This window comes from Stieleria sedimenti (genome assembly GCF_025060895.1).
Lineage (GTDB): Bacteria > Planctomycetota > Planctomycetia > Pirellulales > Pirellulaceae > Stieleria > Stieleria sedimenti.
Genome location: NZ_JANZKV010000107.1, coordinates 1 through 40,945, shown reverse-complemented (window position 1 = coordinate 40,945; position 40,945 = coordinate 1). Strand labels below are relative to the sequence as shown.

Genomic DNA, 40,945 nt, shown 5'->3' with positions numbered 1-40,945 from the left:
ACTTAGCGGTATTGGGCTTCAGCCGCCCACTGTCGCTGCTTCGCAGCGACCGGGAATCGGCTAACGGCGAAACACCAACGGATCGGCATGCACAGCATGCCCTACTTGACGGGAAACACGAACTCGCTGACGGCTTCTCCGTCGACCTTGTGATGGCGGAACGTCAATCGCGGCTCTTTTTCTTGGCCGGTGTATTGCAATTCACCGGACAGAAATCCGCCGGCGACGCGTAGGAACCGGTGTTGCGGCCGTTCGTCGCCCGGTTTCCAACCCAATTCATGTTCCTCGCTCCCCGGTCCACAGCCGAACTCCCAGAGGTCGGCTTCGGAATCGAACGAAGCGTATTGCCAATGTCGATCGCCGCACAACACGATCACATTGTCGATCGTCGCCAGTTTGGCCCGAATCTCGTCGCCTTCATGGGCAAAGATCTCGTTGGCGTGATTGTCTTTCTTGTTCGCCCGATCAGGTCCGACGACCGGCGTCGGGCTGCAAATCACTTTGAATTTCGCCGTCGATTCATCCAGCGTCTTGAACAACCAGGCCTTCTGTTCGTTGCCCAAGATCGTCTTCTCCGGTCCATCCGGCATCGAGTTGGGGCTGCGGTAGTCGCGTCCCTCCAAGAACCAGACTTCCAGATCACGCCCCCAGCGAACGCTGGTGTAGCGTGGATTCAACGTAGGGAATTGTTCTTCGTTGAACAGCTGGACGCCTTGCTCAAAACTGACCGAACCATAGGTTTGCCCGGCCCAACAATCATTCTTCAACGTGTCGTGGTCGTCCTTCAAAAAGTAGCTGGTGGTGTGGCTGTAAAAGTCACGGTTGCTGGGCAAAGCAAAGATCCGCCCCCACTTGAAACGCATCAATTCGATCGTCATCGCCCAGGGATCGGGTTTGTCGTAGTATTCGATGTCACCGGCGTGGACGACGAAATCCGGCTGCATCTTGGTCATCGTCGGATAGATCTTGTGCCCCTTCATCCCGTCGTCGCGGCGGATGAAGTCGTGACAGGTCGTGATGCAAAACTTCACGTCCCTTCGCGCGTTTACTTTCGGTGCGGTTCGGAAGGCGCCCCGGACGACCGCCGCTGGTTCGTCGCGATCGAGTGACTGTGCTTCGATGATTGCGGCGTATTGCGTGTCAGGCTTGAGCCCTTCGAGTTTCCATTGGGCGGTGAAGTCGCTTTCCGGCTTCGTTGTGATCCACTCGGTGGTTTTCAGCGCATCGCGTTGCTTGCCCGGAAAGTAGATCAGCCGGACGCGACCGGACGCCCCGGGACATGCTCCCAGCATTTCGGACAATTCGGCGCCCTCGGGCAGTTGGACGCGGAGTAACTTGTCGGCATCGTTTTCGTCGGCAAGTTTCCTGGCGTTGTTCCTGGAGACCGAAACGAACGCTTTGCCGTCGGCGACGAACTCCGGCCGCGCGGTGGTGCGAGTCCAAATCACGATCGAATCTTGATCCGCCCAACTGTTGCGCATCGCATTGCCGAGAAACGGTCCCGTTGAGATCGGCGTTTCCAGATCCGCAGGAGTGGCGTCGATGGCGGTGAACTGAAACTTTCGATAGACCGCTTTTCCGCCGTGGTCGGTCAGCATGATTCGATCGCCGGGCTTGGGGCTGCCGAAATCCTGCGAACCATAAAACTTGCTCAGCGCGATCGTCTTGTCCCAACTCGGGCCGGTCGTCCTCGCAGCCGCAACGAGTTGGCCATTCAAATAATGTTCCAATCGATGGCCGCTGGCGACGACACGTGATTGGTTCCACTGGCCGGCCGGGTGGAGCACCTTCTCGTTCTCGGGCGCAACCAGATCATAAATCGAAGCCGTGCTGCCCTTGGCAAGACTGGTCGGTTTGTCGTCAATGATCTGATACTCAATTCCCAAATAATTGTTGCTGAACAGCTTCTTGCCGAATCGACGAACCCGGTACTTCAATCCCGTGTTCGTCTTTTCATCGATCTTCCATTCCCACGACAATTCAAAATTCGGCGGCAGCGGTCCGCTGACGAGACTGCCGTTGCCGCCACGTGGTTGGACCAGACGAACCTCCCCTTCGGCGAATTCCCAGCTGTCGGTCACCGGCTTTCCGTCAAGCGTTTCCCAAAACTCCGCGGTGGCAAAATCGCGCGTGTCGCCGGATGTCTGATCGCCAAGTCGCGCATCTTCGGCGAGGGTCGCATGGAGACCAACCGACGACGCCAAAAGGAGGACCAAAAACGGAAAACGCGTGAATCGGATCATGAGTGGATGCGTTCGTTGGGCAGGGGAATGGAAACGCGACTTGTCAGGAGGGCTGGTGTGCTGAGCAGGACGCTCGAACACGCGACCGCGCTCGAAGACACGAAGCTGCGGGTGGGGCTATACTCTAATCCATTCCTGCCTCCGGCGTGTCCCACGCCCCTTCCGATTTCTCTCCCGTTTTGGTGACCCACATGTCCCACAGATTTCCCGTTCTCCTGACACTGATCGCACTGATGGCGATCCCCAACGTCGGCCTGCGTGCCCAGGATGAAGAAACCGAAGCGAAGATGATAAGCGTCGGAGCGGCGGTCAGGGTTTACAAGACGACCGAGGACGCCGAGGGAGCCCCGGTGTCGTTGAACGTGTACGTGTTTTACCCCGCCGATCACAAACCGACCGACCGGCGTTCGGCCATCGTCTTCTTCTTCGGCGGCGGATGGAAAAACGGCACACCCAAACAGTTCCTCGAGCACTGCAAATACCTCGCCTCACGCGGCATGGTCGCGATGACCGCCGACTATCGCGTGCTGAATCGGCAAGGAACCAAGGCGTTGCAATGCGTCGCAGACGGCAAGTCGGCGGTCCGTTGGATCCGCCAGCAGGCCGATCGTTTGGGCGTCGACCCCGATCGTATCGTCGCCGGCGGAGGCTCAGCGGGTGGCCACGTCGCCGCATGCACCGGCGTGATCAAGGGGTTTGACGAATCGGGTGAAAACACATCGGTCAGCAGTCGCCCCAATGCGATGGCCCTGTTCAATCCGGCGGTCGTGTTGGCGAAAGTCGATGATCGGCCGCCGCTGGATCCGGAAAAACTGACAGGACTCGCCGCACGAATGGGAACCGATCCCCGAGACCTCTCGCCGGTTCACCACGTCGATTCGAACGCCCCGCCGACCATTTTGTTTCATGGGAAAGCGGACGAGACGGTGCCCTACTGGACGGCCGAATCCTTTTGTCAGGCGATGAAGAAATCCGGCAATGCATGTGAACTGATCGGATTTGAAGGCCAGGGGCACGGCTTTTTCAACCACGGACGAGGCGACAATTCGAGCTACCGGTCGACGATTCGCGCGCTGGATCGATTCCTGGTGTCACACGGTTTCTTGGAACCACAACGTTCTTCCGAATCATCACAGTTGACCACGATCGATTTGAAGGATGACACCGACCGTCAGGTGATTGTCGATCGAGAGCCCGGCCAATACCTCGGACACCCGACCACGTGTTTGCTGGAAGACGGCAAGACGATGCTGTGCGTTTACCCCAAAGGTCACGGTCGCGGGGGAATCGTTTACAAACGCAGCAACGACGGCGGACGGACCTGGAGCGACCGCCTGCCGACGCCAGAGAACTGGTCGACGTCCAAGGAAGTCCCCACGCTGCACCGTGTGATCGGCCCCGACGGCACCAAACGCATCATCATGTGGTCCGGGCTGTACCCCGCACGATTGGCGGTCTCGGAGAATGACGGGCTGGATTGGAGTCCGCTGAAACCCGTCGGTGATTGGGGCGGGATCGTCGTGATGGGATTTGTCGAGTCGCTCAAGACCGGTCCAGGCCATTATCTGGCGATGTTCCATGACGACGGACGGTTCTTTACCGCAGATGGAAAACGCTCCCAAACTTTCACGCTCTACAAAACGCTCTCAACCGATGGCGGCCTGACTTGGTCAGCCCCCGAAACCGTTTACCGATCCTCCGACGTTCATCTTTGCGAACCCGGTTGCATCCGGTCTCCCGATGGCACGCGGCTGGCGGTGTTGCTGCGAGAAAATGCCCGCCGAAAGAACTCGCACATCATCTTCTCCGATGACGAAGGCAAAACATGGTCGTCGCCTCAGGAATTGCCGCTCGCCCTGACCGGGGATCGCCACACCGGAAAGTACACCGCCGACGGCAGACTGTTCATCAGTTATCGTTGCCAATCGCCGGTTCAATCCCGCAAAGAACGTCCCTTCGAAGGCGATTGGGTGGGCTGGGTCGGAACCTGGGACGATCTCGCGGGCGGCCGTGACGGCCAATACTTCGTGCGACTGGGCGACAACACCAAAGGCGCCGACACCGCCTATCCCGGAGTCGAGGTGTTGCCCGATGACACCATCGTCACGACCACCTACGGACACTGGATCAAGGGCGAACAGCCCTACATCATGAGCGTCCGGCTGAAGCTGAGCGAATTGGACGGAAGGTAGGGCATGCTGTGCATGCCAGGCATCACGCACAGCGTGACCAACTGGTCCGTCGAGACGATCGGCATGCACAGCATGCCCTACGTCTTCGCACCATCATTCTGCCCCGGATCATTCTGCCATTCTCCTCGTAACGTCAATCAACGACGTTGTCGGTTCCGTTGAGTTCATTCAGTGCTCGATTCGTGACGCGAACGCGATGTCGGCGAGTTGCGCGTTGTACTGTTTCGCGTCGGCCTGGCGGAGGATTGCGTATTCACTTCCCAGCTGGTTTGCCCGCTCGGCGATGATCGCTTCGGGGATCAACCCCGAGTCACCCGTTTCGCCGTGATCAGTTCGTAGTTGCGTTTCCAATCTTCGCGCGTGACCGGTGTATCGCAGTAGTAAGGCGGCAACTGCAACGCCGCTGGATCTTGACGCTGGTCGTCGGTCAAGACCTCGGTCACCGCCTGATACTTGCTTTCATTCGCGATGCCGGACTCGTGGCAACCGGTGAAATTAAAAACGGCGAAGAACGGCGTTTCGTCATCGTCCCGGTCACGCCAATCTGCCTTGCCCGAAGAGACGTCCCAGGTGTCGCGGGGCGTCTTGAATTGGTAGTCCTGTTTGGAATTGTTGATACAGAAGTAGCCGGCGTCGCGAAGGGATGTTGGGAACGGACGGATCGAATCCGGCAGTGTCGCCGTGCACCGCATGTGGTGTGTCCCGAGCGTTGTTTGATACATGCCCGTGATGATCCCACTGCGGCACGGCGCGCACACACCGGCGGTCGTGAACGCGTGCGTGTATCGAACGCCCTCGCTGGCTAGTTGATCGATGTTCGGCGTGATCGCATGCGGGTCGCCGTAGCACCCCAGGTGTGGACTGATGTCTTCGCAGGAAAGCCACAAGAGATTCGGACGCGAATCGGAGGCGAGTGAGACGGAAACACAACAAGCGACGAAGCAGGCTTGGAAAAATAATCTGGACATGTCGGGGCGAGGCGGGAAACCGGGAGGGAAAACGCCGCGCCTACGTTTGTGCGCGAAGCGCCCATGATAGCCCCCGCAGCGAACGCCATCGCGGGAACGCGCGACAACACGCTAAAACTCGATCGGTTCGGCTCCGTCTCGCGTCAGCAGTTTCTTGAACGTTTCGGGGTCGATCGAATCGGCGATGAACCTGACTGCGCCGTCGCCCATCAGCACGTGAAAACCTCCCGGACGGTTGCCACCCGTTTTGGCCAGCGGGTCGGCAAGGTCAAATTCCATGTCGACCGGTTTGGTCCACGGCACCGCCGCCTCCGGACTGCTTTCGATCGCCATGATCGTATTGGAGAGGCCATCGCGCACGTCACGGAACGCGGTGGGACCGGCATCATGGAACAACAACCCATCACCGTGGGGCACCTGAAACACCGTATGTCCCGGCGGCACAAACGCACTGGGATCGGCGTAGACGCTCGGCATCTGATCGATCAGGGGCCGGTTGTGGGGACTATCCCAGGGCTCATCGAGATGGAATTGCTCGTAGAGTTGCTGCTGGTCAATGAAAGGCAAAATGGCGACGCGCCAACTGAGCAGGGGCTTGCCGTTTTCGTCTCGGATCGCTCGATCGGGAAGCTTTCGGAACGCGGAGTGATAGTTGTGCATCGCCAAACCGATCTGCTTCAACTCGTTGCTCGCTTGCATCCGACGCGCTGCTTCGCGAGAGGCTTGGACGGCGGGCAACAGCAACCCGACCAGCACGCCGGTGGTGCCCACGTTGCCGGAAAGTCTCACGGTGACGATCTTTCCCTTGCGTTCGGGGCGAAGCATCGCGGAGATTTCGGTGCCCAGACGTTCGATGTACTTTGCCATCGCCTGGTTGACCGCATCTTCGCCTTGGACGTTGTTCATCATTTCGGAAGTCGCCATCATGCGTCCGAAATCGATCGCTTGATTCAGCGTTTCCTCCATTTTGGACGCGGAATCATCATCGCGCCCGATCGCCGAGATCATCAACGATCCCGACATCGGTGCGTAGTCCAAGTTGACGTACAACGCATCGGTCAGCTCTCCGACCTCCGTCAGGCCCCGGAGAGGCGGTGGCAATTGCCCGGCGTTTTGTCGCAGCATGCCGGTCACCAGGGGGCGGATCTGCTGCATGCCGGCGACCAGCGTCACGCCATCTCGACGCGAGATTCGTGAAACGAGGCTTGGCACTTGGCCGGTTCCACCTTCACCGGCAGCCAGCATTTTCGTCAGGTAGCCGCCGCTGCCGACCAGGATCGTGCGTGGTCCGGCTTGATGAAGCCGAACGATCGGTGGACGGCGACTTTCGTAAACCTCGATTCCGTCGACTTCTTTCGCTTCAAATTCGTTCAGAATCATTGGGTTCAGCTGGCCGATGCCCGTGTCCACGTCGAACTCAAACACCGCACCGGCCTGCGGGCCCATCGGGCCGGGCATGCCGACGACGACTTTGACGACGTTGAGATTCAGCGGATCGACGCCGACATATTGCATGCCCGCGGCTTGTGCGACTTCGATCGGGGCCAATTTCCACTCCGGCGAGGTCAGCATTTGACGAGGAGAGAGAAATCCGGCGGCGACCGCGTCATCCGGGATGTACTGATTGGAAAGCTTTTCGGCGGATTGCGCCGGTAAAGCTGACGGCATCAACGAAACCGTCCAACACAGCCAACAGGCTGTGATCGAGCACAAAGTCTTGCGGGATCTCATGGTTGTCTCCGGACCGGGGGAATTGAGCGAACGCAATTCTAACGAATTTCGTGCAAGCCATTCGGCGGAGGAACGATTAATCCGCACGCGTGCTGCTTCCATTCTTAAACTTAGGGTGCCGCGGAAAAGGGGTCAGGTACCCAAAATGCGCAGCACCCTGCGGGCCATTTGGTTTTTGGTACCTGACCCCTTTTCCACTCGTTCAATCACTTCGACGGCGGTTGGCTGGTCAGAGCGACGAGCGCTTCGGTCGCCCTGGCTTTTTGCTCCTCACGCAGAATCAAATAACGGTCCCGTCCGTCTTCGGCCGGCTCAAACGTCGTCAGGCCGTCTTTGTCGACCGTCACCTGGCCGGGCGGCGAAAGGTCAAAGTAGCCTCGATCCGGTCGCACCGCATGAAGCACCGACGTCAGGTCCCAAGTCGGACGATCGTGCGGCGGGGGATTGTAGAGCACATAGGCTTCGGCGACCGGATGATGGTCGACGTAGGCAAAGTCCTTTTCAATGCTCTCGTGCGGGTAGCGAAGATTCAAACCGATCTCAAATCCACTCCAGACGATCGGGACGGGCCAATGTTCGGCCAAGTACTTGGCACTTTCCAAGTCCTTGACGACGTTGTATTCAAGGTGATCGTACAGTTCGCCCTTGTTGTTCGGGATCTTGGTGAACGCACCTGCCATCGCCGACAACAGACGCACCTTCTGCTTGACCAAGTCCACGCCGGACAGCCTGCTGTGCTGGTCCGGTCCGCTGCGCAGCAGGTTCGCCAGATTGGTGGAGAAACCGACTTGGGCGATCACGATACTGTGATCCTCGGCCGCCGCCAGCGTTCGCCGCAGCAGGTCGACCGCGTCGGGGGCGTCTTCGCCCGAGCGGAGGTCGTGCTCGTAGCGCAATCGACCGTCATCGTTCTGTTCGGCCAAAACGTTGAATTTGCCCTTTTCAGGCGTCACCCCACTGTCGCAGACTCCGATGGGAATCTCGCCGCGCCCGTAGAACGTGTTGAGCGCGTCGGTGAAGGCGGCCGCCAGCGGGTTGTCTTTGGTGATCGTGACGGCCAGCAATTCGCACTCGCCACGCGACTGCAACGAGTGGATCACCCCCACGGCCATCACGTCGTCACAATCATTCCCAATGTCGGTGTCAAAGATCAATTGGACGGGTCGCTCGACCTGTTGGGCTGAGACGCTCGACACGGCGACGCTAGACACGGCAAACAGCGAAAGTGAACCGAGTAGGAAGGGAGCCAGGCACGACAAAAGCGGTGGAGTCAATCTCATGGGTGTCATCGTATGGTGGGGAAAAACACAGCAGCACAAACGTTTGTGCCAGATTGTATCCTCGGGCGACTCCGTTTTGCCAGTACGCCTTGGCGGAAGTCGACGACCACTAACGTAGGGCAAGCTGAGCGGCCCCGACGCTGGCGCGAACCGGCNNGGCGCGAGCCTACGGGCCCAGCACGAGAAAGCGAAGCTTGACCCAGTGGTCTTGGGCTCAAATCGACAAACCGCCCCTAGTTTCGTAAGTTGAGCCCACCGCGTCATTCGCGATCCCACTACCAAATCAATCACGATGATCAAACAAAGCTATGCGATTCTCGGGTCGGGCGCCGTCGGAGGACTGTACGGGGCGATGCTCGCCCGGGCCGGGCACGACGTTCATTTTCTGTTGCACTCCGATTACGAACACGTCCGCGAGCACGGATGGAAGATCGAAAGCCACTGGGGCGATTTCGACCTGCCCCAGGTCAACGCGCACGCGTCGATCGAGACCATCCCGGCCTGCGACGTCACGTTGATCGGTTTAAAAACGGTCAACAATCATCTGCTGCCATCGCTGCTGGCCCAGCCGACTTCGCAAGGCGGCGTGGCGCTGGTGTTGCAGAACGGACTCGGCGTCGAACAATCCGTCGCGGAACGACTCGGCGCCCCACGCGTTTTCGGCGGTTGCTGTTTTCTATGCAGCAACAAAGTCGGGCCGGGTCACATCCGCCACATCGACTACGGACGCATCGTCTTCGGCCCCTATCAAAACTCCCCGGAGACGTTGTCCAAGGCCGAACAGATTTGTGCCGAGATGAGCGCGGCGGGAATCGAAGTCCAAACGTCGGATGACTTGAACATGGTGCGTTGGCGAAAGTTGATGTGGAACATCCCGTTCAACGGGCTTTCAGTTGCGCTGGATGCATCGACGGACAAATTGATCGGCAACGAATCATCGGTCGACCTGATTCGGGACATCATCACCGAGGTCCATCGCGCGGCCGGCGCCTGCGGTGCGTCGATCGATTCGACGTGGGTCGAAAAGACGATCGACCACACGCGAACGATGAAGCCCTATGATAGCAGCATGCGGCTGGACTACTTGGCCGGGCGGCCGATGGAATTGCAGCAGATTCTCAAGACGCCGATCGACACTGCAAAGGCCGCCGGGGTCCCGATGCCCAAAGTGGAGATGCTGTACCAGATGCTGTGCTTCATGGCGACATCTCGCCAGCCCCAGGTCGAATCTTGAGCAACCAGAACAACGCGGGATGCCCCACGGCGATTGGAACGATACGTTAGAATCGCAGACTCAGTCATGCACCAACGCAGAGGGAGCAGCGTGTGCCGTCGGTCGCCTTGCTGGACATCAAACGGAGTCAACCCGAATGCAGTTCCGCCTTTCGAGCATTTTGTTGATGGCCCTCTGCATTGCGGCGATGTGCGGTTGGCGGGTGGACCGACGACGCTTGCAGTCCGAGGTCATCGGTGCCAATGAAGATGCCTGCCGATTGGCGGTTGAATTGTACCGTCTGCATTTGAAGCAGAGTTTTCAGCAGCCCTACGGATCGACTGTCCCATCCTGCACCCGAGCGATTCAGTTGAAAACCGGCGATGTGCTCGATCTCGCCGAATCCACGGACCGGAACGAACTGCTTGAACGGTTGACCGAGGGCGAAACCGACTTCCGCGTGAAGGATTCCATGGGCAAGGTTTTAGAGATCGGAGACCTGCTCCACCTGTTCCCGTTGTGCTCGGGCCAACCTCGCGGGGCGTTGGCTGGAAACGAGCTCCGAGGCTCGCCGGACGATTTCGCGGCAGGGATGGCAGAATGATGTGGGGTGGAATGGAGCCGGGTCGACACAATTAAAAAAACGCACGGCCTTCCCCCCGAAAGGCCGTGCGTTGGCAGCTTCCTCGCCAATGCGTGAGCGTGTCGCGTCGACGCGGTTGATCGGATCGTCTTACAGCATTTCGCTACATCACCGGCTCCGGCGAAGTGCGAGACGAAGAATCATTCCGCGGGGACAGTCATCACGAGGACGCGAGGAAGCGTCGTTTCGATAGCACTTGTGCTCGTTCTCCAAAGTTAAAACCGGTTGCGTCTTCGTCGATTCCGAGGTCCAGATCGGTGAAGACGTCGTCGACGACGGTGGCGGTCGCTCCGCTGCCGACGGTGTTCTGACCTGTGAGGAAATCTTCCGGCTGAACCTCTTCGACCTGGTAGGTTCCCGCTCCCAATTGTGTGAATTGGTAATCGCCGTTTGCGTCGGTCAACACGGTGCGTTCGGCAATCGCATCACCGGAGCTGTCGGTTCCGGTCAGTCGAATCAGAACACCCTCGATGCCCACTTCATCGGAATCAAAAACACCGTCGTTGTCCCGATCAAAGTAGACCGAACCGCGGATCGACCGAATCATCGGATCGACGGCCGTGGTCGCTGAGTCGGTGTTATTGGTATCGTCCGATTCATTCGTCGTTGTTGATACAACCACGACGTTTTGCAGGTTTCCAGTTGCCGTGCTATCAACCGTTGCATTGATGGTGAAACTGAACGACGCGCCGGGCGCGAGATCACCGGCGTCGACGGTCACCACGCCGCCTGTGGCCGACAAGGCATTGTTGTCTTGGTCGGTACCGCTGACGAAGGTGACGCCGGCCGGAAGCGTATCGGTCGCAACCGAGCCGAACGCCGTGGACACACCGTTGTTGGTCACCGTGACGGTGTAAACCAGCGAATCTCCGGTTTGGACGATGTCGTCATCGACCGTTTTCTCGACCGTCAAATCGGCTTGCGGTGTCGCGGTGATCGCGGCAGTTGCCGAGTTGTTGGTCGTGTCCGTCTCGCCCGTGTCGGCGGTGACGCTGGCGGTGTTGGTGACCGTCCCGCTGGCATCGACACCGACGGTGAAGACCAACGTCGCGGTCAAGGTCTCGTTTTCGTCCAGCGAGACAGCGGGAAAGGTCACCGTGCTGCCCGACAGCGTTGCCGCTTGCCCGTTGATGGATCCGCTGACAAACGTCAATCCGGTCGGCACGTCATCGGTCAAAACCACGTTGGTGGCGGTGCTCGGTCCGGAGTTGGTCACGTCGATCGTGTACGTCACGTTGCTGCCCGGATCCGGCGTCGTGTCTGCGGCGGACTTGGTCAGCGTCACATCGAACTGTGGTGTCACATCGGTCGTCGCCGTGTCACTGTTGTTGGTGGTGTCCGACTCCGCACCGGCCACGGTGATGCTGCCGGTGTTGACGATCGATCCCGTCGCATCTTCGTTGACCGACACGGTGACGGTGAACGTTCGGGTCTCGCCGATTGGAATCGGATCGTGAACGACGGTCACGGTTTGTTGAGCGGTGTCGAACCCGGACGACGTGGCATCGGGTGCGTCAATGGTCAACCCGGTCACACCGGCCGGCAGCGTGTCGGTGAAGGTGACTTCGCCGGAATCGCTGACGCTGTCGGTATCGTGGGAGATCGTGAACGTGTAGGTCAACGTATCCTGTCCTGGGACCGCGGTCGCCGCATCGACGTCTTTGGTGATCACCAAATCGGTGTCCACGGTGATCGCCACGTCGACGTCGTCACTGTCGTTGGTTGCGTCGGTGTCGATATCGCTAGTCGTGATGTCGGCTTGATTGGTCAATGTGCCCGTGGCCGAACTGGCGATGTCGACGACGAAGGTAAACGTTTCGGTTTGCCCGCTGGTCAACGTGCCGACATCAAACGTCAGGATCTGGCCATTCTCGGTGACCGTGACCCCCGATGTTCCGGCATCGAAGCTATCGAAGGTCAAACGTGAATCCAACGTATCGACGACCTCGACGCCTCGGGCAACGCCTGGACCGTTGTTGGTGACTTCGACGGTGTAGCTCAAGGACTCACCGGCAACGGCGGTCCCGGCCGTGGTCTTGGTGACGGCGACATCCACGTTGCGAACCACAGGAGTGGATTCGGTCGCCGTGTTGTTGGACAGATCGGAATCGGTGTCGGGCGATCCGGCGACGGTGGCCGTGTTGTCGAGGGTATCACCGGCGTCGGCTGCGACGAGCACGACGACGTCGATGACCGCGGTCGCGGACGCGGCCAAATCATCGATGCTGATCGACAGGCTGCCGCTACCGGCCGGGTTTTCGGTCACCGTTCCGCTTCCGGTGGTGAACGTGGCACTGACGAACGACAGGTCGCTGGGCAGATTGTCCGTTGCGGTGATTCCCGTCGCGGTGTCCGGACCGTTGTTGGTCACCGTGATGGTGTACGTGAATTCTTCTCCGGCGACGACCGATCCGGTCGTGTTGTCAGACTTGGTGATGGCCAGGTCGGTGGTGACCAATGCGGCCACGGCGTCATCGGAGTTGTTCGTGTCGTCGGTTTCAACCTGGTCGCCGCTGATCGTCGCGGTGTTGGTCAAATCTGCGGTTTGTTCGGTGTCGATGTCGACGGCGATCCGAATGGTATCGCTTGCACCGGCGGTCAGCGTGCCGATCGCGACGCTCAGATCCTGGCCGTTGATCGTCGGGGTGTAGCTACCAAAGTTCGAATTGGCCTGATTGATCGTCATCCCGGTGGGAATCAAGTCCTCGATCACCACGGTGGTCGCATCGAGCGGGCCGTTGTTTTGGAAGGCGATGTCGAAAAACGCTTCTCCACCGCTTTGCAAGGTCGAGGCGGCGGAGTCAAGCGTCTTGGTGATCGCCAGATCGATCGTCGGAACGACACCGAAATCCACAGACAGATTGGTGCTGGAATCGGTATCGCCGTCATCAGTGGGTTCGGCGCCGGCGACCAAGGTGATTTCGCCGGTGACGATTCCGACGCCCGCGACCAGGGTTCCGTTGTCGTCGCCACTGACGTCGTCATCCGGATCCGCTGCCGGATCGTTTCCGGTACTGGAAATGTGGCCGAACAAAGATTGCCCGGTTCCCAACTCGGACTCGGGAATGACCACGAGGTAGTTGCCGGCGGAGAGTTGGGCGAAGGAATAGTCGCCGTTGCCGTCAGTCGTTGTGGTTGCGACGGCGGTCTGCGTGCTCGGGTCGATGGCGCCACCGCCGCCGGGATCGGCGTACAGTTCGACGGTGACTCCGGACACACCCGTTTCGCCGCCATCAAGTTCGCCGTCGTTCGTGTCCGCTCCACCGCCGAAATCGGAGAAGACGGTACCGCCGAGGGTCAACAACTGCGTGTTCTGCAGATTGGTGGTGACCGGGGCTGGTCCTCGCGATTCGACGACGGAAAAGAAGATGTCGTTGTCGGCGTTGGTGACGACGGCTTGGGCGCGGATTGCGATGATGCTATTGAAGTCGGCCGGCGCGGTGAAACCGGGCTCGCTCGCGATGATTCCCCAACCGGCATCGTCGAACTGGACGAAGACGGACTGCAGCGTCGCGTTCTGCTGGATCGGAATGGTGATCTCCGACCCTTCGGTTGCCGACGTGATGACGGTCACGATCATCGATTCTGCTTGGTTGGCCCCACGACCGACGATTTCAATCCCGGTATTGGTCGGGACGGCTCCACCGGCGGTTCCGCCTGCCAACGATGAGATCGGCGAGAATCCGGGCGGCACGGTCAACCCGAAGCCTCCATCGTTCCCGTCATACTCGACCGTCACTTCGCTCGTCGCCCCGCCGCCGGTGCTCAGACTCATCAGTTGGTTGGCCGTGTCGACTTGGAACGTCGTGTTGCCGGCAGCACCGGTATGAGTCAGCCGGGCGTCTCGGAATCCGCCCAAGGCATTCCCCGCCGAGACGGTTTGATCGACCGTCTGGGTCGCGATGGCTGTCGCGATTTGCGCGCCGCTGGTGAAATCATCGATCGTCACGATGGTTTCGCCATCGGCGTCATCGGCGGTGATTTCGACCAGTTGAGCCGACGGCTCGTCGACGTCACCCGGCGCCGCACCTTGGACCACGAAGTAGGTGTCCACCGAAAGGTCGTCGAATCGATACTGCCCCGGCACAGGGTCTGCACTGGTGTCGGTCGTCACGGTGTCGACCAACACGTCCGTTCCCGCATCGAAGGTGTTGTTCGCGTTGGTGTCGCGATAAAGCTCCACCGTCACGCCTTCCAAACGCGGATCATCGCCGGTCAAACCGTCACCGGTCAGGTCCGTAAACGCGACACCGGAGATTGCACCAATATCAGCGGCCAGCAATTGGCGTTTGACCAATGACTCGTGCCGCAGCACGCGACGGTTGTTGCTTCTTGTTTCGGTATCTGAACGATGCTTGCGACGCACCAGTCGCTGAATCATTCGCTGCCAGACCATGGGGACGTTCCTGTAATCGGGTGATCCGAACGCCGATCGCCACGATACGAGAATCGTGGATGATCCATTGCCTGAATGCGATCGGCGTTCAATTGTTCGGGGGGAGACCAGTCTCAATCGCTGCTATCGGCCCGAGGCGGAGAAGAATTCACCCAGCTGCAGGTTTTAACGATTACCACCGGTACTCCAGGCCATAGGTCAAGCCGTGAGCCCAGTAGTCGGTCGTATCGAAGGCGAACAGGGGACGGGGATCGCTGGCACCGGTGATCGCCGGCGGCAACTGATTGGTGTCAATCATCGTCGGGATGTGTTGCCCCGGACGGACGACGTTGGACCAGTAGATTCCGGTGTATCCGAACGTCGCCTTGAAGTGATCGGTCAGCTGGTACCCCAGCGTCAGATTCAACTCCGGCAGCACGGAGAACTCATCTTGTTGGTGCGTGCCACTGTTGGACGCCAGTGCCAACAGACCCGCGTCGAACGTGTCCGTCGTCTGATTGGTCGTGTCGTTGCGATCGACGATCACCGTCTGGCCCGCGATGCGAACCGTTTGACGCGTGTTGCCGACCGCCAACCGGACGAGGCTTTCACATGTCCAATAACCGCGTGTGATCCGGTAGTTCCAAGCGAGGTCGATGCCGTTGAATTGGTTCTCGGTATCAAACTGATCCATGATATCGAAGTCACCAATGTTGAAGGTTCCGTTGTTGGTCAGGTCTTCGGTGATGCCCACCCCTTCATCGAGCTGCATGAATCGATATCCCACTCGAAATTCCGATCGCGAGCAGTAGTGTCCGGCACATCCGCAGAACAACCATTGGCGGCAACCTTCATCGCAGCACATCATTCGTCGCAGATAAAAGCTGCCACCGGCAAGTTCGCTGTAAGCGGTCACGCCGACCGTCCCGGTCAACTGGATGTCGGCACCGTTGTTCAACGCGACCAGCTCGGCGTCCTCTCGCCCGGTCAGCGTGTTGAAGAACGGTCGAGCCAAGACCGGGTCGCCCGTGCTGGTGGCCGAGAAAGATTCGGTTTCGCGATCGAGTTCCAAATAGTCCGCACCGACACCCCACGTGTGGCATCGATCCAACCAGAATCCGAACTTCAGTCTCCAACCGGTACGTGAATCTTCGAACAGGTCCCGACCGGGGCCGCCAAACAGCGTCGTCGTGGTGCCTCGTGTCAACACTCCGGCGTCAGCCTGATCGGTTCCCGAGGGTGATTGCGTGACCAGTGCGGGCAACTCCATCCCGTCGGACCAAATCCCGAGGCCTTCGAATGAAATCCAACCGTCTTGGGGAAGACTGAGCGTGATAGCCGGTCGCCAAGCACGTCCACTGGGAAGCTCGCCGCACATGCTGCATCCGCAATTCGGCCCACAGCTGCCCATCGAATCGCAACCAATCCCGTCACAGCCGACCGAACCGCAACCGCAGCTCGCTCCCATCGCGTCGCATGAGCCGTCGACAATCGCGGATTCGTAAATGATTTCGCCTTCCATCGGCGGAGGCGTTGGGATTTGATGTCCCGCTTGCCGGACGCCCGACGGATGCACCGTAGCGGCGTCCGACGAAGCCGGTTTGCCGGTCGAGGTTCGCTGGGTCGGTCGCACCGCCTGGGCGTGGCGACTGTTCTTGGGTTGCACCGCAGGCTGACTCGCCGGACGCCGGACTTGCTTTTTCACGCCCGCAGAAGATCGGGTGGGAGACCAGCTGGCACGGGCCGCCTGCACATGCTCGGACGCATCGACGTCATCGCGATGCTGGCCCGAGGAGGTCTGTGCGATGGCACTCGGTGCGCCGAGCGGGCTAAGCGAAAATGCTGCCAACAAGGCGACAGCGAGCGGGCGGGAGAATTGAAAGTTAGGCACGGTCGTCACCACTTGAGACTCTGGGGGGGTAAAACCCGGCTGCGGCCGAATCCGCGACGCTCGCGGAAGACTGACGTCATGGCAAAGGGAGGCCAAACGCAGCATGGGTTTTCGGAGTGCCGCCGCGTTTCACGCAGCGGGCACGACCTGTCAGTTGCGATATCGACGAGCCCCCGAAGTCTCCTACAGGCAAAATCCGAAAAATCGGAAAAATCATCAAACACGGCGCAACCGTCACAATTTGCCAAACACGGCTATCTGGCCGGGTCCCATCGGTCCCATCGGTCCCATCGGTCCCATCGGTCCCATCGGTCCCATCGGTCCCATCGGTCCCATCGGTCCCATCGAGGTGTAATAGGACGAAGAGGACGAATGCGACCAATGAGACAACCTGAAACTTGAAACTTGAAAGTTGAAACTTGAAACTTGAAACTTGAAACTTGAAACCTGAAACAACAGGAACACTTGACCTGACCGCCCTCAGATTGGTACTCGACACACAGCGAACCGGTGCACCGGCCGTTCGCTGTCGTTTCTTCAACCAATCATCTGACTTTTTCAAAGATCCTTGTGACAGCGCGACCGGCCGACTTCGTTCCTGTCTTGCGACACTCCGGGCTTCCCAAAGACGCCTGGGATGCTAGCAACCGCGCTGCGCTCTGCCCCGTCGCGTTGCTTGCGATCTGCTGCCTGATCGGCTCGACAGCAGGCTGCCGCGGCCGTGCCCACGAAGACGTGTATCGCGCCAAAATGGCCAACGAGATTCGTGTGCTGGAAGACCAGCTTTATGACGCCGACTACCAGAACCGCGTGCTCCGCGACGAATTGGAGCGGTCTCGCAACGAAGACCTCGACCCGGAAGGGCGCTCCGACCGCGTTCCCCAAGAACGCATCCTGAACCAAAGTCCGCCGCACGCCTCGGACGATCAGCGCCCGACGACACCGGATGACTACGAGATCTTGGACTTGAATTCGCCGAGTATGGCCGAACCGGCTCCACCGTCCACGCCTGACCAGACCGAACCGTCGGCAAGCGAATCGCCGACGCCGGAACCGACGCCGGAGCCTGCTGCCGGGTCGGGCCTGCCGCTGCCCCCGGCGATCGAAAAAGTACCGGACCGAGACGCCCCCAAGACGCCTGATTCGCCCCTGCCGTTGGTCGACCCGCCCAAAGAAGGCCCGCCCAAAGAAGGCCTGGGCATGCCGACCGAGACGCCCCCAACTCCGAAGCCGACCGAATCGGAAGGCCCGATCCTGGAGCTTCCCCCTCCGGCCGAGCTCATTCCGCCCGGAGAGGGCGAATTGATGGACGAACAAATCATTCCCGGCCCGCCACTGCCACCCGACGACGACCCCGAATCGCCGCCGGGAAAGGTAAAGAATCCTGACGACGCCAAAACGATGGGGTTCGAACCTCCCACGACCGAACCGCTCTCGATCCCGGACCGACTGGAGTTGCACGACGGCCTGTCCGGCGGGCATCAATTTGACCAAGACGCCGACATCGACGGGCTGTTCCTGATCGTGACGGTCGTCGACGAGAAAGGCCGATCACTGTCACTGGCAAACTTCGACGTCGACGCGGATCTGACCGTCGTGGTGCTGGAACCCAACGACGACACAGACGAAGCACGGATCGGACGCTGGGATTTCACCCCCGAGCAGGTCCGCGACATGGTACGACAGGCCCCCATCGATGGGATCCACATCCCCATCGCCTGGCAGGACCGGGTGCCCGAGGGTAACGATGTGATGGTTCACATCCGGCTGGCGGCTGCCGAAGAAGAAATGCGGTGTCAGGGACGCGTTCGGCTGGAACAATCCGTCGCCTCGGCAAATTGGTTGCCCCGAGGTTGACGAGCTGTCGTAGTGGAAAACGCGCGTTGTCGCTATGCTAGCGGCATGAACGCAAATCAAATGGAAACCCTCGATCCTGCTGAAGCCAGTTTCGACGACCTGGACCTGTCCCCGGTGATGCGCCGCGCGCTCGCAAAAGCCGGCTTCGAAAAACCTTCCCCGATTCAATCGGAACTGATCCCCTTGGCCCTTCAGGGGCTCGACGTGATCGGCCAAGCCCGCACCGGGACCGGTAAAACCGCCGCGTTTTCGATCCCGATTCTTGAGCAGCTCGATTCACTCGAAGACTGCCGCGACCCGCAAGCCATCGTCGTCGTCCCCACGCGAGAGCTGGCCGATCAGGTCGGCCGCGAGGCGCAGCGATTGGCAGCCGGCGTCCACACCGAAATCGCAGTGCTGGCCGGCGGCAAAAACATCCGCACCCAACTGCGACAACTGGAAAACGGCGTGCAGATCGTCGTCGGCACTCCCGGGCGACTGCACGACCACCTGCAGCGACGGTCCCTACGCACCAAAGACGTCTGGTGCGTCGTGCTCGACGAAGCCGACCGGATGCTGGACATCGGATTTCGGCCCCAGATCGAACGCATCTTACGCAAGTGCCCACGGGATCGCCAAACCCTGCTGCTCTCGGCAACGTTGCCTCCGACGGTCCAACGACTGGCCGAATCCTACATGGTCGACCCGATCGTGATCGACTGCTGCAAAAATGAGATGTCGGTCGAAACGATCGAGCAGCACTACTTCACGGTTTCGCAAGAACGCAAGCAGGACCTGTTGGTCGAGTTGTTGAAGCGGGAGAAGCCGAAGCAGGCGATTATCTTCTGTCGCACCAAGCGCGGCACCGATCGTTTGTATCGCGCGATCAGCAAAGAACATCACTCCTGTGCCGCCATGCACGGTGACATGGCTCAGCGTGAACGCGATCGGGTTCTGCAACGCTTGCGAGATCGTGACCTGGAGATCCTGGTCGCCACCGATGTCGTCGGACGCGGCATCGACATCAGCACGATTTCACACATCATCAACTACGACGTCCCCGAAGACAGCGACGACTACGTCCACCGTGTCGGGCGGACAGGACGCATGGGCCGCGACGGCGTGGCGTTCACATTCATCGTTCCCGGCCAAGGCGATTTTCTGACCAGCATCGAACAGCGGATCAACAAACTGCTGATCCGCGACTCGATCCCCGGATTCGAAGCCCCCGAGAAACCGGCCGAACCGGAGAAGAAAGAAGCCGACCCGATGCGGAAACGGCTCAATCCGATGCACAAGAAAGTCAAGCGACGCCGCTAGCGGTGCGTCAACCGTGACGTTCACTCGGCGAACAGACTGGCGACGAGCAATTGATCGGCGCCGGCATCGAGCAAACACTGCGCATCGTCGGCACTGCGAACCCCGCCGCCGGTGACATAACGCGGCTGTGGCAATTGACGCCGAATCCGCTTGCACAACTCCAGTGTACGCTCGATCGACGTGCCCCCGACAGAGGCCAGATCCAGTCCGACCACCGTGGCGATCGCGGCCCGGCGACAGGCTTCCAACCAAGCCGTTTCCGAAGTCGACGCGGACAACCAGCGTCCGCCTTGGTAGTCAAAGCTGACGGCAACTTGGTCCCGCGGCACGCGCGACAGAGTGTCGTCCAACAACGACACGTCGTCTGCGCATTCGGTCGCCAGGATCACGACAACACGTGGGTGATTTCGAACCAGTGACTCGACCCAGTTCCAACGCTGCGAGGTGACCGCGGCACGCAACCCCAGGTCCAAGAAAACGGCCCCGCGGCGATCCGAATCATCGGCCGCTTCAGCGCGATCGACGATCGCTTCGATCAGCGACTGCTGCCAACGGCCACACCGGATGCCATCCAGATCGGCGACGTAGAGAGAACCGATGCCGACGCCGTGGTAACCGTCGATCAAACGACACACATCTCCGTCGATTCGAAGGGACGACATGTCGGCGGCTTGAAACGTCGACACGGGCCGATACAGATCCCGCTGCCCGCCGACACCGTGGACCGCGAGCCCCGCTTGCAGATCAACAACGCCGACAAATCGCGAAACAAGTGCGTTATCCAATTCAACCCCAACGTGGCGTACGCTTCCAGCTTGCGAACCGTGGCGTACGCTTCCAGCTTGCGATCCGTGGCGTACGCTTCCAGCTTGCGAACCGTGGCGTAAGCTTCCAGCTTGCGATCCGCGGCGTAAGCTTCCCCTACGCTGGCAACATCACGCGTCGGGCAATGAGAACAGCGATTCAACTTTCACGATCGCATAATCGTCGGGAAAGGTGTGAATCGCCTGAACCAACATCGAGCGTTGGCGTGTCTCAATGTTGACATAGCTGAGTGCGCCGAGCGACATCCTGCCGCTGGCGTCGAAGGTGTGCAACAGGCCTTCGGTGGGCTGCTTGGAAAGTTGCTGCTGCACCATGAAGAACATATCGGGCGCGACAGGTTCCAACTGAAAATGGGTTCGATAGCCGACTCCGGAATGGAAATCGGCCTTGTCGGTCCGACTGCCCTTGAGTGAATGGCTGATCAGGCAGCGTTTGGTCGGCAGGGGTTGGTGGGCGCTGGTCGCGACTTCACACACGGTCACCGGCGTTTTGCCGGTCGTGTTCCAGGTGATCACGTGTCCGCAATTGGTGATATTGACTTGCGCGTGATACGCACTTCGCTCAATTCGGCGGGTGCGATGCACTCGGTAAAGCTCGGGGTGGAGCGACCGGCTGAAAACGTGAAAGGCGAGTTCGGCGACTTTGGGGCGAACCGAGAGCACTGGCGGAATTCCGGGATCGACGAATGATAAGGGGGCAGAGACCGACAGCAAATCCGGGACAACGCCCCCACTTTGCTACGGTCCGATTCTGCCGACAATGGACAACAGATTACGATAACGCGCGACCCGAGGTCGCAAACCGCCGAGCGTTTCGTCTCTTTTCCGATTCGAAGTGACGAGTCAGGCTCTCGGCAAATCGCCTGATGGACGTCATTATAGATGCTCTCGCGAACAAGACAGAAGAGCGTTTATCGCTCCAAAATGAAAGATTTGCATTTTGTCCAATCGTGTTCAGATTCCCATTGACAGACAGCCCCGTTGTTACCTGGTTTCCGCATGGTCATCGTCATCGATAACTACGATTCATTCACCTACAATCTCGTGCAACGACTGGGCGAGATCGACCCGACGACGAAGCTGCGTGTCTTTCGCAATGACGAAATCTCGGTTGACGAAATGGAATCGCTGTCCCCGGATCGGATCTTGGTTTCGCCAGGCCCCTGCACGCCAAACGAAGCCGGCGTCAGCGTCGAGTGCATTCAACGCTTCGCCGGCAAGGTGCCCCTGTTGGGCGTCTGCCTCGGACATCAATCGATCGGCCAAGCGTTCGGGGCAACCATCATTCGCGCCCCGCAACTGATGCACGGCAAGACGGACGAAATTTATCACGACGACAAAGGGCTGTTCGAAGGCCTTCGCAACCCGTTCGTCGCCACGCGATACCATAGCTTGGTGATCGACCCCGAAACGATGCCCGACTGTTTGGAAGTCGCCGCCTGGACCGACACCGGGGGACAACGCCAAATCATGGGTGTCCGCCACAAGACCTTTCAACTGGAGGGATGGCAGTTTCATCCGGAAAGCTTTCTCACCCAGCCGGGGATCGAAATGCTGACTCGGTTTTTGCGCTGGTGAACCGTTTCGGCAACACTCGGGAACGACGGGTTGATGCGATGCGTGACGCGACGCGGTTGTATCCGCCGGCTGGCCGCGGCAGCGCCGCCAAAGGCGTGACATTTGAAATTGCAATTTCCCTTACAAGCCAGGACGCGCGAGCGAATGTGCCAAATCACATCCAAAGCAACGCTTCGCAACTTCCAAACTCACCGGTGCAGACGCTTGGCATGCGATACCGAAGAACCGGAGCATCCCATGCATCCGTCACCTCGTGACCCTTCATCATCGAAACTTCGGCTGGCTTGCATGGTTGGCATGTTGGTTTCGTCACTGAACTGCATTGCGCCGGCGATGGGCCAAAGCGATACGCCCGATCGGGGTGGAGACCGAGACGACGGCAGCGTTGAAATTCGACTCGCTGAACTGCCCAAGCCGACACCCGAAGTCGCCGCGTTGATTCGCAGCGGAACCGTGCGATTGATCACCGGCGGTCAGCCGACCAGCGATGCGGCATCGTTACCCGTCGGTCAACGCTTGGCCGGTGAGACACGGTTCACGTTTCGTTATCGCTACGACAGCCGCGCGCGATGGCAGATCGAAAGCCGACGAAATGCACTCAGTCAAACGATGGTGTCGATTCGTGTGCGCTTTCGCTCTATCAAATTAATTTCAACACACGATGTCTGGTTGCGTTCTCCGCCATCGGAAGATCGGTTTTGGGACGACCGTGTGGTTCGCCACGAGTTCGATCATGTCCGGATCTCCTCCGATCCGCGGATCGAAAAACACTTTCTCGATGCCGTCAAAGCACTGGAAGTCATGCGGGTACCGCTTTCTTCGGTGGCGGGACGCGGCGGCAAGATTGAAAACGCCAAAGTCCAATCGTTGATCGAAGCCGGGATGAAGCAGGCCTTGAACAACACGACCGACTACGTGCGTATCCGCTACCGTGAATTGGACCGTTTGACCCGGCACGGGATGCTGCCCCTGCCCGATGACGTCGTACTGGTCGACGAACCGTAAACACGCGGCCACGACGGTCGCATCGTCGGCGAGTGCGTTTTCAATCGAAAAGTTGACGGAGCACGAGGCGGGTTAGCGAAACTCGGGCGGCGACGGCTCACCAGGGACGATGCTCGCGTTAAGCATTTTCTCTTCCTGGAACCGTTTCAATCGCTCCTGAAATTCCTGCTCGGTTTCCTCTTCCGACTTTTTCTCGGGCCGGGGCGGTTCAGGCGTCGGGTCGCCGTCGGAGCCCCTGGATTTGACGCCACCGAGCGGTGCGACCCGCTCGCGCGCTTCGATCTCGTCACGCCCCGAGTCGCGAGGTGAAACGTCTCCGACCCGAGCACCGCCGGGATCGAACAGGCTGCCGACGCGTCCCGAATCACGCTGCGTCCGTTCCCAACTGCCACCATAGGCTGAATAGGCCTGGTCCTCGCGGTCGCAACACAGTCGGCAACCGCTGCCGGATGCCACGGCGAAGCTGAGCAGCGCTAGCCCCATCAGCGTGCGTGAAACACCACTCAGTCGCTCGTCTGGTTTGCGGTCAGCTCTCATCGTGTTGCTCTCGTTCACCACTTCACAGCGGGATAGAGTGTCAGCCCAGGTGCCGGTGTCAGTTCGACGGCCAGGGCGCATAAAAAAATGGCGTCCGCGGATGCGAACACCATTTGTATCGGTTGCGACGACGAGAGGCTTTAGGAAAGATTTGCCGGTTAGTGGCGGATTGCGTGCACCACGTCGGTAATATTCTTGCTCATCAACACGAGGGCCGATTCGATTCGAGGTGCGGTGCCGAGTCGGTCGCCGACGCCGGGCAGTGACATGACGCAAAACAGCACCAACACGAAACCACCGTAGGCTGCACCACTATTGATGCCAGAGTCATATCCGATCACGCGAGAACCTTTGGTAAAGGGGAGACGAAATGCCCAGCGCTCTTTCGGTTCGTATTCATGGATCGTGCCGACTTGCAATCGAGCCTCCCCCTGAACCGTTTCGACGAACGTTTCGGCGATGACTTGAATGCGACGCCCCTCGTAGCGGAGGTCGTAGCTTTTGCCGGACTTGATCTTTTTTGCCAGTTTTGGGTCAAGTCCTAGTGTGAAACCGCCACCGGATGTTTCACGAACGAAGACTTTGATTGACTTGCGGCCCACCTGGAGTGTTGCGGAGCTGTCTCCGACCACTTTGCATCGATACGTTTTCGCTTGCCCCTCGGTGGGCAAGGTCTTGTAGGAATACGCTGGCATCGTTCTGACAACCGTTGTGAGAGGGTCTGCCGGGATTGGACTGAGAACCAGTCCGGTCTGATTAGCTTCCGCGCCGACTGCGCGAACACTGAACGCTAGCTCGAAAAATCACGGACAACGTGACCCGGAGTGACCACGCGGAGGGTTTTTCCTCAATAAGCTGTTCTGATTAGGAATTTTGAACCAGCTATGACAGTCCGACCGGATGCAACGGTGGTATCAGGACGAATCGAAGAGTCAGGCCGGTGGCAGTCGACCGGCCCCGTTTTGATTCTTCCGAGCTCCGGACAGGCGGGCAATGCAAGCCAACACCATCGTTCTGGTGGCATCCATCACCATGATCTTGACGCTCCGCCCAGCCCCCGCGACGGCGCAGCAGTCGATCCCGCAGTCTTGGTCGCATCCGAGCGACAGAGATTCATGGCGGGAGTCATGGCAGCCCCCGCAACGCTCCACCCACCCCGCGGCCTGGAATCCAGAATCGTTTTACCAACTCCACCGCATCGCACCCGCCCCCGATCGCGGCACGCAGGCTCCGCCGTCGGTTGACCAATTGCGCAACGCGCTGCGGATCGCAGCACGAGCCCAGCCTGAAACGCCAGCGGCAAACGATCTGCTGAACGAGAGCGGTGACGATTTGCTCGGCGACGATTTGCTCGGCGACGATTTGCTCGGCGACGATTTGCTCGGCGATGATTTGCTCGGTGGTGGACTGCAAGATGATTTGCTGGACCACTCATCAGCGGATCCGTTGGCCGGTCTCGGACCGGTCTCCGACCGCGACGCCACCGCCCGGCGTGATCCCCACGACGACCTCTGGACCGAAGATTGCTACCCCTCGGCGGAATCCTGTCGTGCCTGCCACCCCGTTCAATACGAACAATGGAGGGGCAGTGGCCACGCCTACGCCACTGTCTCGCCGATGTTCAATCGGTTCGAACAAGCGATGACGGAACTCACCGAGGGCACGGTGGGCAGCTTTTGCAACCGCTGTCATTCTCCGGTCCAAACCCAACTAAAAATCCCCCGCTGGACGAGCGTGCTCGATGCACCACCGGTGGTCCGCGAAGGCGTCACCTGCATCGCCTGCCACCGCATCAACGAACACTACTGGCGCAGCAACGGGGACCGCCGAATCGTCCCCGGCAACATCCACGCCCCGGTCTACGGCGGACGCGGCGGAGCGGGCGTTCGTGAAGCGATCGCCGATGCCGATGCGTTGAAACTGAAACTTTCGCCCGAGGACACCGGCCCGGGACAAGCGATTCACTTGCAGGGTCGGTTCTTTAAACCTCTGACCAACAGCGACGTGTGTGTGTCCTGCCACCAGGTCGCTGTCCACCCGGGCATCTGGCTGGAAGTCGTTCACGCACAGTATCGAAGCGGGCCCGCTGCCAAACGCGGTGTCAGCTGCCAGGACTGTCACATGGGTGCAGTGCCCGGCAAACCACATGGCTATCAGAGCGACTTTGTGGCCCACCTGGGCAACAAGCCGTTCGGCGAAAAACGCAAACAGTCCAACCACGTGTTTTGGGGCCCAGGCCTCTCGATCGCCCACCCAGGGATCTTTCCGCACCATCCTAAAGCCAAGCAATACACGCCACGTGAGTGGCTGGCGTTCGACTATCGAGCCGGTTGGGGAACCGACGCATTCGAAAATTCGGTGACAGCAGCGATGACATTCCCCGAACCATGGGACACCGCCGACGATCGACGCGACGGACGCAAGATCATCGACGCCAACCTTGCCAAGCTCTCCGAAAAACGCGCCGGATCCATCGCAACCATGGAGGGCGGACTCAAGATCGAAGGCCCGCACTTTGAACACGAGCCGACCGCCGGACGTCGCTTGAAATTCAGCTACACGGTTTCCAACATCAGCGAAGGGCACAATCTGCCGACGGGTTCCCTGGGGGCTCAACCGCAACTTTGGCTGAACGTCGCGCTGATCGATCCCGACGGCTGTCGAGTTTGGGAAAGCGGTTATCTGGATCGACACGGCGACCTGGCCGACATGCACTCGGTCGATGTCGCGACGCACCGCGTTCGACGCGACAAAGACCTGTTCAACCTGCAAACCAAATTTCTGATCAACAACGTTCGTGGGACGGACCGCGAAGCCGCGTTGCCGCTGAATTTCTCCCTCGACCAACTGGTATTCTTACGCCCCGGTGCCGTTCCCGTTTCGGTGCTGAACCACCCGCCCTTGATCCGAATGGAAGCCCACTCGATTGCGCCGCTCGATTCACGAACGGCCCGCTACTCGATTCCCGCCGACGTGATGACGAAGAAAGGTCCGTATCGCTTGAGCGTGCGGATGCGAAACCGAACCGAACCGATTTACTTCATGCGTCAAATCGACAGCACGCCGGACATGATTCACCGCATGCTCGAAAACACGCTGGACTTGCACCCCTCGAGTCACACGTTTTGGGTGCGCTGATGAAGAAATCAAAACGATACTTGTTCGGGTTGACGCTGCTGTCGCTGTGCGCGATCGGTGCGGACCATCCTCGCCGTCTGCCGCCGGTTCATTCAACGACTGACGTGGCGGCTCTGCGGGACGCCACGCCGTTGGTGACGCCTGAGTTCGACCGCGTGCTTCGGCGTACGCTTGCGGCGCTGGACCGGCAAACGATTCAAGCACCAGCCGAACCACCCGCCGCGACGGATCCGTCCGCCGTTTCCGACGAATCTGTCGGCGAATCGACACGCCGTGCTGATGCCGCACCACGGCCACAAACGGGATCGAGACTGGACCGATTCACCGCCGCACTGAATCGATACATCACGCCGCAATTCGAGCCACAACCAGAGATCGCGATGCAGCGTCTAGCCACGACGGAGACGCAACTCCCGCCATTGCCTGCAGACTTGTTCGGCAGCGACACTGCGGTTTCCGGCACCGCTGCAACCAACGAACCACTGATCGACGCCGATCGATCTGTCGTTGAACCACCGCCGCAATCACCGACCGCGCACGCCCGAACTACGACACTGGCCGAAACGCTGGCCCAGTCTCCGCACGCAGAACCATCGCCGATCGTGCTGCACGATCCCGGCATGGATTTCTCTCCGATGCCACTCGATCCCGATGCCTGCTACCACGATTCCGGCCGCGAAGCCTGGGTCTACGATGCGAAACGCGACGTCCCGACGCAGCATCCCTGGGTCGAATGGGGGCGCGTCTGGTACGGAGATGGGATCACACCGCGGGGACGCGATCTATTCGGTCCGATGAATCTGGTTCGCCCCAAGTTTTATGCCTACGGTGACTTTCGAACGGGCATCCAAGCGGGACGCAACGCCGGCGGGCGGGCCGACAACTGGGCCAATCGCTTGAACTTGGATTTGGATTTCCAGATCACCGACACCGAACGCTTCCATGCCTTTGTCGGCCCCTTGGACAAACAGAATCGATTCACGCGTTGGGAAGTGATCGACGGTGATTTGCATTACCGCAACGAAATGAACCTGACCCCGGCGACGGCATTCTTCGAAGGCGATCTTGGCGTGATGCTCGGGGCACTGGGCAATCAATCCTCGCCGTTCGAGTTGCCGATCTCGGCCGGACTGATGCCGCTGTTGTTCCAGAACGGCATTTGGATGGAAGACGCCGTCAGCGGCATCGCGTTTGCGTTGCCGGCCAAACACAGCCGTCTGCTCAACTGGGCAAACTTTGACGTCAGCTTCTTTGCCGTGTTCGATCAACTCAACAGCCCCGCGTTTGCCGACAACAGCGACGCACAAGCGTTCGGAACCGCCTGGTTCATCGAAGCCTATGGCGGCTACATCGAGACGGGCTACGCGTACTTGAATCACCGCAACGATGATTCACTCAGCTACCACAACGCGACGTTCAGTTTTACGCGGCGGTACTTTGATCGAATCAGTAACAGCGTGCGTGTGATCGTCAATGCCGGGCAGGACCGCGTGAGGGCTGATCGAACGGCCGACGGCGGACTGTTGCTGGTTGAAAACAGTTGGATCACGGCCGCACCGTTGACCGTGGTTCCCTATGCCAACGTTTTCTACGGTTGGGACCGGCCGCAATCGGTCGCCCGCGCCGGAATCTCCGGCGGCATCTTGCGCAACACGGGAATCAACTTCGATACCGACGGACTGAACGGTTTTGCCACGCTGGACACGTCCGCCGCCGACACGGCCGGCGGTTCGATCGGCGTCGATTTGATCGGCGATGACTTGGACCGACAGCTGTTGCTTGAACTGAGCTACCTGACGCCACACGGCGACCGAGCAATCGCGCGCGGTGATCAATACGCGATCGGCGCCCGGTATCAATTCCCGATCTCCAATGCGACGCTGCTGCGGTTCGACGTGATGCACGGCTGGCGAGAAGGCGATGACGACGTGTACGGCACGCGGATGGAATACCGCTGGAAGTTCTAGCGAAACAGTTTCAGCTTGATCGGTGCACCGACGTCCGCGGCGTGATCGGCTCCCGACGCAGCTTCCTCTTCGGCGTCCTGTTTGGATCGGGCGGCATCGACCAGACGCGTCAGTCGGTCGATCTCGGTTCGGGATTCGTGCGCCGATTGAACCCGTTGGTTGGTGATCACGACGATCGTGTCACGCGCTCGCGAGGACTCGATCGCCCACTCAATGGCCTTGTCTTGATCGGCGACCAAGCGGATCGCGGCGCACTCTTTCACTCCGTCCAACAGTTGGTGGGAACGCTGCAGAAACGAACCGGATTGGTTGGGACGCGACGTGACGACGCAGTGATGTGCGAAGCGTTCGATCGCATGTCCGTAGCTGGCCAGCAGATCGTCGTCGTCGGCTTCACCGATCGCCAAGACGCACCAGACTCGACCACCAGCCCCCGCGGCCTTGGCCGTCCGCAACGCCTCGGTCACACGATCCAGCGTCCCGCCGCTTTCCAGCACCACCGTGGCGTGGCCAAAATCAACCAATCGCTGACCACGGCCGGGAATCGATCGCAGCGTCGACAAGTGCTTGGCGATCTCGTGAGGCGAATGGCCCAGCAGCGATCCCAATGCGGCGGCGGCGGCGATGTTCGACGCCATCGAAATCCCGCACAGCGGAGTTTCCATCATCGCACTGGTGTCTCCGGCGGTCAGCATCAGCGTCGCCATGCCACCGGATTGATCGATCATGATCGCACCAAACTCACTGTCGGTCGATGTGCCATAAAAGATCGGCTTGCAACGCGCCTCGTCCAACAATCGAACCGTCTTGGTGTCGTCTCCGGGGGCGATCACGATTCCCGTCGGCGTCAGTTGTTCTAACAGACATTGCAACCCACAGGGTCCAAAGTCTTCGGATAACTCGCGTTTCCCGGTCACCATCAGCACATCAAACTGCATCGAGTCGTAGTGCCCGTCGCGGGCGGCGGTTTCATCGATCTCGATGATCGCGATACGGCTGAGGCAGTCGCTCGACTCGGCAATCCACTCGATCAACTCGGAACCGTAACACAGCCGTCGTGATGATGTTTCGTTGACCACGCCGTCGCTGGACCCGAGATCACATTGGTAGGCGGTGCGAATTCCCAACGCCTTGGTCAACGTTGCCGCCAACAAACACGTCGATGTTTTGCCGCTATGACCGAGGACGCCGACGGTCAACAAGGTCCGATCCGGCTGACCGTGCTTGGCCGCAGCGATTCGGGCCAGGGCATGATCGACGCTGCCGACGATGCATTGGGGCAGCGGACACGGCAACAGTTGTTCGGTCAGAATGCCACCCGCTCCGCGAGCCAACGCCACCGAAATCAATTCGTTCGGATCGCCTTCACCGATCCGATACAGCACCACATCGCCTTGATCACAATCCGAGGCGACTTCGACAACATTCGAAACCCCAAGATCCTCGCATCCAAAAAACTTGGCCTCGGGAAACAACGCGGCCAGCATCATCGGTGTCGCCGACGAATCGTCTTCTACCGAATAACTTTCCACGGTCATCGACGTCATCGGCGGGGCCCCCATAACGGACACCTTGGACAGCGGAACCAGCTCTTTGTTGACCGAGTCATCGTCAAGGAGAGTGCGAAAAGAAACGCTTTGTCGAACGTCAAATGCGTGTCGCATGAGATGGCCTCCGTGCACATCGTGGGGTTCAGCTTTCACGAATGAGTAAGCGATCCTTTCGCTTACGTTTGGTATCCGCGATCGATGCACAGATTGTTCTCGTATTGCAAAACCGGTCAAGACGAGTTTTTTCGGCGGCTACATCAAGCCGGCGTCGCGAAGCATCAGCTGTAAATCGTCCCAGGCCGCTTTTTTCGCGGCCGGATTGCGCAAGAGATAAGAGGGGTGATAGGTCACCAACACTTTGCTATCAAAATATTGATGGAATTTTCCTCGCAACCGTCCGACGGACAGTTTGGTGCAGAGCAGTGCTTGGGCGCTGACCAACCCCAAGCACACGATGTATTCGGGACGCAAGATTTCGAACTGTGCTTGGAAGAACTCGCGACAGTTTTCGATCTCGGTCGGCTCGGGGTTCCGGTTGTTGGGCGGTCGACACTTGACCGTGTTCATGATGTAGACGTCTTCGCGGGCGAACTTGCACGCCCCGATCATCTTGGTCAGCAGTTGGCCGGCTTTGCCGACGAACGGGCGTCCGGACAGGTCTTCTTCACGACCGGGGCCTTCACCAAAGAAGACGACGCGCGGGGCCACGTTGCCTTCGCCGAAAACCGTTTTGGTTCGGCACTGGGAAAGGATTTCACAGCGCGTACATGCGGCCACCTGTTCGGAGCACTTTGCCAACTCGGCGGCGCGCGCATCAGGGGCCAACGACGGCCCTGGGTAAGGCTCGGTGGGATCGGCCGAATCGCTCTGCAGGGAGAACGCGGGAGCGGTGCCTGCGGGGCTCGGCGGGACGGCCCCGGCGGAACCTGCGACGGCGGCCGTAGCAGGCGGCGGCGCGGCGGCGGGCGGAGCCGTGGGAGGGGAAACGGCGGGCGGAGCGGATGCCAGCTCAGAGGCTGGTTCGGATCCTTGTTCGGGCGAGCCGCCGTCGGCGAACCGCAACTGTTCGGCCAAAGCGGCCGCGGAGTCGGGGTCGGCCACCGGCAACCACTGGACGCCGATCCGCTGCAGATGTTCGGCCAGCCCGGCGGCTTGAGCGAGGGTGACGGCTGGATCGAGCCCTTCGATAGTTTGATTTTCTTGCGGCATGGCACCATAGATAACACACGGCCTACTTGTTTTGCACCATGGCGTTTAACATAGCAGGCTTGTTTCCCGTCCCGTTCCGCGCCACGCCTGTCCGACAGTCTTTTCCATGCCCGTCCCCCAAGTTGCGATTGTTGGCCGTCCGAACGTCGGCAAAAGCAGTCTTTTTAATTGGCTCGCCCGCCGCCGTCTGGCGATTGTTGACGACTACGAAGGCGTCACGCGAGATCGCATGACGACCCTGATCGAAACAGAGGACCAATTTTTTGAGCTGACCGACACCGGGGGGTTGGGTATCGAAGATCCGGACGATTTGACCGCGGACGTTCGCCGCCAGATCGAATTTGCGATCAACTCCGCAGACGTCATCCTGTTGGTGGTCGATGTTCAGACCGGGCTGATGCCGCTGGACCAGTTGGTCGTCGAGCGGCTTCGAGCGGTGGAGCGTCCGGTGATTCTGGTCGCCAACAAATCCGACCAGCGTCACCATGACATCCACGCCGAAGAGTTTCACCGACTCGGCCGTGGGCATTTGATCACGGTCAGCACGACCCAAAATCGAAACCGCGAAGAGCTGCTGGAACTGATCCGCGACCGGCTTCCGCCCTCGGACGAAACGGCCAGCGTGGCGACCATGAAACTGGCGATCGTCGGCCGCCGCAACGTCGGCAAAAGCACCTTCGTCAACACGTTGGCCGAAACCGATCGGATGATCGTCAGCGAAGTGCCCGGCACGACCCGCGACAGCGTGGATGTGCACTTCGAAGTCGATGGCCAAACCTTCATCGCGATCGACACGCCGGGTTTGCGCAAACGAAAGAGCCAGCGCACCGACCTGGAATACTATGGCATGCACCGGGCCCAACGCAGCATCCGCCGCGCCGACGTCGTGCTGATGTTCTTTGACGCCAATGAAACGGTCAGCAAAGTGGACAAGCAATTGATCGGTTACGTCATCGAAAACTACAAACCGTGCATCTTTGTGATCAACAAATGGGACCTGTTGCACGACACGATTCCGACCGAGCGGTGGGTTCGTTATCTGCGCCGTCAATTTCCGACGCTCTCGTACGCGCCGATCGCATTCATCACCGGCCAGACCGGCAAGAACGTCAAAGCGCTGATGAACCATTCGTCGATGCTGTTCAAACAAGCCCGCGAGCGGGTTTCGACCGGACAGTTGAACCGTTTGCTGCGGAGCGCGATCGAGGCCCACCAACCGCCGCTGCATCAGAACCGACGGCCTAAAATCTATTACGCCACACAGGTCGCGACCGAACCGCCGACGATCGTCGTGATGTGTAATGACCCCAAGGCGTTCTCCAACGATTACCAACGCTACCTGATGAACGTGATGCGCGATCATCTAAAATTTGGCGAAGTGCCGATCAAGATGTACTTGCAAAAGCGAGCGCGGAACGATGAAGAGGACGCGATCAATCGTTAGGTGGTGGGAGAGGCTTCCAGCCTGTCAATGCAGCAGTAACCAGCCTGGGCCGCTGAAATGGGGTCAGTCCATGTGTTTCTTGAGGTTTTAGCGGCAGGGCGCGAGCCCTCCGGTTCTTCCTCTTTGCCAAAACACCGGAGGGCTCTCTAACGATCACAAAGTCGATGAAACGGAACGCCCCAGCAGTTCGATGGATCCTGTTCGCCTTGACCGGCTTCACCCTGGCCGCCGTCTCGGGCCGTCTTTCCGTGCACACGGTCAACGACACGCCCAGCTACGTCAATTATCCGCTGAACTCATTGACCGATGCGCTGCTTTCGATTCGCACGCCGGCCTACCCGATCGCTTTGTCCATCATCGACGCGACCGTCGGACTGTCCTGGGTTCCGCTGCTGCACGTACTGCTGCACGCGACCGCGTCGTGGATCCTGGCCGAAGCCTTGATTGGCCGTGGGATGCCGCTGCGCTCGGCAGCCGCGGCGGCCGGTTGCGTGTTGGTCGGATGCACGGCGGCCGACCACATCAACACCGTCAGCACCGATGCCCCGGCGGCGTCGCTGGGTGTGATCACCGCCGCGTTATTGATCAACGCCAGTGGCACACGATCGACGCCCCAAGCGATCGCGTGTGCAGTTGCCGCGGTTTTAACCATCTTTGTAAGACCGGCCTATCTGTTCCTGATTCCGTGGATTGCGGTGGCCGGTTGGCTGTTGTCCCATCGCCGCGAAGCCCACAACGCTGCTGAAACGATGGAGACAACGCTCCCACCGTCACGACGACTGGGATTCAAACTCGCCCTCTCGGTCGCGGTGGTCGTCGTGGGCTGGATGTGTTTTCGGAAACTGGTGGTGTCCGATTTCGGCATCGCCCCGTTCGGTCACCAGAACCTCTCCGCGATCCTGGTTCAAACGGTTTCGCCACAGACGTTGAGGGATCTGCCCGGCGAGTCGGGCGAGCTGGGACGAGCGGTCGCCGACGAACTGAAGAGAAAGGGATTTCAATTGCCCGGCCCAACCGGCGGCTCGCTACCGACGTTGACGATCGAGGAGCAATGGGGACAGATCAACTATGGCGTCGTTTGGCCGCTCGCCCGCGACCCGTTCGCGCAGCGAGATGCTGTCGGTCTGGTCGCACCGCAAGTCGCCGTTCACCGACGAATCGGTGATTTCAATCGAGCGATCCTCTCGCGGTCCCCCGGCGGCTACTTGCGATGGTTGTTGTTAGCGGTGCGTCGCGGCGTATGGGGCACCGCGGCGAACCTCGCGATGCATCCGATCTTTCTGCCGATGATCTTGTTGGGATTGCTGGGGCTGTTGATCAAAGCGACCAAGCAACCGACGCTCGGCCCGATCGTTTTCCCCAGTGGCTGGAATGCGTTTGCGGTCGTCGCAATCTCGTACGTGATCTTCAACGTCGGCTTTGTGATTCTGTCGAGTCCGCCATTGGGACGCTTTGCCGACGCCGCCGCGATCTTTTTGCCAGGATTGATCGCCAGCGTGATTGCTGCGAATCTGCCAAAATCAAACGCCGACCATTGAGAGTTGCACACGCCGCAAGACATCAAGTCAATCTACTGGCAGTATTGGTGTCTACCCACTTGGAGTCACCCTCCCTGGCAGGGAGGGTCGAGCGCAGCGAGGGGAGGGGCGAGTGGTTGTGACGGAGTGATTTCGAACCACAACACCAACGCCTGGCAGGAGTGGCGAGTGAAGCGTTACAACCCCGCGTTGACGCGGCAAAACTCCATGCACAGCGTCGCCGCATTGAGCAGCATGTGAACGACGATGGCTGGAACCAACCGGCCGGTTCGCTGGTACAAAAACCCCAATCCGACCGAAAGGAAAAACAGCGGAATCGGCGCGGCCCCTTGGCCCCAATGCATCGCCGCGAACAGCAAACTGGTGACGTAGATCGGCCAGGCCGTGGAAGGTTTCCAAAACGACATGGCGTCGGAATCAGGCGGCGGGTCGGCGATCTGTTGCAACCCGCCTTGCAGCAGCAGCCGGAATTGAAACTCTTCGACGATCGGGGTCAAACACGCCGCTGAAACAAGCAGGGCGAGAAACGTCCGCGTCCCGCTCTCTTCGGCCAGCAAGTTGGTCACCGTGTGTTCGTATTGAACCAGATTGGAAACCAGCAGATTCAACAACAACACGGGAGCGAGGATCCAAACGGTCGCAAACAGCCCGCGGCGGACGTCGTCTCGATTGGGAACCAAGCTCAAGTGCGCCAGCGTCGCCCCTTGCGTCAATCGCAAGAAGAGCAAGGTGAGCACGAAGGCGACGAGGTTGGCGATGAAGTGGATCCGAACCTGGCTGCGAAGCTTCGCGGCGCGATCACTCGGGTCTTTGGTCGAAGCCTCCTCAGCCGAAGCCTCCTCCGGCGTGGCGTCGACCGCCTGCTCGACCACTTCGGCGGCGGTTGGCGTTTCGTCTGTCTCCTGTTGCGGCGTCGGCAGCGATTGCTGCAAGGACGCCCCCACCAGGATCATCATGCCGAACATCAACAGGAAATCAAAAACCGTCCAGCGCGGCCGGGGCTGGGGGAGTCGGGTGATCAAGTCAGGCGAAACGTCTCCGCAGAGATTTCGTTGGCCCCGTCCACGCCACCACTGGATCCAGAGCACGCCGCCGGCAACGAGAAGCGCGAGCACGGTCAGCGAGATGGCGATGAAGCCGATTTCAAAGAGGTTCACGCGCTGCATGGAGCGTTCATTCCGGTTCGTCTGGTTCGTCCTGCATCAGCCTTGCCGCGGCCAGCGTGTAATCGTAACCCGAGTACACGGTCAGCAGGATCGATCCCCAGACCAATCCCAGCGTGGTGAAAGACAGCCAGGACGGAGCCGTTTCGTATTGCAGAAAGATCAGCGAAGCGACGACGGCGGCGCACTGCAGCACCATTTTCCATTTGCCCAGCCAGCTGGCCGAGAAATCTTTGCCGCTGCCCTCGACCATGCCGCGTAAACTGGTCACCAGCAACTCGCGACCGACGACCAGCGTGGCCATCCACGAGGCGACGGGTGAGTTGGCCACCCCGACCAGGGCGATGAACGAGCCGCAGATGATGATTTTGTCGACAAACGGATCAAAGATCCGGCCGAATTTGGTGACCTGGCCGTACTTGCGTGCCCAATAGCCGTCCATCCAATCGGTCGACGCGGCGACCAAAAAGACGACCGTCGCGGCCAGGAAATAGCCCGCCGGAATCAGCGCCATCACGGCGATTGCCATTGCGAACCGAATGCTGGTCAACGCGTTGGGCACGTTGTAGATCGAACGCTTCCCGATCGAACGGAGCATTTCGGGAGGCGATTCGGGAGGCACGGACTGCGGTGACGGCGGCAAGGGCACTGCTTTTTGGGAATGATTCAGACGCGTCGGGGCTGCACAACGGACTGTCGACATGATGATCGTCTCCGGCCAACGAGGAAAGGGGCACGCGGCGTTTTCGCCCGGATCAGCCTTCAGAGCCCTCCCGCGTGATGAAGCTGCGCGGGTCTCCCCGTCGCTGGCATTTCCCCTGTTGCCCTTTCCACGCCTCGTTTTGGGGTGAGGGGACTCGCGGGCGGATTGTCGATTTATCGGAATCTGAGAAGTCAAGGGTGAGCCGCTGGCCCTCAGGCCTCGGGCAACACGAGATTGCCCGGCCGCTCACGCGTCGCGGCTCACTCAATCCAATCGCAGGAGGGATCACGCCGTTTCGCGATTTCCCCTATCGACAGCCCCCTGCCTCCTGATTTGGACACTGCATGCGCCCCGCAGCCGGGCTTTCCGATCTGCTTGCCGTCTTGGCGCTGCGCCGATCAACACTTCAATTACGCTCATGAGTATCGAAGCAATCGAACAGGCGATCCCCCACCGCCCGCCAATGCGTCTGATTGACGAAATCTGCGAGCAGAGCGAGACTTCCATTGTCTGCAAAAAGTGGTTTTCGGCGGATGAATTTTTCGTCCAGGGCCACTTTCCGGGGCAACCGATCGTCCCCGGCGTGATCCAGTGCGAATGCTGTTTGCAGGCCGGCGCGGTGTTGCTGCATCAACAGATGGACAGCGCGCCGGGCAGCGTGCCAGTGGCGACCCGCATGGACAGCGTCAAATTCAAACGCATGATCCGCCCCGGCGACACCGTCGAAATACACGTGACGCTGAACGATCAGCTCAGCAATGCCTACTATTTGACCGGCAAGATGCTGCTCGATGGAAAAATGGCGATGCGGCTCGATTTTGCCGTCAGCGTCAGCGGCCCCGAGCCGCCGGCGACGAGCGAGGAGACGCAGCGGTGAGCGACCAAGACAACCAACCGGCCGTGGTGGATTTTTTGCAGATGTCCGGAAAGACCTACCTGGTCCTGGGCGTCGCCAACAAGAAAAGCGTGGCCTACGCGATCGCGCGGATCATCGAACAAGCCGGTGGAAACGTGATTTACGCCGTCCGCAGCCAATCCCGCAAGGAAAGTACCGCGAAACTGCTGCGTGACCGTGACGTGCGGATTTGCGACGTCGAACACCAAGATCAGATCGACGCCTTGGCGAACCAGCTGGGCGACGAAGGTGTCACGCTGGCGGGAATGGTGCACTCGATCGCGTTTGCCGATTATCCCGACGGCATTCGGCCGTTTCACGAAACGACGCGACAACAATTCTTGCAGGCGGTGGACATCTCCGCCTACTCCCTGATCAACCTCTCCAACGCCTTGAAAGATCGCTTTGCCCCCGACGCGTCGGTCGTCACAATCGGGATCAGCACCACCCGCATGGCCAGTGAGAGCTATGGATTCATGGCGCCGATCAAAGCGGCATTGGAATCGTCGCTGGCGTTTCTGACCAAGTCGTTCAGCCGGTTCAGTCGAGTCCGTTTCAACGCCGTGGCCGCCGGATTGCTCAAGACCAGTGCCTCGGCCGGCATTCCCGGTTACGTCGATTCTTACCTCTACGCCGAACAGGTCATCCCCCGCAAGGAGGCGGTGAAAACGGAAGAAGTTGCCCAGACGGCAGCATTTCTGTTGTCCTCGCGAAGTAGTGGGATCACGGCCCAATCAGTGGTTGTCGACGCTGGAATGTCGATCAACTATTTTGACGCTTCCGTCGTCGGTGCCGTGACCGATTCCCAACTCGGCTGATTTCGTTCCTCCCTATCGCGTCCCCTGTTTTCAATCGACATGTCCCGACAGATCTATATCAACGGCCAATTCCATGCCCCGGAAGACGCGAAAATCAGCGTCTACGACCACGGCCTGCTCTACGGCGACGGCGTCTTTGAAGGCATGCGGATCTACGGCAAGAAGGTGTTTCGCTTGGCCGAGCACCTCAAACGGCTCGATGAATCGGCCTGTGCGATCAATTTGCAGCTTCCCATCTCCTTGGAACAGCTCGCCGCCGACACCAACGAAACGGTTGCCAAGAACGAGATTGTCGACGGCTACATCCGCTTGATCGTCACTCGCGGCGTCGGTCCGCTGGGGCTCGATCCGTTCAAATGTTCCGATCCGCAAGTCATCATCATCGCCGACTCCATCACGCTGTACCCCGAGTCGTACTACGAAAATGGTTTGGAACTGGTCACCGCGTCGACGATTCGAAACCATCCGGCGGCGCTCAGCCCGCGGATCAAGTCGCTCAACTACCTGAACAATATTCTGGCCAAGATGGAGGGGCTCAAAGCCGGTTGCATCGAAGCGCTGATGCTCAACCATAAAGGCGAAGTGGCCGAGTGCACCGGCGACAATTTGTTCGTGATCAAAAACGGTCGACTGAACACACCGCCGATCGAAGCCGGCATCCTGGAAGGCGTCACCCGCAATGCCGTATTGGAACTGGCGCGCGAAGCGGGCATCGAAACCACCGAACTGCCGATGACGCGGCACGACATCTACGTCGCCGACGAGTGCTTCTTGACCGGCAGCGCGGCCGAAGTGATTCCCGCCGTGACGCTCGACGGACGACAGATCGGCGATGGCAAGGTCGGCCCGATCACCCAGCAGCTGAACAAGGCCTTTCGCGAACTCGTGCGGCGGTAAGCCGCCTCGCCGAGACCGTTGCCCCGATGCCATCTACTTTGGCGCCAAGCGGGGTGTTGTTTGTTAGCGGTAGGGCGCGAGCCCTCCGGTCTTTCAATGTGTTTTTGAAGCGCAACCGGACGGCTCGCGGGCTGTCGATTGAATGGAATTGGTCGAGGCAATGGTGAGCCGCTGGCCGTAAGGCCTCGGGCGGGCGCCTGGATGCCCGGCCGATTACGCGTCCCGGCTCACTAAACCGACAGCCCGCTCGCGCCGTTCCGCTAACCCTTCGGCGTCAAAGCAGGACGCATTGCCCGTTTCCCCTCAACCGCCGGGCTGTAATCAATTCGAGCACCCTGAACAGTCGATCCATGCTTGTGCAGCAGCAACTGACTCGGAGTGCGTGGGGCAGGCCGGGTCAAAACACTGCCAGCAGCAAGTCGAGCGACCTGGGTTTTCTCGAAGTGCCAACCCGAGTGGCTGGCGCCTTGGGGCAGAAAGCCCGGGTCGTCTCGCACGCGCTGAACCCGCTGCAGAGCCAGCTGAAACGGCAAATCCGCTCGAAAACCCTCTAAAAACGCCGTGCCCGATTTGACTTTTCGGTCGATTTGAGCGTTAATTAGGTCAATCGGTTGATCAAAACCGATGCCCCACCCACCTAAGCCCCCTATCTTGGGCATGCCTCCGCGTGCGAGGCATCGATTCTTCCTCGGAGACAATGCATGAAACGGTTCGCAATTCTATTTGGTTGTCTCGCTCTTCTGGCCAGCCCCGCGTTGGCGACGAGCGAATTCAGCAAACAATGGAAAAACAAATACTTGAGCGGCGATGACGTCGACGAGGACTTCGTCAAAACAGCCCGTAAACACGGCTGCTACATCTGCCACGTCAACAAAGAAGACAAGAAAAAGGTCCGCAACGAGTACGGCAAGGCCATCCACGAGTTCCTGAAAGCCGAAGACTTCCCCAAAGACTGGGTCAAAGAAAACCCCGAAGAAGCTCAGAAGAAGATCTACGCCGGGCTTGAAAAAGCCGGTGAGAAGAAGAGCAAAGACGGAAAGACCTTTGCCGAAAAGATCAAGAACGGCGAAGTCCCCGCGACCGATTCTGGCAAAGAATAGTCGTCGTTCTGATTGCCGACGTGACAAACCAAACGCTTGCAGCACCCCGGTGCCGCAAGCGTTTTTTTTCGAGCAAGTCGTCCATTTCACAACCAGCGATGAATCCATGTCGTCGCCACGTTCGCGACAGTGTGGACGGCCCACAAACCCCACTCCTTCCCCACCCCACAATCGAGTCTTCAACGATGCGTTCTTTCTCTTGTTCATTCGCCGTCGCATTGGCATGCTTCTTCATCGCCAACACCGCTCCCGCGGAAACCCCCTCCTCGGAAGACGGATTCGTCAAGATCTTTGATGGGGAGTCGATGGAGGGCTGGAAGCTGGCGGAAGAAAACCCCAATGCCTGGCAGGTCGAAGAAGGACGGCTCGTTTGTCGTGGCGAGCGCTGCCACGCGTTCTACGTCGGTCCGCTGGCTCCGATGAAGGATTTTCATTTCAAGGCCGAAGTCATGACGACGCCGGGTAGCAATGCCGGAATCTATTTCCACACCAAGTACCAACCGACCGGCTGGCCGAAACATGGTTATGAATGCCAAGTCAACGTCTCGCACAAAGACCCCAAGAAGACGAGCAGCTTGTACGCAGTGGAAAACGTGTCGGCCGCAGACCTCGCCGCCAACGGGATCAAAGACAACCAGTGGTACACTCAAGAAATCATCGTGACCGGTCGCCGGATCCAATTGATCGTCAACGGGAAAACGATGGTCGACTACACCGAACCGGAAGACAAAAAGGCGTTCGACAAAAACTTTGAGCGCCGTTTGGGTGAAGGCACGATCGCGCTGCAAGCCCACGACCCCAAAAGTGTTTGCTACTTCCGCAATCTGCGCGTCAAACCGCTGTAGCCGCTGGTGGCCTACCCCGAACGGGGTCAAAGCCCAATACCG

At 59.5% G+C, this 40,945-nt stretch carries 31 protein-coding genes; 16 read left to right on the top strand and 15 right to left on the bottom strand.

Annotation, left to right across the window (positions count from 1 at the left end):
• Positions 1 to 101 precede the first annotated feature (101 nt).
• Complete coding sequence (locus tag NZK35_RS15165; RefSeq protein ID WP_259633382.1) at positions 102 to 2,243, bottom strand: family 16 glycoside hydrolase; 2,142 nt, start codon at positions 2,241 to 2,243, stop codon at positions 102 to 104.
• Between the two features lie 191 nt (positions 2,244 to 2,434).
• Here NZK35_RS15165 and NZK35_RS15160 point away from each other — a divergent pair, with 191 nt between their 5' ends.
• On the top strand, positions 2,435 to 4,435 hold the full coding sequence (locus tag NZK35_RS15160) for an alpha/beta hydrolase fold domain-containing protein (protein ID WP_259633381.1): 2,001 nt from the start codon (positions 2,435 to 2,437) through the stop codon (positions 4,433 to 4,435).
• A gap of 168 nt (positions 4,436 to 4,603) precedes the next feature.
• On the opposite strand, the gene NZK35_RS15155 is transcribed toward NZK35_RS15160, so the two are convergent.
• The 4 genes from NZK35_RS15155 to NZK35_RS15140 all read right to left on the bottom strand — a co-directional run bounded on the left by NZK35_RS15155 (position 4,604) and on the right by NZK35_RS15140 (position 8,414).
• Positions 4,604 to 4,738, bottom strand: coding sequence for a hypothetical protein (locus NZK35_RS15155; protein WP_259633380.1), 135 nt, complete (start codon positions 4,736 to 4,738; stop codon positions 4,604 to 4,606).
• Positions 4,735 to 5,403: a sulfatase-like hydrolase/transferase gene (locus NZK35_RS15150; RefSeq protein ID WP_259633379.1), complete on the bottom strand. Its 669-nt coding sequence runs from the start codon at positions 5,401 to 5,403 to the stop codon at positions 4,735 to 4,737. Before NZK35_RS15150 ends, NZK35_RS15155 begins: the two co-directional genes overlap by 4 nt.
• Positions 5,404 to 5,514: 111 nt before the next feature.
• On the bottom strand, positions 5,515 to 7,071 hold the full coding sequence (locus NZK35_RS15145; RefSeq protein WP_259633378.1) for a DUF1559 domain-containing protein: 1,557 nt from the start codon (positions 7,069 to 7,071) through the stop codon (positions 5,515 to 5,517).
• Positions 7,072 to 7,340: 269 nt separating this feature from the next.
• Complete coding sequence (locus NZK35_RS15140) at positions 7,341 to 8,414, bottom strand: nucleoside hydrolase (protein ID WP_259633377.1); 1,074 nt, start codon at positions 8,412 to 8,414, stop codon at positions 7,341 to 7,343.
• A gap of 292 nt (positions 8,415 to 8,706) precedes the next feature.
• Here NZK35_RS15140 and NZK35_RS15135 point away from each other — a divergent pair, with 292 nt between their 5' ends.
• Entirely contained in the window at positions 8,707 to 9,648 is a 942-nt protein-coding gene (locus tag NZK35_RS15135) for a putative 2-dehydropantoate 2-reductase (protein ID WP_259633376.1), read from the top strand.
• 136 nt (positions 9,649 to 9,784) lie between these two features.
• Positions 9,785 to 10,231, top strand: coding sequence for a hypothetical protein (locus NZK35_RS15130; protein ID WP_259633375.1), 447 nt, complete (start codon positions 9,785 to 9,787; stop codon positions 10,229 to 10,231).
• Positions 10,232 to 10,430: 199 nt separating this feature from the next.
• Here NZK35_RS15130 and NZK35_RS15125 read toward each other — a convergent pair whose 3' ends face one another.
• Positions 10,431 to 14,666 carry an SdrD B-like domain-containing protein gene (locus tag NZK35_RS15125; protein ID WP_259633374.1) on the bottom strand — a complete coding sequence of 1,412 codons (4,236 nt, stop codon included), beginning with the start codon at positions 14,664 to 14,666 and terminating at the stop codon, positions 10,431 to 10,433.
• A 172-nt stretch (positions 14,667 to 14,838) separates the two neighbouring features.
• Positions 14,839 to 16,536: a BBP7 family outer membrane beta-barrel protein gene (locus tag NZK35_RS15120; protein WP_259633373.1), complete on the bottom strand. Its 1,698-nt coding sequence runs from the start codon at positions 16,534 to 16,536 to the stop codon at positions 14,839 to 14,841.
• Between the two features lie 570 nt (positions 16,537 to 17,106).
• On the opposite strand from NZK35_RS15120, the gene NZK35_RS15115 reads away from it, so the two are divergent.
• Positions 17,107 to 18,393, top strand: coding sequence for a hypothetical protein (locus tag NZK35_RS15115; RefSeq protein ID WP_259633372.1), 1,287 nt, complete (start codon positions 17,107 to 17,109; stop codon positions 18,391 to 18,393).
• Positions 18,394 to 18,438: 45 nt separating this feature from the next.
• The gene (locus NZK35_RS15110) at positions 18,439 to 19,692 is read left to right on the top strand and encodes a DEAD/DEAH box helicase (RefSeq protein WP_259633371.1); all 1,254 of its coding nucleotides are present in this window, start codon (positions 18,439 to 18,441) and stop codon (positions 19,690 to 19,692) included.
• A 20-nt stretch (positions 19,693 to 19,712) separates the two neighbouring features.
• Here NZK35_RS15110 and NZK35_RS15105 read toward each other — a convergent pair whose 3' ends face one another.
• Both NZK35_RS15105 and NZK35_RS15100 read right to left on the bottom strand, forming a co-directional pair.
• Entirely contained in the window at positions 19,713 to 20,477 is a 765-nt protein-coding gene (locus tag NZK35_RS15105; RefSeq protein ID WP_259633370.1) for a HisA/HisF-related TIM barrel protein, read from the bottom strand.
• A 150-nt stretch (positions 20,478 to 20,627) separates the two neighbouring features.
• Positions 20,628 to 21,179 carry a DUF2617 family protein gene (locus NZK35_RS15100; protein ID WP_259633369.1) on the bottom strand — a complete coding sequence of 184 codons (552 nt, stop codon included), beginning with the start codon at positions 21,177 to 21,179 and terminating at the stop codon, positions 20,628 to 20,630.
• 336 nt (positions 21,180 to 21,515) lie between these two features.
• Here NZK35_RS15100 and NZK35_RS15095 point away from each other — a divergent pair, with 336 nt between their 5' ends.
• Complete coding sequence (locus NZK35_RS15095) at positions 21,516 to 22,094, top strand: anthranilate synthase component II (RefSeq protein ID WP_259633368.1); 579 nt, start codon at positions 21,516 to 21,518, stop codon at positions 22,092 to 22,094.
• Between the two features lie 237 nt (positions 22,095 to 22,331).
• Positions 22,332 to 23,099, top strand: a complete 768-nt coding sequence (locus tag NZK35_RS15090; RefSeq protein WP_259633367.1) for a DUF922 domain-containing Zn-dependent protease — start codon at positions 22,332 to 22,334, stop codon at positions 23,097 to 23,099.
• Between the two features lie 72 nt (positions 23,100 to 23,171).
• On the opposite strand, the gene NZK35_RS15085 is transcribed toward NZK35_RS15090, so the two are convergent.
• Positions 23,172 to 23,636 carry a hypothetical protein gene (locus NZK35_RS15085; protein ID WP_259633366.1) on the bottom strand — a complete coding sequence of 155 codons (465 nt, stop codon included), beginning with the start codon at positions 23,634 to 23,636 and terminating at the stop codon, positions 23,172 to 23,174.
• 158 nt (positions 23,637 to 23,794) lie between these two features.
• Complete coding sequence (locus NZK35_RS15080) at positions 23,795 to 24,331, bottom strand: hypothetical protein (protein ID WP_259633365.1); 537 nt, start codon at positions 24,329 to 24,331, stop codon at positions 23,795 to 23,797.
• Between the two features lie 298 nt (positions 24,332 to 24,629).
• On the opposite strand from NZK35_RS15080, the gene NZK35_RS15075 reads away from it, so the two are divergent.
• Both NZK35_RS15075 and NZK35_RS15070 read left to right on the top strand, forming a co-directional pair.
• On the top strand, positions 24,630 to 26,774 hold the full coding sequence (locus tag NZK35_RS15075; protein WP_259633364.1) for a cytochrome c family protein: 2,145 nt from the start codon (positions 24,630 to 24,632) through the stop codon (positions 26,772 to 26,774).
• On the top strand, positions 26,774 to 28,741 hold the full coding sequence (locus tag NZK35_RS15070; protein WP_259633363.1) for a hypothetical protein: 1,968 nt from the start codon (positions 26,774 to 26,776) through the stop codon (positions 28,739 to 28,741). Before NZK35_RS15075 ends, NZK35_RS15070 begins: the two co-directional genes overlap by 1 nt.
• Here NZK35_RS15070 and NZK35_RS15065 read toward each other — a convergent pair.
• Together NZK35_RS15065 and NZK35_RS15060 are read right to left on the bottom strand one after the other, a co-directional pair.
• A complete protein-coding gene (locus NZK35_RS15065) occupies positions 28,738 to 30,405 on the bottom strand; it encodes a glutamate ligase domain-containing protein (protein WP_259633362.1) in 1,668 nt (555 codons plus the stop codon). The genes NZK35_RS15070 and NZK35_RS15065 overlap by 4 nt on opposite strands.
• A 138-nt stretch (positions 30,406 to 30,543) precedes the next feature.
• Entirely contained in the window at positions 30,544 to 31,500 is a 957-nt protein-coding gene (locus NZK35_RS15060; RefSeq protein ID WP_259633361.1) for a uracil-DNA glycosylase, read from the bottom strand.
• A gap of 106 nt (positions 31,501 to 31,606) precedes the next feature.
• Between NZK35_RS15060 and der the strand changes: the two genes are divergently transcribed.
• Both der and NZK35_RS15050 read left to right on the top strand, forming a co-directional pair.
• Positions 31,607 to 32,944 carry a ribosome biogenesis GTPase Der gene (gene der / locus NZK35_RS15055; RefSeq protein ID WP_259633360.1) on the top strand — a complete coding sequence of 446 codons (1,338 nt, stop codon included), beginning with the start codon at positions 31,607 to 31,609 and terminating at the stop codon, positions 32,942 to 32,944.
• 164 nt (positions 32,945 to 33,108) lie between these two features.
• Positions 33,109 to 34,482, top strand: coding sequence for a hypothetical protein (locus tag NZK35_RS15050; RefSeq protein WP_259633359.1), 1,374 nt, complete (start codon positions 33,109 to 33,111; stop codon positions 34,480 to 34,482).
• A gap of 176 nt (positions 34,483 to 34,658) precedes the next feature.
• On the opposite strand, the gene NZK35_RS15045 is transcribed toward NZK35_RS15050, so the two are convergent.
• Both NZK35_RS15045 and pgsA read right to left on the bottom strand, forming a co-directional pair.
• Positions 34,659 to 35,648 carry a CPBP family intramembrane metalloprotease gene (locus tag NZK35_RS15045; protein ID WP_259633358.1) on the bottom strand — a complete coding sequence of 330 codons (990 nt, stop codon included), beginning with the start codon at positions 35,646 to 35,648 and terminating at the stop codon, positions 34,659 to 34,661.
• Positions 35,649 to 35,655: 7 nt separating this feature from the next.
• Positions 35,656 to 36,243, bottom strand: a complete 588-nt coding sequence (pgsA, locus tag NZK35_RS15040; RefSeq protein WP_259633357.1) for a CDP-diacylglycerol--glycerol-3-phosphate 3-phosphatidyltransferase — start codon at positions 36,241 to 36,243, stop codon at positions 35,656 to 35,658.
• Positions 36,244 to 36,766: 523 nt separating this feature from the next.
• Between pgsA and NZK35_RS15035 the strand changes: the two genes are divergently transcribed.
• The 5 genes from NZK35_RS15035 (at position 36,767) to NZK35_RS15015 (ending at position 40,903) form a co-directional block, all read left to right on the top strand.
• Positions 36,767 to 37,225: a 3-hydroxyacyl-ACP dehydratase FabZ family protein gene (locus NZK35_RS15035; RefSeq protein ID WP_259633356.1), complete on the top strand. Its 459-nt coding sequence runs from the start codon at positions 36,767 to 36,769 to the stop codon at positions 37,223 to 37,225.
• A 41-nt stretch (positions 37,226 to 37,266) separates the two neighbouring features.
• Positions 37,267 to 38,061 carry an enoyl-ACP reductase FabI gene (locus NZK35_RS15030; RefSeq protein WP_259633399.1) on the top strand — a complete coding sequence of 265 codons (795 nt, stop codon included), beginning with the start codon at positions 37,267 to 37,269 and terminating at the stop codon, positions 38,059 to 38,061.
• Positions 38,062 to 38,100: 39 nt separating this feature from the next.
• A complete protein-coding gene (gene ilvE / locus NZK35_RS15025; protein ID WP_259633355.1) occupies positions 38,101 to 38,958 on the top strand; it encodes a branched-chain-amino-acid transaminase in 858 nt (285 codons plus the stop codon).
• 701 nt (positions 38,959 to 39,659) lie between these two features.
• Positions 39,660 to 40,058: a hypothetical protein gene (locus tag NZK35_RS15020; RefSeq protein ID WP_259633354.1), complete on the top strand. Its 399-nt coding sequence runs from the start codon at positions 39,660 to 39,662 to the stop codon at positions 40,056 to 40,058.
• A 185-nt stretch (positions 40,059 to 40,243) separates the two neighbouring features.
• Positions 40,244 to 40,903: a 3-keto-disaccharide hydrolase gene (locus NZK35_RS15015; RefSeq protein WP_259633353.1), complete on the top strand. Its 660-nt coding sequence runs from the start codon at positions 40,244 to 40,246 to the stop codon at positions 40,901 to 40,903.
• Positions 40,904 to 40,945: the final 42 nt, after the last annotated feature.

Excerpts from the sequence above, each read along its gene's own strand:
- NZK35_RS15165 (WP_259633382.1), bottom strand. The coding sequence starts at position 2,243 with ATGATCCGATTCACGCGTTTTCCGTTTTTGGTCCTCCTTTTGGCGTCG.
- NZK35_RS15150 (WP_259633379.1), bottom strand. The coding sequence starts at position 5,403 with ATGTCCAGATTATTTTTCCAAGCCTGCTTCGTCGCTTGTTGTGTTTCC.
- NZK35_RS15045 (WP_259633358.1), bottom strand. The coding sequence starts at position 35,648 with ATGCAGCGCGTGAACCTCTTTGAAATCGGCTTCATCGCCATCTCGCTG.
- NZK35_RS15125 (WP_259633374.1), bottom strand. The coding sequence starts at position 14,666 with ATGGTCTGGCAGCGAATGATTCAGCGACTGGTGCGTCGCAAGCATCGT.
- NZK35_RS15085 (WP_259633366.1), bottom strand. The coding sequence starts at position 23,636 with ATGAGAGCTGACCGCAAACCAGACGAGCGACTGAGTGGTGTTTCACGC.
- der (WP_259633360.1), top strand. The coding sequence starts at position 31,607 with ATGCCCGTCCCCCAAGTTGCGATTGTTGGCCGTCCGAACGTCGGCAAA.
- pgsA (WP_259633357.1), bottom strand. The coding sequence starts at position 36,243 with ATGCTCCGTTCGATCGGGAAGCGTTCGATCTACAACGTGCCCAACGCG.
- NZK35_RS15130 (WP_259633375.1), top strand. The coding sequence starts at position 9,785 with ATGCAGTTCCGCCTTTCGAGCATTTTGTTGATGGCCCTCTGCATTGCG.
- NZK35_RS15015 (WP_259633353.1), top strand. The coding sequence starts at position 40,244 with ATGCGTTCTTTCTCTTGTTCATTCGCCGTCGCATTGGCATGCTTCTTC.
- NZK35_RS15035 (WP_259633356.1), top strand. The coding sequence starts at position 36,767 with ATGAGTATCGAAGCAATCGAACAGGCGATCCCCCACCGCCCGCCAATG.
- NZK35_RS15030 (WP_259633399.1), top strand. The coding sequence starts at position 37,267 with ATGTCCGGAAAGACCTACCTGGTCCTGGGCGTCGCCAACAAGAAAAGC.
- NZK35_RS15065 (WP_259633362.1), bottom strand. The coding sequence starts at position 30,405 with ATGCGACACGCATTTGACGTTCGACAAAGCGTTTCTTTTCGCACTCTC.
- ilvE (WP_259633355.1), top strand. The coding sequence starts at position 38,101 with ATGTCCCGACAGATCTATATCAACGGCCAATTCCATGCCCCGGAAGAC.
- NZK35_RS15060 (WP_259633361.1), bottom strand. The coding sequence starts at position 31,500 with ATGCCGCAAGAAAATCAAACTATCGAAGGGCTCGATCCAGCCGTCACC.
- NZK35_RS15090 (WP_259633367.1), top strand. The coding sequence starts at position 22,332 with ATGCATCCGTCACCTCGTGACCCTTCATCATCGAAACTTCGGCTGGCT.
- NZK35_RS15095 (WP_259633368.1), top strand. The coding sequence starts at position 21,516 with ATGGTCATCGTCATCGATAACTACGATTCATTCACCTACAATCTCGTG.
- NZK35_RS15070 (WP_259633363.1), top strand. The coding sequence starts at position 26,774 with ATGAAGAAATCAAAACGATACTTGTTCGGGTTGACGCTGCTGTCGCTG.
- NZK35_RS15160 (WP_259633381.1), top strand. The coding sequence starts at position 2,435 with ATGTCCCACAGATTTCCCGTTCTCCTGACACTGATCGCACTGATGGCG.
- NZK35_RS15140 (WP_259633377.1), bottom strand. The coding sequence starts at position 8,414 with ATGAGATTGACTCCACCGCTTTTGTCGTGCCTGGCTCCCTTCCTACTC.
- NZK35_RS15145 (WP_259633378.1), bottom strand. The coding sequence starts at position 7,071 with ATGCCGTCAGCTTTACCGGCGCAATCCGCCGAAAAGCTTTCCAATCAG.
- NZK35_RS15080 (WP_259633365.1), bottom strand. The coding sequence starts at position 24,331 with ATGCCAGCGTATTCCTACAAGACCTTGCCCACCGAGGGGCAAGCGAAA.
- NZK35_RS15135 (WP_259633376.1), top strand. The coding sequence starts at position 8,707 with ATGATCAAACAAAGCTATGCGATTCTCGGGTCGGGCGCCGTCGGAGGA.
- NZK35_RS15075 (WP_259633364.1), top strand. The coding sequence starts at position 24,630 with ATGCAAGCCAACACCATCGTTCTGGTGGCATCCATCACCATGATCTTG.
- NZK35_RS15110 (WP_259633371.1), top strand. The coding sequence starts at position 18,439 with ATGAACGCAAATCAAATGGAAACCCTCGATCCTGCTGAAGCCAGTTTC.
- NZK35_RS15050 (WP_259633359.1), top strand. The coding sequence starts at position 33,109 with ATGAAACGGAACGCCCCAGCAGTTCGATGGATCCTGTTCGCCTTGACC.
- NZK35_RS15020 (WP_259633354.1), top strand. The coding sequence starts at position 39,660 with ATGAAACGGTTCGCAATTCTATTTGGTTGTCTCGCTCTTCTGGCCAGC.